43 protein-coding genes (1 of these 43 cut by a window edge) are annotated in these 57671 nt (G+C 61.8%); 23 read left to right on the top strand and 20 right to left on the bottom strand.

Annotation, left to right across the window (positions count from 1 at the left end; genetic code table 11):
• Positions 1-108 precede the first annotated feature (108 nt).
• Together BLW55_RS15190 and BLW55_RS15185 are read right to left on the bottom strand one after the other, a co-directional pair.
• The gene (locus BLW55_RS15190; RefSeq protein ID WP_090329356.1) at positions 109-1638 is read right to left on the bottom strand and encodes an ABC transporter substrate-binding protein; all 1530 of its coding nucleotides are present in this window, start codon (positions 1636-1638) and stop codon (positions 109-111) included.
• Positions 1639-1676: 38 nt separating this feature from the next.
• Positions 1677-3515 carry an ABC transporter ATP-binding protein gene (locus tag BLW55_RS15185; RefSeq protein ID WP_210184105.1) on the bottom strand — a complete coding sequence of 613 codons (1839 nt, stop codon included), beginning with the start codon at positions 3513-3515 and terminating at the stop codon, positions 1677-1679.
• 365 nt (positions 3516-3880) lie between these two features.
• On the opposite strand from BLW55_RS15185, the gene BLW55_RS15180 reads away from it, so the two are divergent.
• The 7 genes from BLW55_RS15180 to BLW55_RS15150 are packed head-to-tail and all read left to right on the top strand — an operon-like array spanning position 3881 to position 11877.
• Positions 3881-5041 carry a transporter substrate-binding domain-containing protein gene (locus BLW55_RS15180; RefSeq protein ID WP_090329354.1) on the top strand — a complete coding sequence of 387 codons (1161 nt, stop codon included), beginning with the start codon at positions 3881-3883 and terminating at the stop codon, positions 5039-5041.
• Entirely contained in the window at positions 5038-5655 is a 618-nt protein-coding gene (locus tag BLW55_RS15175) for an ANTAR domain-containing response regulator (protein ID WP_090329353.1), read from the top strand. Before BLW55_RS15180 ends, BLW55_RS15175 begins: the two co-directional genes overlap by 4 nt.
• Complete coding sequence (locus BLW55_RS15170; RefSeq protein ID WP_090329352.1) at positions 5636-6526, top strand: ABC transporter permease; 891 nt, start codon at positions 5636-5638, stop codon at positions 6524-6526. The genes BLW55_RS15175 and BLW55_RS15170 overlap by 20 nt, the downstream gene beginning before the upstream one ends.
• Positions 6526-7446, top strand: coding sequence for an ABC transporter permease (locus BLW55_RS15165; RefSeq protein ID WP_090329351.1), 921 nt, complete (start codon positions 6526-6528; stop codon positions 7444-7446). The genes BLW55_RS15170 and BLW55_RS15165 overlap by 1 nt, the downstream gene beginning before the upstream one ends.
• A 46-nt stretch (positions 7447-7492) precedes the next feature.
• Positions 7493-9121 carry an ABC transporter substrate-binding protein gene (locus BLW55_RS15160; protein WP_090329350.1) on the top strand — a complete coding sequence of 543 codons (1629 nt, stop codon included), beginning with the start codon at positions 7493-7495 and terminating at the stop codon, positions 9119-9121.
• Positions 9111-10055 carry an acetamidase/formamidase family protein gene (locus tag BLW55_RS15155; protein WP_090329349.1) on the top strand — a complete coding sequence of 315 codons (945 nt, stop codon included), beginning with the start codon at positions 9111-9113 and terminating at the stop codon, positions 10053-10055. The genes BLW55_RS15160 and BLW55_RS15155 overlap by 11 nt, the downstream gene beginning before the upstream one ends.
• 10 nt (positions 10056-10065) lie before the next feature.
• Positions 10066-11877, top strand: a complete 1812-nt coding sequence (locus BLW55_RS15150) for an ABC transporter ATP-binding protein (protein ID WP_177175090.1) — start codon at positions 10066-10068, stop codon at positions 11875-11877.
• On the opposite strand, the gene BLW55_RS15145 is transcribed toward BLW55_RS15150, so the two are convergent.
• Positions 11874-12617 (bottom strand): sulfite exporter TauE/SafE family protein, encoded by a 744-nt coding sequence (locus BLW55_RS15145; protein WP_090329348.1) that lies wholly within the window; start codon positions 12615-12617, stop codon positions 11874-11876. The two genes, BLW55_RS15150 and BLW55_RS15145, sit on opposite strands and share 4 nt — an antisense overlap.
• A 236-nt stretch (positions 12618-12853) precedes the next feature.
• Here BLW55_RS15145 and BLW55_RS15140 point away from each other — a divergent pair, with 236 nt between their 5' ends.
• A complete protein-coding gene (locus BLW55_RS15140) occupies positions 12854-14077 on the top strand; it encodes a GGDEF domain-containing protein (RefSeq protein ID WP_244509093.1) in 1224 nt (407 codons plus the stop codon).
• Between the two features lie 16 nt (positions 14078-14093).
• On the opposite strand, the gene BLW55_RS15135 is transcribed toward BLW55_RS15140, so the two are convergent.
• Positions 14094-15005 (bottom strand): LysR family transcriptional regulator, encoded by a 912-nt coding sequence (locus tag BLW55_RS15135; RefSeq protein WP_090329346.1) that lies wholly within the window; start codon positions 15003-15005, stop codon positions 14094-14096.
• A gap of 108 nt (positions 15006-15113) precedes the next feature.
• On the opposite strand from BLW55_RS15135, the gene BLW55_RS15130 reads away from it, so the two are divergent.
• The 5 genes from BLW55_RS15130 (at position 15114) to BLW55_RS15110 (ending at position 19995) form a co-directional block, all read left to right on the top strand.
• The gene (locus BLW55_RS15130) at positions 15114-15620 is read left to right on the top strand and encodes a TRAP transporter small permease (RefSeq protein ID WP_025029583.1); all 507 of its coding nucleotides are present in this window, start codon (positions 15114-15116) and stop codon (positions 15618-15620) included.
• Positions 15621-15635: 15 nt separating this feature from the next.
• The gene (locus tag BLW55_RS15125) at positions 15636-16913 is read left to right on the top strand and encodes a TRAP transporter large permease (protein WP_065816495.1); all 1278 of its coding nucleotides are present in this window, start codon (positions 15636-15638) and stop codon (positions 16911-16913) included.
• A gap of 30 nt (positions 16914-16943) precedes the next feature.
• Complete coding sequence (locus tag BLW55_RS15120; protein ID WP_090329345.1) at positions 16944-17774, top strand: creatininase family protein; 831 nt, start codon at positions 16944-16946, stop codon at positions 17772-17774.
• A complete protein-coding gene (locus BLW55_RS15115) occupies positions 17771-18721 on the top strand; it encodes a TRAP transporter substrate-binding protein (RefSeq protein ID WP_090329344.1) in 951 nt (316 codons plus the stop codon). Before BLW55_RS15120 ends, BLW55_RS15115 begins: the two co-directional genes overlap by 4 nt.
• An 83-nt stretch (positions 18722-18804) precedes the next feature.
• On the top strand, positions 18805-19995 hold the full coding sequence (locus tag BLW55_RS15110) for a M20 metallopeptidase family protein (protein ID WP_090329343.1): 1191 nt from the start codon (positions 18805-18807) through the stop codon (positions 19993-19995).
• Positions 19996-20075: 80 nt separating this feature from the next.
• Here the strand turns inward: BLW55_RS15110 and BLW55_RS15105 are convergent, their stop codons facing one another.
• The 6 genes from BLW55_RS15105 to BLW55_RS15080 all read right to left on the bottom strand — a co-directional run bounded on the left by BLW55_RS15105 (position 20076) and on the right by BLW55_RS15080 (position 36044).
• The gene (locus BLW55_RS15105; RefSeq protein WP_090329342.1) at positions 20076-20864 is read right to left on the bottom strand and encodes an FAD binding domain-containing protein; all 789 of its coding nucleotides are present in this window, start codon (positions 20862-20864) and stop codon (positions 20076-20078) included.
• An 11-nt stretch (positions 20865-20875) separates the two neighbouring features.
• Positions 20876-23239 carry a xanthine dehydrogenase family protein molybdopterin-binding subunit gene (locus tag BLW55_RS15100; RefSeq protein WP_090329341.1) on the bottom strand — a complete coding sequence of 788 codons (2364 nt, stop codon included), beginning with the start codon at positions 23237-23239 and terminating at the stop codon, positions 20876-20878.
• Between the two features lie 13 nt (positions 23240-23252).
• A complete protein-coding gene (locus BLW55_RS15095) occupies positions 23253-23732 on the bottom strand; it encodes a (2Fe-2S)-binding protein (RefSeq protein ID WP_007006851.1) in 480 nt (159 codons plus the stop codon).
• 389 nt (positions 23733-24121) lie between these two features.
• Positions 24122-25294 carry an ABC transporter substrate-binding protein gene (locus BLW55_RS15090; RefSeq protein ID WP_244509092.1) on the bottom strand — a complete coding sequence of 391 codons (1173 nt, stop codon included), beginning with the start codon at positions 25292-25294 and terminating at the stop codon, positions 24122-24124.
• A 21-nt stretch (positions 25295-25315) separates the two neighbouring features.
• Positions 25316-25672 carry a hypothetical protein gene (locus BLW55_RS15085; RefSeq protein ID WP_007006849.1) on the bottom strand — a complete coding sequence of 119 codons (357 nt, stop codon included), beginning with the start codon at positions 25670-25672 and terminating at the stop codon, positions 25316-25318.
• Between the two features lie 217 nt (positions 25673-25889).
• Positions 25890-36044, bottom strand: a complete 10155-nt coding sequence (locus BLW55_RS15080) for a beta strand repeat-containing protein (protein WP_090329340.1) — start codon at positions 36042-36044, stop codon at positions 25890-25892.
• A 342-nt stretch (positions 36045-36386) separates the two neighbouring features.
• On the opposite strand from BLW55_RS15080, the gene BLW55_RS15075 reads away from it, so the two are divergent.
• Positions 36387-37370 carry a transglutaminase-like cysteine peptidase gene (locus BLW55_RS15075; RefSeq protein ID WP_244509091.1) on the top strand — a complete coding sequence of 328 codons (984 nt, stop codon included), beginning with the start codon at positions 36387-36389 and terminating at the stop codon, positions 37368-37370.
• 18 nt (positions 37371-37388) lie between these two features.
• Here BLW55_RS15075 and BLW55_RS15070 read toward each other — a convergent pair whose 3' ends face one another.
• From BLW55_RS15070 to BLW55_RS15040, 7 genes are all read right to left on the bottom strand, one after another.
• Positions 37389-38003, bottom strand: a complete 615-nt coding sequence (locus tag BLW55_RS15070) for a ribbon-helix-helix domain-containing protein (RefSeq protein ID WP_007009472.1) — start codon at positions 38001-38003, stop codon at positions 37389-37391.
• A 6-nt stretch (positions 38004-38009) separates the two neighbouring features.
• Positions 38010-39287: an HlyD family type I secretion periplasmic adaptor subunit gene (locus BLW55_RS15065; protein WP_090329338.1), complete on the bottom strand. Its 1278-nt coding sequence runs from the start codon at positions 39285-39287 to the stop codon at positions 38010-38012.
• A gap of 51 nt (positions 39288-39338) precedes the next feature.
• Entirely contained in the window at positions 39339-41516 is a 2178-nt protein-coding gene (locus BLW55_RS15060) for a type I secretion system permease/ATPase (protein ID WP_090329337.1), read from the bottom strand.
• A gap of 34 nt (positions 41517-41550) precedes the next feature.
• Positions 41551-42951 carry a TolC family outer membrane protein gene (locus tag BLW55_RS15055; protein WP_007009475.1) on the bottom strand — a complete coding sequence of 467 codons (1401 nt, stop codon included), beginning with the start codon at positions 42949-42951 and terminating at the stop codon, positions 41551-41553.
• A 295-nt stretch (positions 42952-43246) separates the two neighbouring features.
• Positions 43247-43945, bottom strand: coding sequence for a L,D-transpeptidase (locus tag BLW55_RS20980; protein ID WP_244509090.1), 699 nt, complete (start codon positions 43943-43945; stop codon positions 43247-43249).
• Positions 43914-44423, bottom strand: coding sequence for a hypothetical protein (locus BLW55_RS15045; RefSeq protein ID WP_090329336.1), 510 nt, complete (start codon positions 44421-44423; stop codon positions 43914-43916). Before BLW55_RS15045 ends, BLW55_RS20980 begins: the two co-directional genes overlap by 32 nt.
• Before the next feature lie 195 nt (positions 44424-44618).
• Positions 44619-45410, bottom strand: coding sequence for a GGDEF domain-containing protein (locus BLW55_RS15040; RefSeq protein ID WP_007009478.1), 792 nt, complete (start codon positions 45408-45410; stop codon positions 44619-44621).
• A 353-nt stretch (positions 45411-45763) separates the two neighbouring features.
• On the opposite strand from BLW55_RS15040, the gene BLW55_RS15035 reads away from it, so the two are divergent.
• Positions 45764-45982 (top strand): hypothetical protein, encoded by a 219-nt coding sequence (locus BLW55_RS15035; protein ID WP_025029779.1) that lies wholly within the window; start codon positions 45764-45766, stop codon positions 45980-45982.
• A gap of 29 nt (positions 45983-46011) precedes the next feature.
• Here the strand turns inward: BLW55_RS15035 and BLW55_RS15030 are convergent, their stop codons facing one another.
• Positions 46012-46335: a hypothetical protein gene (locus BLW55_RS15030; protein WP_025029780.1), complete on the bottom strand. Its 324-nt coding sequence runs from the start codon at positions 46333-46335 to the stop codon at positions 46012-46014.
• A 354-nt stretch (positions 46336-46689) separates the two neighbouring features.
• Between BLW55_RS15030 and BLW55_RS15025 the strand changes: the two genes are divergently transcribed.
• From BLW55_RS15025 to BLW55_RS15000, 6 genes are all read left to right on the top strand, one after another.
• The gene (locus tag BLW55_RS15025) at positions 46690-47712 is read left to right on the top strand and encodes an ABC transporter substrate-binding protein (RefSeq protein ID WP_090330014.1); all 1023 of its coding nucleotides are present in this window, start codon (positions 46690-46692) and stop codon (positions 47710-47712) included.
• Positions 47713-47773: 61 nt separating this feature from the next.
• Entirely contained in the window at positions 47774-49276 is a 1503-nt protein-coding gene (locus BLW55_RS15020) for a sugar ABC transporter ATP-binding protein (protein ID WP_090329335.1), read from the top strand.
• A 2-nt stretch (positions 49277-49278) separates the two neighbouring features.
• Complete coding sequence (locus tag BLW55_RS15015) at positions 49279-50268, top strand: ABC transporter permease (protein WP_425286782.1); 990 nt, start codon at positions 49279-49281, stop codon at positions 50266-50268.
• Positions 50265-51221, top strand: a complete 957-nt coding sequence (locus tag BLW55_RS15010; protein ID WP_090329333.1) for an ABC transporter permease — start codon at positions 50265-50267, stop codon at positions 51219-51221. The genes BLW55_RS15015 and BLW55_RS15010 overlap by 4 nt, the downstream gene beginning before the upstream one ends.
• On the top strand, positions 51218-52237 hold the full coding sequence (locus BLW55_RS15005; RefSeq protein ID WP_090329332.1) for a LacI family DNA-binding transcriptional regulator: 1020 nt from the start codon (positions 51218-51220) through the stop codon (positions 52235-52237). Before BLW55_RS15010 ends, BLW55_RS15005 begins: the two co-directional genes overlap by 4 nt.
• Before the next feature lie 15 nt (positions 52238-52252).
• Positions 52253-53491 (top strand): Gfo/Idh/MocA family protein, encoded by a 1239-nt coding sequence (locus BLW55_RS15000; protein WP_090329331.1) that lies wholly within the window; start codon positions 52253-52255, stop codon positions 53489-53491.
• Positions 53492-53554: 63 nt separating this feature from the next.
• Here BLW55_RS15000 and BLW55_RS14995 read toward each other — a convergent pair whose 3' ends face one another.
• Entirely contained in the window at positions 53555-54754 is a 1200-nt protein-coding gene (locus BLW55_RS14995) for a serine hydrolase (protein WP_090329330.1), read from the bottom strand.
• A 292-nt stretch (positions 54755-55046) separates the two neighbouring features.
• Between BLW55_RS14995 and BLW55_RS14990 the strand changes: the two genes are divergently transcribed.
• Positions 55047-56153, top strand: a complete 1107-nt coding sequence (locus BLW55_RS14990; RefSeq protein WP_090329329.1) for an NAD(P)/FAD-dependent oxidoreductase — start codon at positions 55047-55049, stop codon at positions 56151-56153.
• An 11-nt stretch (positions 56154-56164) separates the two neighbouring features.
• Complete coding sequence (locus BLW55_RS14985; protein WP_007009485.1) at positions 56165-56515, top strand: RidA family protein; 351 nt, start codon at positions 56165-56167, stop codon at positions 56513-56515.
• Here the strand turns inward: BLW55_RS14985 and BLW55_RS14980 are convergent, their stop codons facing one another.
• Positions 56516-57671 carry the 3' portion of an MFS transporter gene (locus tag BLW55_RS14980; RefSeq protein ID WP_090329328.1) on the bottom strand. Its footprint extends 68 nt past the window's final position, so only the last 1156 of its 1224 coding nucleotides appear in the window; its start codon lies beyond the right edge, outside the window — the gene reads right to left on this strand; the stop codon is at positions 56516-56518.

The following is a 57671-nucleotide window of genomic DNA, read 5'->3' as shown; positions in this document are numbered from 1 at the left end:
CCTCCGGGATAGATTTTGCGCGCTGCCGCAAAGTTGCTTGCGGATCGCGCCAAGTTCGCGGTTTCGGGGGCGGCACGAGCCGCCCCCGACATTCATGTCCTGGGAGGACTATTCGACTTCAACCTCGTTGAGGCGCATGCGGCTGTCCGGCGGCGCGATGAAGTTCTTCACCCGCTTGTTGACGCCATAGAGCGCATTGAGGTTGTAGAGCGGCATTTCAAGAGCGCGGTCGGCTGCGTAGGCTGCGATTTCCTGCAGCATTTTCTCGCGCGCGTCGACGTCGATCATCGGGCGCTGCGATTCCAGAAGCGCGTCGAGCTCCTTGTCGCTGTCATACGGGTTCCAGCGCTCGCCCGTGTGGTACATCAGGTAAGCGGTGTTGTCGTAGTCGAGCGTCCAACCGCCCCAGCTCTGCTGGAACATCTCGCCGGTCTTGCCCTGCGGGATGATGTCGTTGAGCAGGACATTGGTCTCATACGGCTTGATGGTGGCGTTGAGGCCGACCATCTGCAGGTAGCTGGCGACCGCCTGGGTGACTTCACCGAAGGTGGCGTCATTACCGCGAATGTCGATCTGGACCGGTGCGCCGGCAGCAACGCCCGCTTCCTTCAAAAGCTCCTTGGCCTTGGCCTGATCGAACGGCAGCGGCTCCATTTCCGGGTCATAGCCGAAGGACAGTTCCGACTGGAAGGATGCGATCTGCTTGGCCTGACCGCCGAGAACGGCGTCGATGATGGCCTTGCGATCCACGGCCATGATCATCGCCTTGCGCACGCGCTCATCGGCGGTGATGCCGTTGCCGGTGTTGAAGCGCAGGGCATAGACCGTCGGGCTGGTGACGGAAACGATTTCGAGCTTGTCGTCAGCCTCGATGGTGGGAACCATGGAGATCGGGATGGTCGGCGGAATGACGATGTCGACACGGCCGGCCTGCAGCTCGGCAACGGCGGTGGCCGGCTCCGAGATAAAGCGGTACTCGACGGCGTCGAGCTTCGGTGCGCCGCCCCAGTGATCAGCGAAGGCTTCAAGCTTCACGCCGACCTTCGGCTCGTAGGAGGTCATCTTGAACGGGCCGGTGCCAACGGGATTTGCGTTGACGAAGTCTTCTTCGTTCTCGGTGACGTATTTCGGCGGCACGATCATCGCGCCGTAGCCGGCGAGCTTGGTGATCAGCACCGGATCGGGCTGGGTGAGAACCAGATCCACCGTGAAATCGTCAACGATCTCGACCTTTTCGATGACGGCATAGTTGGAGCGCTGCGGGCCCTTCTTGCCTTCTTCGCCAAGCAGGCGGTCGAAGGTGAATTTTACGGCCTCGGCGTTGAAATCCTCGCCATTGTGGAACTTGACGCCTTCACGCAGCTTGAAACGGATGCGCTTGCCCTCATCGAGCACTTCCCACTCGGTGGCGAGACCGGGGACGATCTTTGTATCGGGACCGCGGTAGACCAGGCCATCATAGATGTTGGTGGCGACGGACGACCAGTTCACCAGGAAGGTGTCGATCGGGTCCCAGCTGCCAGGATCCTGCGGGGAAGAGATGGTGAGCGTACCTGCGGCCTGCGCCGGCATGACGCCGAACGGCAGCGCCGCCAGCACGGCGGCGAGTAATGCGCCGCGTGTTTTACCGAGTTTCATGAAAGTCCTCCGTTTCTTTTGCGTTTGTGTTCCAGTGATCAGCCCGTGGCGCTCTGCGCGACCAGATGGTCGGGCGCGATCTCCACCAGAGGCTGAATTTCGGGCTCGTCGCCGACCCTGCGCACAGGGCTCGGGATTTCGCCTTCGAGCATGGGCCGGTCGGGCCGCTTTGTCGGGTCGGCGATGGGAACCGCCGAGAGCAGTTTCTTCGTGTAGGGATGCGTGGCGCGCTCGAACACGGCCTCGCGTGACCCCGCCTCCACGATCTGCCCCAGATAGAGCACGGCGACGCGGTGGCTGACCTTCTCGACCACGGCCATGTCGTGGCTAATGAAGAGATAGGACAGGCCTTCGTCAGCCTGCAGCTCCATCAAGAGATTGATGATCTGCGCCTGCACCGACACGTCGAGCGCGGACAGCGCCTCATCGGCAATGATGAGCTTGGGCCGCGAGGCGAGCGCGCGGGCGATGCAGATGCGCTGGCGTTGACCACCGGAGAATTCATGCGGGTAACGGCGCGCATGATCGGCCTTGAGGCCGACGCGTTCAAGCAGTTCATCCACGCGCTTCTGCCGCGCGGCGGCACCTTCGATCAGGCCATGTGTGACGATGGGCTCGGCTATGGAGAAACCGACCGTGCGGCGGGGATCGAGTGAGGCGAACGGGTCCTGAAAGACGTATTGCACCTTCTGGCGCAGGCTGTGCCGCTCGGCCGACGACATAGCGGAAATGGCCTTGCCCTCGAAGAGGATTTCACCGCCGGTCGCGGCCTGAAGCTGCTGGATGGTGCGGCCGATGGTGGACTTGCCGGAGCCGGATTCGCCGACCAGTGAAAGGGTTTCGCCGGGCCAGATGTCGAGGCTGACTTTCTCGACCGCGTGAACGCGATGGGTGACGCCGCCGAAGAAGCCCTTCTTGATGTCGAAACGGGTTTCCAGGTTCTTCAGCGTCAGGATCGGGGACTGATCGTAGCGCGCGGTGTCCTGCAGATGCTCCTCGCCCACGAGACGCGGCGTTTCGCCATCCATGACGGCAACCGGCAGGCGCTTGGGATATTTCTCGCCGGCCATGGAGCCGAGCGTGGGAACGGCGGACAGAAGGGTCTGCGTGTAGGCGTGCTTTGGGCTGGCGAAAACCTGTTCGACCGGGCCTTCCTCGACCTTCTGGCCGCGCCACATGACGACCACATCATCGGCGACCTCGGCCACCACGCCCATGTCGTGCGTGATGAAGATGACGGCCATGCCGAGCTTTTCCTGCAGGTCGCGGATGATCGAGAGGATCTGCGCCTGAATGGTGACGTCGAGCGCGGTGGTGGGTTCGTCGGCGATGAGGAGTTTGGGCTTGCAGGCGAGCGCCATGGCGATCATGACGCGCTGGCGCATACCGCCGGAAAGCTGGTGCGGATAGCGTGAAAGCAGCGCGCGGGCATCCGGCAGGCGCACCATTTCGAGCAAATCACCGGCCTGACGCAGCGCCTCTTTCTTCGAGACGCCTTCGTGCAGCATCAGCACTTCGGCGATCTGGTCGCCGATGGTGAAGACCGGGTTGAGCGAGGTCATCGGCTCCTGGAAGATCATGGCGATGTCCTTGCCACGAACCCGGCGCATGGTGTCGATCGAGGCTTTCGCCAGATCGACTGGACCATTGCCGCCATCGAACAGGATTTCGCCACTGGCGATGGTTCCGTTCATGTGGTCGATCAGCCGCATGATGGAGAGCGAGGTGACCGATTTGCCGGAACCGGATTCGCCGACAATGGCCAGCGTGCGGCCGGGCGCGACCCGGAAGCTCAGATCGTCGACAACACGGTTCGAGCCGAAGGCAACCGCCAGCGAACGAATGTCCAGTAACGTGTCGTGTCCGAGCTGCGACATAGATACTCCCATCTGAAGGACAGGCCGAAATGTCCCATTGAACCCGGCTACGTCTGGCCCTAGTCTTTAGACCAGTCCGGTGGCAGACGCATGATTTCCGCGCTTTCCTGAGCGACCCTCCCGGCAAAAGAAAACATTTCCAGACATTTTGTCAATAAATTATCATTGAAGAGACACGAAATCCGCACGGGGCATGCCTGACACGGCTTCCGCCAACTACGGGTTCGCCGGAAGCGATTGTCGCGCGGCGGCTTGACAGTTTCATTTCACCAGCTAGGCTTGAGGCATAATAAGATTTTGGCATCTGGGCCTCGCTGGGAATATTGTTGTTCCCGTCGGGGCCCTTTGCGTTTTGGGGAACGGGTGTGAACACTTATCCGATCGGCGTTCTGTTTTCGCGTAGCGGCGGCTATAGTCGCCCGGCCGAGCAGGGATATTTCGGCGCGCTGGCGGCGGTGGCCGATATCAACGCCGATGACGCCTACCCGTTCAGGCTCGAAGCCCATCATGCGGACCCGAAAGGCAATGCCGACCGCTACGCGGAGCTTTGCCGCGACCTGATCCGCCAGACAGGCGCGCAGCATATTGTCGGCTGCACCACCTCATGGAGCCGCAAGGAGGTGATTCCCGTCGTCGAAAAACTCGACGCCCTCTTGTGGTATCCGTGCGTTTATGAGGGTTTCGAGGTTTCGGAAAACCTCGTCTACATCGCTGCCTGCGCCAACCAGCAGCTCGTGCCGTTGCTCGATTATATCGTGCCGCGCTTCGGCGCGCGCGGTTTCCTGACGGGCGCGAACTATATCTGGGGGTGGGAAACCAACCGCATCGCACGCGACGTGCTGACCCGTTCCGGCGGCAGCGTCCTGGGCGAACGTTACGTGCCCATCGGTGATGACGATATCGGCCATCTGATTGATGAAATCCGCGAAAAGCGGCCGGATTTTATCCTCAACAATCTGATCGGAAATTCCTCATACGCTTTCCTCGCCGCCTATCAGGCGCTCGGGAAGGAAGACCCGGCTTTCCTGCCGGAAAACTGCCCGGTGGTAAGCTGCAATCTATGTGAGAATGAAACCACGCGGCTCGGCACCATCCCCGAGGGACAATACACCGTATCGAGCTATTTCCGGGCGCTGGCGAGCGAAGAGAATGACCGCTTTGCCGCCCGGATGAAGGCCGAAAATCCTGAACAGGTGGCGGACGCATTTTTCGTTCAGGCCTATGCCGCCGTGGTGATGATTGCCGATGCCATCCGCCGCACCGGAAGCGATGAGGCACAGCGGGTTCTGGAAGCGGTCCGTGAGCATGAGACGACAACGCCGCTTGGTTCGCTGCGCGTCGACCCTGCGACCAATCACGTCAGCCTCCACGCCCATATCGGCCGCACACGCGCCGATGGCGATTTCGAGATCGTGCATCATTGCTCCGAAGCCATCGCGCCCGACCCGTTCCTGACGGCGACGCCGCTCGACCGGCTTTATGCGAACATGGCCGCCGATGCGCGGCAGCTGAGGGTGGTGCGATGAGCCCCACCCTCGCCCATACACCCAATTTCGTCGGCTGGCGGGCGCTCATCCTGCACCGGCCGCACCAGAATGTGGACGCGCTGATGGCGCAGTGCGCGCGCATTGGCATTGCCGCCGAACAGGCCTGGCCGACGCTTGAAGATCAGGAGGCGATGCGGGATTTCAACGTGCTCCTGATCGACGCCGACATGGGTCATGACGAGCAGTTTCCCTGGGCGCCGGGGCTGGCTCCCATGCCCATGATCGCCCTGATCGGTTCGGAGGCACCCGGGCGCATCGCCTGGACCATCGGCCAGGGTGCGGATGCGCAGCTCCTGAAGCCCATCGGCAGCGCCGGGCTCTACAGTGCACTTGTCGTGGCGAGCCAGGGCTTTCGACGGCGCACGACGCAGACGGAGGAAATTGCCCTCCTGAAGAACCAGCTCGCCAAGCGACAGGTCGTCGCCGAGGCGACCGCCATCCTCATGCTGAAGCACAATTGCGATGCCGAGGCCGCCTATAACCGTCTTCGCAAGACGGCCATGGCCGAGCGGCTCTCCATCGAGAAGGCGGCTGCCGGCATCGTAGCAAGTTTCGATACACACGGAAGAACGAATGTCACAAACGGTCGCTGAGACGGAGACGCAAGTGGCGACGCCGTCGGTTCTGGCGCGCCTTGTGCGCCGGCCGCTGGCACTGACCGGGCTCATCATCATCGCGGTGGTGGTTCTGGCCGCAGTGTTTGCGCCATGGCTTGCGCCTTACAATCCCTATGAGCAATTCTTCGAGGGGCTAACCATCGAGGGCGCGCCGCTGCCGCCCAGCGCGCAGTTCTGGTTCGGCACCGATCTGGTGGGACGCGATCTCTTCAGCCGCCTGATCTATGGCGCGCAGACCTCGCTGATCATCGGCGTTGTGGCCAATGGCATCGCCGTGGTGATCGGCTCGGCGGTGGGCATTTCCGCCGGCTATTTTCGCGGCTGGGTCGATACCGTTCTGATGCGCTTCACCGATCTGATGATGGCCTTTCCGGCCCTTCTTCTGGCCATCGTTCTGGCGGCGATCTTCAGCCCAAGCCTGTGGATCGTCGCGATGGTCATCGCCATGGTGAACTGGGTGCAGATTGCCCGCGTGACCTATACCGAGACACGCTCCATCGCCGAACGCGATTTCGTGGTGGCCGAGCGCGCCATGGGCGCGGGCGCAGGCCGCATCCTGTTCCGCCATATCCTGCCGCATCTTTTGTCCACCATCATCGTGTGGGCGACGCTCGGCATCGCAACAACGGTTCTTCTTGAAGCAACGCTTTCCTTCCTTGGCATTGGCGTGCAGCCGCCCATTCCCTCATGGGGCAACATCATCTTCGAGAACCAGACCTATTTCTCCTCCGCGCCCTGGCTCGTGTTCATTCCGGGCGCGGCCATTCTGGCGCTGGCGCTGGCCTTCAACCTTGTGGGCGACGCGCTGCGCGACATTCTCGACCCGACACAGCAGGGGCGCCACTGATGCTTGCCTATATGACCCGCCGCCTGATCCAGACGGCGCTGATCCTGCTCGGCATCAGCTTCGTGACCTTCGTGTTGCTCTATCTCGTACCGGCGGACCCCGCGCGCCAGATCGCCGGCCGCAGTGCCACTGCCGCGACGGTGGAGAACATCCGCGAACAGCTTGGGCTCAACCTGCCTTTCTATGAGCAATATCTGCGCTATCTCGGCGGGCTTTTGAACGGCGATCTCGGCCGCTCCTATCTGCAGAAAACGGAAGTTTCCGAACTCATCGCTTCCCGCCTGCCCGCCAGCCTTCTCCTGATGGTGGGCGCCATCTTCTGCGAACTCGTGCTTGGCCTCACCATGGGGGTCGTGGCAGCGCTGAAGCGCGGCTCGCGCACCGACGATACGCTGATGATCGCGTCTTTCGTGGGTGTTTCGGCCCCGCAATTCGTGATCGGCATTCTGCTGCTCTACATCTTCGCAGTGAAACTCGGCTGGTTCCCCATCGGCGGCTACGGCACGTTTGCGCATCTCGTCCTGCCCTCCATCACGCTCGGCTTTCTGGGGGCCGGCTGGTATTCCCGCATGATGCGTTCGTCGCTGATCGACGTGCTCAGGCAGGATTATATCCGCACCGCCCGCGCCACCGGCATCACCCGCGCAAAGGTGCTTTTCGGCCATGCGCTTCCCAACGCCATCCTGCCCATTATCGCGATGATCGGCATCGATATCGGGCTCTTCATGTCGGGCATCGTGGTGGTGGAGAGCGTGTTCGGCTGGCCCGGCATCGGACAGCTCGCCTGGCAGGCGATCCAGCGCGTCGACATTCCCATCATCATGGGGGTCACGCTGGTTTCGGCCTGCGCCATCGTTCTCGGCAATCTGCTTGCCGATCTGATCACTCCGCTGATCGACCCGCGCATCAAGCTGCGCTGATGCAAGACCAACAAAATGTGCAGCACCAGAGAAAGGAACACTTGAGATGAGAAAACTGCTTCTGGCCGGCGTTGCCGCCGCTGCCCTTTCCACCTCCGCCGTGCTTGCCCCTGCGCTTGCAGAAGACATCAAGCAGGGCGGCTCCATGACCGTGACCTACAAGGACGACGTCTCCACGCTCGATCCAGCCATCGGCTATGACTGGCAGAACTGGTCGATGATCAAATCGCTGTTCGACGGTCTGATGGACTATGTGCCGGGCACGACGGAGCTACGCCCCGAGATCGCCGAATCCTACGAGATTTCCGAGGACGGAACGGTCTTCACCTTCAAGCTGCGCGACGGCGTGAAATTCCACAATGGCCGCGCCCTGACCGCCGAGGACGTGAAATACTCCATCGAGCGCACGGTGAACCCGAAGACCCAGAGCCCGGGTGCGGGTTTCTTCGGCTCCATCAAGGGTTTTGAGGAAGCCTCCAGCGGCGATGCGGACGGGCTTTCCGGCATCACCGTGGTGGACGATCACACCATCAAATTCGAGCTGTCGCGCCCCGACGCGACCTTCCTGCATGTGCTGGCGCTGAACTTTGCTCATGTGGTGCCGAAGGAAGAGGTAGAGAAACATGGTGCGGATTTCGGCAAGCATCCGGTCGGCTCCGGCGCGTTCAAGCTTTCCGAATGGACGCTTGGCCAGCGCCTCGTCTTCGAGCGGTTCGAGGATTACTGGAACCCCGGTGTGCCGAAGCTCGACCAGATTATCTTCGAGGTTGGACAGGAACCGGTCGTGGCGCTTCTGCGCCTGCAGAACGGCGAAGTGGATGTGCCGGGTGATGGCATTCCGCCGGCGAAGTTCATCGAGGTTAAAAACGATCCCAAGTTCAAGGATCTGATCATTCAGGGTGGCCAGCTGCACACCGGCTATGTGACCATGAATGTGAAGATGGAGCCCTTCGACAAGCCGGAAGTGCGCAAGGCCGTGAACATGGCCATCAACAAGGACCGCATCCTGCGCATCATCAATGGCCGTGCCGTTGCCGCCAATCAGCCGCTGCCGCCTTCCATGCCGGGCTTTGCCAAGGATTATGAGGGCTATGCCTATGATCCGGAAGCGGCCAAGGCGCTTCTGGCCGAGGCAGGCCTTGCCGACGGGTTCGAGACCGAACTCTATGTCATGAACACCGACCCGCAGCCGCGCATCGCGCAGGCGATCCAGCAGGACCTGAAGGCCATCGGCATCGATGCCTCAATCAAATCTCTGGCGCAGGCCAATGTGATTGCGGCCGGCGGCGAGGAAGATCAGGCCCCGATGATCTGGTCGGGCGGCATGGCATGGATTGCCGACTTCCCCGATCCGTCCAACTTCTACGGTCCGATCCTGGGCTGTGACGGCGCGGTGCCGGGTGGCTGGAACTGGGCCTGGTATTGCAACGAAGATCTCGATGCCATGGCAAAAGAGGCCGATGCCATGGTCGACCCGGCAAAGGCCGGCGAGCGTGAGGCCATGTGGCGCGATATCTATCTGAAGGTGATGGAAGACGCGCCATGGGCACCGATCTTCAACGAAGAGCGCTTCACCATCCGTTCCGAACGCATCGGCGGCGACGACAAGCTGTTCGTCGATCCGGTGCACATTCCCGTCCACTATGACGAGGTTTATGCCAAAGATGTGCAGTAACTGCGACTACACCATTCACGGGCGCCATCACCATTTCGGGTGGGATCATTCGATCCCGCCCGCCGAAAGGGTGACGCCGGGCTCGACGCTGGAATTCGAGTGTCTCGATTCCGGCTCCGGCCATTTTTCGCCCGACAGCACCGTGGACGATATCGGCACGCTGGATTTCTCCAAGGTCAATCCGGTCAACGGCCCCATCTATGTGGAAGGGGCCAAGCCGGGCGACGCGCTGAAGGTGGAGATCCTGTCGTTCAAACCGTCCGGCTTCGGCTGGACGGCGAACATTCCCGGCTTCGGACTTCTGGCAGACCAGTTCAAGGACCCGGCGCTGACGCTGTGGAACTATGACGCGACCAGCCTCGAGCCGGCTGCCTTTGGCAAGCATGGCCGCGTGCCGCTGAAACCCTTCGCAGGAACCATCGGCCTGGCACCGGCGGAAGCCGGTCTCCACTCGGTTGTGCCGCCGCGGCGCATGGGCGGCAATCTCGACATACGCGATCTGGCGGCGGGCACCACGCTCTATCTGCCGGTCGAGGTGGAGGGCGCGCTGTTCTCCATCGGCGATACCCATGCCGCCCAGGGTGATGGCGAGGTGTGCGGCACGGCCATCGAAAGCCAGATGAATGTGGCGGTGAAGCTGGATGTGGTGAAGGATGCCAACCTTGCCATGCCGCGCTTCACCACGCGGGGGCCGGTGACGCGGCATCTGGATGCGGAAGGCTATGAGGTGACGACCGGCATCGGCTCCGACCTCATGGAAGGCGCACGCGCTGCTCTCTCCGGCATGATCGACCTTCTGTGTGCCACGCGCGGGCTCTCGCCGGAGGACGCTTACATGCTTTGTTCGGTATGTGGCGACCTGCGCATCAGCGAGATCGTCGACCAGCCCAACTGGGTGGTCTCGTTCTACTTCCCGCGCATCGTTTTCTCGTGAGAAAGGCCCAATGACAGAAGCGCGCGCCATGGAACAGACAGCAACAACCGGCCTTCTGAAGGTGAGCGGGCTCACCGTGCAGGTGGCTACCCCGACAGGCGCGCGCACGGTCGTGGACGATCTGTCCTTCACGCTGGAGAGCGGAAAAACGCTCTGCATTGCAGGCGAAAGCGGATCTGGGAAATCCATGACCGCGCTTTCGCTGATGCAGCTTCTGCCGAAGCCCATGGCGCGTGTTGCGGCGGGAACGGCGGCTCTTGAGGGCCGCGATACTCTTGCCCTGCCTGAAGCCGAAATGCGGCAGGTACGCGGTCGCCATATCGGCATGATCTTTCAGGAGCCGATGACCTCGCTCAACCCAGTGCTTTCTGTCGGCAAGCAGCTGGCTGGTGCGATTTCCGCTCATGGCGGGCTTTCTGAAAAAGCGATCCGCGCCCGAGCGCTTGAACTGCTCGATCAGGTGCAGATTCCCGAGCCGGCGCGGCGTTTGAAGCAATATCCGCATGAGCTCTCCGGCGGCATGCGCCAGCGCGTGGTGATCGCCATGGCGCTTGCCCAAAGCCCGCAGATCCTGATTGCCGATGAGCCCACCACCGCGCTGGACGTGACAGTGCAGGCTCAGATACTGGCGCTGATACGCAAGCTACAGGCCGATCTCGGCATCTCCGTCATCATGATCACCCATGATATGGGCGTGGTCGCCGAGATGGCAGACGACGTGCTGGTGATGCAGCATGGACGCATGGCGGAGCACAGCCCTGCCAGCGTAATTTTCTCAAAGCCCGAGCACGCTTATACGCGCGAACTGCTCGACGCAGTGCCGCGACTGGGCGAGATGACCGGCACGACCGAGCCGAAGCGCGTGGCAGCCCGCCCCGGAAGCGGGTCGGAAAAACCGCTTGTCGCCAAACCACTGGTTTCCGTGAAGGACCTGACCGTGCGCTTTGACATCAAGGGCGGCATCCTGCAACGCCCGGTGCAGCGTGTGCATGCGGTGGAAGGCGTTTCCTTCGACATCATGCCTGGCGAGACGCTTTCTTTGGTCGGGGAATCGGGCTGCGGAAAGTCCACCACCGGCAAGGCGCTGTTGAACCTGATCCCGTGGCAGGGCGAAATTCGCGTTGCGGGACGCTCCACGCACGGGCTTGCACCACGCGCCATGCGACCAGTTCTGCGCGATGTGCAAATGATCTTTCAAGACCCCTATGCCTCGCTCGATCCGCGCATGCGGGTGGGTGATCTGGTAGCCGAGCCGCTGCAGATCCACGGGCTGGCAAGCGGCAGCGCGCTGGAAGACCGGGTTGCCTATCTTTTCAAACGCGTGGGGCTTTCGACAGATCAAATGCGGCGCTATCCGCATGAATTTTCCGGCGGACAGCGCCAGCGCATCTGCATCGCCCGCGCGCTTTCGCTTTCGCCCAAGCTGATCGTGGCGGATGAATCGGTGGCCGCTCTCGATGTCTCGATCCAGGCACAGGTGCTCGATCTGTTGCAGGACATCCAGAACGAGACGGGCATGTCCTATCTCTTCATTTCGCATGACATGGCCGTGGTGGAACAGATCAGCCACCGCGTGGCGGTGATGTATATGGGGCGCTTTGTGGAGATGGGCAGCCGGGCGCAGATCTTTGAAAACCCGCAACACGACTACACGAAAAAACTGATGGCGGCGGTGCCGGTGGCCGACCCGTCACGCCCGCGCCGCGCCTTCATGGAGAAGGCGGAGGACCTGCCAAGCCCCGTGCATGGGCTCGACTATGTGCCGCAGCAGCAGGCCGCGCGCGACATAGGGGGCGGGCATATGGTGTGGGGCGCGACCTAAAAGAGCCTTGCAAAGAAGATCAGGCTCATCACCGTCCCGACAATGATGACCACCGCGCGCACCACGGGGGCCGGAAGCGCGCGGGCAAGCGGGGCGCCCGCATAACCGCCGATCGTGGCCGCAACCATCATCACCAATGCCTGGGGCCAGGCGACGATGCCGGCGAGCGCAAAGGTGGCAACCGAGATGGCCGAGAGGATGAAGGACAGACCGTTTTTCAGCCCGTTCATCGTGTTCAGATCGCGCATGCCCCAGAGCGAGAACAGCGCCAGCAGGACGATGCCCAGACCGCCATTGAAATAGCCACCGTAAATCGAGACCAGAATGGTGCTGAACCGGCCTTCACCCGTGCCGCTGCCGAAACGGCGGGCAAGGCCCTGTATCTTCGCGCCGAAGGCGAAGGTGAGCGTGGCAATCGCCAGCAGGAACGGCACAACAAGCGAGAACGCTTCATTGGAGGAAACCAGCAGGAGGAGCGAGCCGGCAAGTCCGCCAATGGCCGTGAGACCGGCAATGCGCAGGAGGCGGGTGCGGTCGAATGCGGCGAGTTCGGAACGGAAGCCCAGTGCGCCTCCGAGATAGCCAGGAAACACGGCAACCGCACTGGTGGCATTGGCTGCGACAACGGGAACGCCGGCATAGACGAGTGCCGGGAAGGTGAGAAACGTTCCACCACCCGCAACCGTGTTGAGTGTGCCGGCAAAAAATGCCGCAGCAGCCAGGATCAGATACTCTTCCATAGCGCTTCCAGTTTCGAGAACTCTGCCGGCCCCCTTAACCCACAAGTTCCTATCGGCCAATGGCCTCAAAACGGGGCCGGTTGGTGCAGCCGGCTCAAACAGTTTTGACAACTACACTGGATTGCGTCGCCGGCGACCCTTCAACCTTTGTTATGAATCTGACATTAGGGAAGGCATGAAGGGACTTTGAGCGACGCGCCCATGGCGAGACGCTTCGTAGCATGCTGGATACCCCAATGGAGAATAGCCCTGCGATCAGCATGACCGGCTTGATCGGTCCAACGATCATGCTCGTCTTTGCAATCGGATTCATATGGGTGTGGTTGGTGGACAGGCGTCACAGGCATTCCGCCACTCTTGCCGGTGCCTGCGCCCTTTTTGGTCTCGGGATGCTTTCCCAGGTCCTGCAATGGCCCTCAGGCGTCGGTCCGAACGCGCTCTTCTCCGGCTTTCTCTATACGCTCGCCGTGGTGCTGGCGAGCGAGGGGATGCTACGACGCGCCGGCAAACGGCTGGGCCTCGTGGCCAGCGTGCTCCTGCTGGGCGCGATCATGGCGCTGTTATGGTATTTCGCCTATATCCAGCCCAATCTTCTGATGCGCATTTACGTGCAGAATTTCAGCTATGGTGCCATTCTCTTCATCGTCGCATTGCGCATCCTGCCGGCCCGCAATGCCGGCAGGGCTGATCACATTCTCTTTTGGGTGCTGCTTGCCTTCGCCCTGCACTTCTTTCCCAGAACTCTGATGACCGCAGGGCGCTCACTGCCGATGCTGAGCGTAGCGCCCGGGAACTCGCTTTTCTGGCAGACACTGCAGCTTTCGCTCTCCGTCATGGGCGCGGCACTCGCACTGACCGTTCTCGCCACCATCCTGACGGACGTGATGGATGAGCTGCGGCACGAGCGGGACCGTGACGGGCTGACGGGCGTGCTGAACCGGCGGGGATTTGAAGAACAGGCGCAACGCCATGTGAAATCACGGCGCAGAGCTCCGCTTTCTCTCATCGTCTGCGATCTGGATCACTTCAAGCAGATCAATGACACCCATGGCCACCATGTCGGCGACGCCGCCCTGAGAGCCTTCGGCGACATGCTGCAGAAATGCGCGCGCTCCAGCGACATTGTCGGCCGGATTGGCGGTGAGGAATTTGCCCTGCTCCTGCCGCACACGGATCTTGAGGGCGCGCGCGACCTGGCCGAGCGTCTGCGCAGCGGCCTTTCCTCTACCACGCTCTCGATCAATCAGAAGAGTGTTCATCTTTCGGCGAGTTTCGGCATCGTTCACAAGAGCGCCGACGACGATCTTGCAACGCTTCTCAGGCGGGCCGACGACCATCTCTACGGTGCGAAGCAGGCGGGCCGCGATCGTGTACTGTCCGACCCCGTGGCAGGTTCATACCAGGGCAGTACGGAACCCCTTCAATCCGACCCGTCCGAGAGCCCTGCATCGAGCGCCTGAAATTCAGACGCGGGTTTCAGTGGCCGGTTTCGCCGACGGCAGCCAGCGTGCATTTCACGAAATCGCGCACAAACGGGTTCATGCTGTCTTCGCGCCAGGCGACAACCAGCGAGACGGCCTTGGGCAGCTTCGGGAGCTCGCGGTAAACCACATTCTCCATCGGCGTCATGACAACCCAGGCCGGGACGATGCCGACACCGATGCCGGCTGACGCCATGGCGACGACCGTCATGGTGTGGCTGACCTCCTGCACCACTTTGGGGACGAAGCCTGCCTTGCGGCAATGCTGCAGCACCACATCCTGATAGCTCACGCCGACGATGGAGGAATAGGTGATGAAGTTTTCATCGCGCAGATCCTCGACTTCGAGGTTCTCGCGGGAGGCAAGGTGGGATTCTGCCGGGAGCACGGCGACGAACCCCTCCCGGTAAATCTCCCGGTAGGCAATGCCCGAGGCCGTGCGCGGCGGACGCACGAATGCCACGTCGATCTTGCGGTCCTTCAAAAGCGCAAGCTGCTCTTCCGTAGTGTGGATCTGCATGTCGATCAGGACCGAAGGGTTGCGCCGGCTGAACTCGCGCATGGCTTTCGACATGAAATTGTAGAGGCCGACATAGACGGCGGCAATGCGCAGGCGGCCGGAGGAGAGACCGCCGGCCGCCTGGGTCTCTCGAATGCCCTCCTCGAGCGACACCAGCACCTGCTGCGCCTTCTCGAAGAGAACGCGGCCAGCGGGCGTGAGTGTCACGCTGCGGGTGGTGCGGTCGAACAGGCGAACGCCAAGCCGCTGCTCCAGCTGGCGTATCTGCTGGCTGAGGGGCGCCTGCGAAACGCCCAGCATCTCCGCCGCCCGGCCGAAATGCAGCTCCTGCGCGACCCGCATGAAGTAACGCAAATGGCGGAATTCTATGGCGCCGAGTGACTGCATCGCTGCCTCTTATTAATATCTGAAAGAGAAAAATAGCCTTCATAAATATATTGGACAACCAATATCGGCACATGCTTCCGTAAATGAAACTGGACCGGGAGGGTCTTCGTGAACGACCAGAAACCAATTGATCTCGCACGACCGCTGCGGATCGCTGTTGGCCTCATGCTCATCGTCGTGGTGGGTGTGACGCTGCTGCAGATCATCCTGCGTTACTTCTTCAACGCACCGCTCGTCTGGAGCGAGGAACTGGCAAAACTGCTCATCGTCTGGATCGCCTTTATCGGCGCGGCCGCTGTCTGCTGGGATGGCCGCCATCTGAACGTCGATGTCTTCTTTCTGATGCTGCCGCCCAGGGCGCGCAACCTGCTGCGCTATGTCAATGCGCTCATCTCCGTCGGCTTTCTCGCCATTCTCGGCTGGACCAGCGTGAAGCTGGTGATCCTGGAGAACATGCAGGATCTCTCCGCCCTTCCGCTGCCTGCGGGTGTCGTGCGGCTGGCGGCAACGGTGGGCGCTGTCCTGATGATCGCGGGGATCGTCGGGCGCATCGTCTATGTCCGTCCGATGCACCGCCAGACAGACCCGGCCTATGGCCATGAAGACCCTATGTGATCCGCGGACAATATAATGCTGACCATTTCGATTATCGGACTGCTTCTGGTCCTTCTGTTCATGGGGCTGCCGCTGGTCTTCGCCATCGGTGCATCCTCCATGGTCTACTTCTTCTTTGCCGACATCAATCTGGCGCTCCTGACCCAGCGCATGACGGCCTCGATCAACTCCTTTCTCATTCTGGCCATTCCGTTCTTCTTCCTGGCCGGCGAGTTGATGAATGCGTGCAAACTGACCGACCGCATCATCGCGCTGGCGAAGGCTCTGGTCGGGCACATCCATGGCGGTCTGGCGCAGGTCAACATCTTTGCCAGCCTGATCTTCTCCGGCATGTCGGGCTCGCCCACAGCCGACACGACCGCGCTCGGCTCCGTGCTCATTCCGGCCATGAAGAAAGAAGGGTATCCGGCCCCCTTCTCCGCCGCCGTGACCGTCGCCTCCTCCATGGTGGGGCCAATGATCCCGCCGAGTGTTGCGCTCGTGATCTATGGCACGCTGGCGAACGTCTCGATCGGCCGTCTGCTTCTGGCGGGTATTTTGCCGGGTTTCGTGATCATCGGCACGCAGATGCTGTTCACATATTTTTATGCGCGCAAACGTGACTTCCCGCGCTACGAGCGGGCGACGCTGCCGGAGCTTGCGACTGCGATCAAGGGCGGCGGGCCGGCCATTCTCTTCCCGGTCATCATTGTGGCGGGCATTCTGTTCGGTATCTTTTCCCCCACCGAGGCGGCGGCTGTCGCGGTGCTTTACGGCCTTCTGCTCAGCCTTTTTTACCGCAATGTGAAAGGGGCCGACATCTGGGGTGCCATTCAGAACACGGCGCTCGGCACGGCACGCATTCTATCCATCATCGCAGTGGCTTCGGCCTTTTCGTGGATCATGGTGCGCGAGCAGGTGCCGCTGGCCATCGCCGATGGCATCTCCACCATCTCGGAGAACCCGGTGATCGCGCTCTTCGTGATCGTTGCCATGCTTCTCGGCGTCGGGCTTCTCATGGTCGCGTCCTCTGCCGAGATCGTTCTGACGCCGATCCTCGTTCCGGTGATCCTGCAATTCGGCATCGACCCGGTGCATTTCGGCGTGCTGATGGTGTTCAGCCTGATCATCGGCGGCGCAACACCGCCTGTGGGTGTGCTGATGTTCATCGCGCAGGACATCGCCAAGATATCGCACGGCCAGATGGTGAAGGCGATGCTGCCCTTCTACATCCCGCTTTTCACCGCGGTCGTACTGCTGGTCCTGTTCCCGCAGATCAGCCTTTTCCTTCCCAACCTCGTGTTCGGAAACTGAGCGTTCAATGACTTTGGAGTCCATGCATCAATGAGTACCGCGAAGAAGCACCTTCTGGAGGACATGACCTTTCTGGAATTCCAGGAGCGGATGGGCGAGGATCCGGTGATCCTCATCCCCCTTGGCTCACAGGAAATCCAGGGGCCGATGGTGCCGATGGGCGACTTCATGCTGACCCGTGAAATCGCCAGCCGCGTGGCGGAGAAAAGCGGGGCCATTGCGGCACCCACCATGCCTTTTGGTTATGCGGAATATTTCCGCTCGGTACCGGGTGGCATCGCGCTTTCGGCCGATGCGTTCCGCGCCACGCTGCGCGACATGCTCGACAATTTTCTCGACCACGGGCTCACGAAGCTTGTGATCGTCAACGGCCACAGCGGCAATGCCCCGTTGATCGACCAGGTCATACGCGCGGTCCGGCGCGACCATGACGTGCTGGTTCCCTGCATCAATCTATGGCGTTCGATTCCCGATGCCCTCTGGCAAGAGGTCCATGGCGAGTTCGGCAAGAAGGCGTTTGCGCATGGCGGCGACCCGATCACTTCGGTCTATCTGCACCTTTTCCCGGATCTCACCCGCATGGATGCCGTGGAGATCGATACCCAGTTCGGCAAGATGATCGACCTGCCCACTGCCGGGCTTGCCGCGGTGCGCTTTCAGGGCACGGAGATCGGCCTGCCGGTCAATGTGGACGATCACTGCTCCAACGGCATTGCCGGGGGTGATGCGTCCCGCTCGTCGGCTGATAAGGGCGAACGCTTCGTCGATCACCTCGTGACGTTCTGCTCCGACTTTGTGGAGCACATGCGGTCCGTTTCTTCATCCACAAAAGCGAAATCAAAAGGGGAGTATGCAGCATGAAGATGAAAGCACTCGCACTCAGCGCCGTTCTTCTGGCGACGGCCAGCGCACAGGCGGACGAAATCCGCTATGCGCTCTGGGCCCAGCCGGGCGAGGCACAGTATGAAGGCGCCCAGGAGTTCAAGCGCGTGGTGGAGGAGAACTCCGATCACACGGTGACGATTTTCCCGGGCGATCAGTTGGGCACCCCGCGTGAGGTTTATGCGCAGATGGCGCTCGGCTCGACGCAGATGCTGGCAAGCGGCGACCCCGGCCTCAAGGAAATCGAATATCTCGCCCTGCCCTATCTGATGAACGGCATCGACAACTACAAGAAGGTGCTCGATACGGATTTCGGCAAGGAATGGAACGAGCGGCTCACCGCTGAGCGTCAGGTGCGGATGCTCGGTTTCATGCCACGCAGCCCGCGCCAGATCAGCGCCAATGTGGTCATCAATTCCATGGACGACCTTAGCGGCCTGAAGCTGCGCGCACCGGAACGCGACTACTATGTGGAATCGCTGCGCGCGCTGGGCGCCAACCCCACACCGATGGCCTTCGCTGAGGTTTACACCGCCTTGCAGACCGGCATTGTCGACGGGCAGGAAAACCCGGTTGAGACCATCTACGCGCAGAAATTCTATGAAGTGCAGAAGGGCGTGGCGATGGTCGATTACATCAACAAGCCCGCTTATGTCGTCATCAGCGATCAGTTCTGGCAGGGCCTTTCGGAGGAAGATCAGGCGCTTCTCCAGAAGGCCAACGACGCCTCGACCGCAAAGGTTGACGAGCTGATGCCGGACCAGACCAAGAAATACATCGCCGAGATGGAAGCGGCCGGCGTGACGGTCACCCATCCCGACAAGACGCCGTTCATGGAAGCCACGCAGTCCGTGCGTGACGACCTTGGCAAGGGTGTCTGGGGCGAAGACGTCTATAAGCAGATCGTCGAAATCGGCAAGGAATAGCCGATCCCCTGACGACAACTGCCGGCGTGGTCCTGACAGGCTGCGCCGGCCATTTTTTACTTATCGAGGACTGCTGCCCAGCCATGAGTGAAGAGCAAAACCTGCGCGCGCGCATTGAAGAGATCACCGCCGAGATCACACCGCGCCTGATCGAAATCCGCCGGCAGCTCCATGCCAATCCGGAACTCGGCTTTGAGGAATACGAGACCTCGGCGCTGGTGATGCGGGAGCTGACACGTCTCGGAGTCGATCATCGCTCCGGTATCGGAAAAACCGGTGTCGCAGCCACCATCGGACAGGGCAACGGCAAAACCATCGGTATTCGTGGCGACATGGACGCGCTGCCGATCGAGGAAACCGGTTCGCCGGAGTACAAATCGCGCAACCCGGGCAAGATGCATGCCTGTGGGCACGATGCGCACACGGCCATTGCGCTTGGTGTGAGCGAAGTGCTGGCACGCCTTGCAGATGCGTTGCCGGGCCGGGCGCTGATGGTGTTTCAGCCGGCGGAGGAAGGACTGGGCGGCGCGCGCGCCATGCTGGAGGACGGTCTGTTCGAGTGGGTCGAACCCGACATCATGCTCGGCTACCACAACTGGCCGCTGATCGACGGCGGCACGATCGGCTATCATCCGAAAACGGCCTTCGCTTCCACCGATCCGTTCGACATCACGATCACCGGCCAGTCAGGCCATGGGGCGCATCCGCATCTGGCGGTCGACCCGATCGTCGCTGCCGGCAACCTCGTTTCCTCGCTCCAGACGATCGTTGCCCGCGAGATCGCCCCGCTGGAAGCGGCGGTGGTGACCGTCGGCTCGATAAAGGGTGGATCGGCACGCAACCAGATCCCCGACAGTGTGACGCTTGAAGGCACGACGCGCAGCCAGAACCCCGCCGTGCGCGAGGCGGTAAAGGCCGCCATTGAACGCGTCTGCGCAGGCATCGCGCTGACCCATCGGGTGACCTGCGAACCGACCTTCCTGACCGGCGTTCCGCCTGTGGTGAACGATCCGGACATTCTGCATCCCGTGCTTGAGACCGCGCGCGGCATGATTGGCGACGAAAAGGTGATCGAACTGCCGCAGGGCTCCATGGGCAGCGAGGATTACGCGGAGTTTTCGACCCGTGTGCCGAGCGCGCATCTGAGGATCGGTTCGCGTCTCAAGGACCGAAAGACGATGCTCCATCGTAGCGATTTCGACCTGGACGAGGCGTGTATTCCAACGGCGGTGAAGGCCATAGCGGCAGCGGCCATCGACCTGATGAAGCGCTGAACCGGCCTCGGACAATCTCTGTTATCCCACGACAAAGCCCGGGCAGGTTGCGCCCGGGCTTTGCTGCTTCCGCTTCCTGTTTAGCCGATCGCGCGTTTGGCCATCGCCCGGATCAGATTGGCGCGATAGGCAGCATCGCAATGGATGTCTGACATGAGCCCGTCAGCCGAGATTTTCACCCCGTCCACCGCAGCGGCTGACCAGTCCTTCGACAGGGCCTGTTCGAGCCCCTCATGACGGAACACGCCATCCGATCCGGCTCCCGTGACTGCAACGCGCACGGCGCCACCAGCTTTGGCCACGAAGACCCCGGTCATGGCATAGCGCGAGGCTGGATTGGGGAATTTTGCGTAGCCGCAGGCCTCCGGTGCCTCGAAGCTGACGGCGGTGATGATCTCACCCTCATCAAGCCCGGTCGAGAACAGCCCGGTGAAGAACTCATCCGCGGCAATCTCGCGCCGGTTTGTGTGGATCGTGGCTGCGAGCGCCAGAAGACCCGCCGGATAGTCTGCCGCGGGGTCGTTGTTGGCTATGGAGCCGCCGATGGTTCCCTGATGGCGAACGGCCGGGTCACCGATGCCGCCGGCCAGCTTGACGATGGCGGGGCAGACCTTTGCGAGTTCGGCGTTTTCGGCGACCGCCGCATGGGTGGTCATGGCACCGATGGTGACCTTGCGCCCCGAGACTTTCACGCCCACAAGATCGGCAATACCGCGCAGGTCGATAAGGTCCGAAGGCGCCGCAAGCCGGTGCTTCATCGTGGGAAGCAGGGTCTGGCCGCCGGCAAGCAACTGCCCATCGGAGGCGGCAGAGAATTTCGCAGCCGCATCGTCGACGCTTGCGGCACGGTGATAGGTTACATCATACATGGTGGGCCTCCCTATTCTGCCGCGATCTTTGCCGAAGCGGCCTGCAATGCGGCCCAGACGCGCGGCGGCGTGGCCGGCATCTGGAGATCATTGTTGCCGATTGCATCGGTGATGGCGTTGATGACCGCCGGCGGTGTGCCGATGGCGCCCGCCTCGCCGCAGCCCTTCATGCCGAGCGGGTTTGACGGGCTCTTGGTGGAATGGTGGTGAATGGCGAAACTCGGCACATTGTCGGCGCGCGGCATGGTGTAATCCATGTAGCTGGCCGACAGGAGCTGGCCGTCTTCGTCATAGACCACGTTTTCAAGCATGGCCTGACCGACACCCTGGGCGATGCCGCCATGCACCTGGCCCTCCACGATCATCGGGTTGATGATGGTACCGAAATCATCCGAGGCGACGAACTGGACGATCTTCGTCTCACCCGTTTCGGGGTCCACCTCCACTTCGCAGACATAGGTGCCTGCGGGGAAGGTGAAATTGGTGGGATCGTAGAACGCCCCCTCCTTCAGCCCCGGTTCCATGCCGGCAGGCAGATTGTGGGCGGTGTAAGCGGCAAGACCAACCTCGTGCCAGGCCATGGACCGGTCGGTGCCGGCCACCTTCACCTCGCCGTTCTCCACGACGAGATCGTCCTCGGAGACTTCAAGCACATGGGCGGCGATCTTCTTGACCTTGGCCTCGACCTTGTCGAGCGCCTTGACGATGGCCGAGAGACCGACCGGGCCGGAGCGCGAACCATAGGTGCCCATGCCAAATTGCACCTTGTCGGTGTCGCCATGCACGATCTGAATGTTGTCGATGGGCAGTCCGAAACGCTCCGCCACCACCTGGGCGAAGGTGGTTTCATGCCCCTGTCCGTGGCTGTGGCTGCCGGTCAGGACCTCGATTGTGCCGACGGGATTGACCCGCACCTCGGCACTCTCCCAAAGGCCGACACCAGCGCCTAGCGAACCGACCGCCGCCGAGGGCGCGATGCCGCAGGCCTCGATATAGGAGGCAAGCCCGATGCCGCGCAGCTTTCCGCGTTTGGCCGCTTCCGCGCGCCGGGCGGGGAAGCCCTTGTAATCAGCCGCCTCCAGCGCCTGATCGAGATTGCCGGCAAAGTCGCCTGCATCATAGGTCATGATGACGGGCGTCTCATGCGGGAACTGGCGGATGAAATTCGCGCGGCGCAGTTCTGCCGGGTCGACTCCCAGTTCGCGCGCGGCCGTTTCCATGATGCGTTCGACAAGGAAGCAGGCTTCGGGGCGGCCTGCGCCGCGATAGGCATCCACCGGCGCGGTGTTAGTGTAGACCGTGCGCACATTGCAATAGATGTTGGCGATGTCGTACTGGCCCGAAAGAAGAGTCGCATAGAGATAGGTCGGCACCGCCGAAGAAAAGAGCGACATATAGGCGCCGAGATTGGCGATGGTGTCGACCTTCAGACCAACGATGCGGTTCTGCGCATCGAAGCCGATCTTCGCTATGGATACATGATCGCGGCCATGCGCATCTGTAAGGAACGCCTCGGACCGGCTGGATGTCCATTTGACCGAACGTCTGGTCTTCATGGACGCCCAGAGGCAGGCGATCTCCTCCGGGTAGATGTAGATTTTGGAGCCGAATCCGCCGCCCACGTCGGGGGCGATGACACGCAGCTTGTGCTCTGGCGCGACCTGATAAAAGGCGGAGAGCACCAGCCTCGCCACGTGTGGGTTCTGGCTGGTGGTGTAGAGCGTATAGTGATCTTCCGCCTCGTCATAGGTGGCGATTGCCGAACGCGGCTCCATCGGATTTGGCGACAGGCGGTTGTTGAGGATCTTCATCTCGGTGACATGGGCGGCACCGGCAAGCGCCTTGTCGACGGCGGCCTCTTCGCCCAGCCCCCAGTCGAAGATGAGGTTTCCGGGCGCATTGTCATGAACCTGCGGTGCACCGTCTTTCAGCGCATCGACCGCATGCACGACGGCCGGGAGTTCTTCATAATCGACTTCCACGGCTTCGGCAGCAGCGCGTGCCTGGGCCTGCGTCTCGGCCACGACGAGAACGACCGCATCACCCACATAGCGCACCTTGTCGGTGGCGAGTGCGGACCAGGCGCCCATGTTCATGGGATTGCCGTCCTTCGAGTTGACAGCCCAGCCGCAGATGAGGTTTCCGATACCGTCATCGGTCAGTTGCTTGCCGTTGAGGACGGCAATCACACCGTCCATCTTCTCCGCTTCGGCGGTGTCGATGGATTTGACCTTTGCGTGGGCATGCGGACTGCGCACGAAGGCAGCATAGGACTGCCGTTCATTGCGAATGTCGTCGGTGTACCGGCCCTTGCCGGTAATGAAGCGCTTGTCTTCCTTACGAAGGACGCGGGCGCCGATGCCTTGTTCGCTCATCTCATGTCCTCCCTCAGCTCGCAGCCATCTTCGCCGCGCCATCCTGAATGGCTCGGACGATGTTGTGATAGCCGGTGCAGCGGCAGATATTGCCTTCCAGCTCGTGGCGGATTGCCTCTTCCGTCAGTTCCTTGCCGGCTGCCCTGTAGCGGGCCACCATGTCAGTCGCCGACATGATCATGCCCGGCGTGCAGAAGCCGCATTGCAGGCCATGGTTTTCCTTGAACGCCGCCTGCATGGGATGGAGTTCGCCATTGGCCAGCCCCTCAATCGTCGTGACTTCCGCGCCTTCGGCGGAGGCGGCGAGCATGGTGCAGCTCTTTACCGCACGCCCGTTGACATGAACGACACAGGCCCCGCACTGGCTGGTGTCGCAGCCCACATGCGTGCCGGTGAGGCGTAGATGCTCGCGCAGGAAATCCACCAAAAGCGTATTGTCCGGCACAGAGGCGCGCGCCGCCCTGCCGTTCACCGTCATCGAGATTTCGGTCATGTATTCCTCCCTTGCCTCGGGCTCGTTGCCGCGAATGCGGAACAGCGTCCTAGGTTGCGATGTGCCCTGCTCCTTCAAATGGATCAGCGAAGCTGCAGGACAATCCGGTCGTAGGTCGGCGCGATGGACACCGCGTCAACGCGAAAAGGCCTGATAAAGCCGGTAAGCCGGAGCTGCGCGCACGCCGGGCGAAGCGCCGCGTACACGCATCAAGCGCGACGACAATGCGGACAATGAGAACAGAAACCGCCAAGCCACGCCTCCCGCGCAAGCCTGCGACCGCGCCAGACAGCCGAAAGCCTTATCCAGTTCACTCCCGGAAATCATTTAAGCGGCGTTTTTGGCGAAAGCCAAGGCCTATTCAGGTATAGGCGAAGAAGAAACCAAGATCAGAAACCTTCGGGAGCCGGATCCTGCAATTTGAAAGCATTGCCTTCCACCCGGTAGATGGAGCAATTCCGCTCGACCGCACCGGAGCTGGTGAATCGAAACGAGCCAAGAACGCCACGAAAGCCGGATCGCGCGGTTAGCGTTCCAGCCGTCAGCCCGGCAGCGCCCCTGGCCCGTGCAATGCCGATAGCGAGGGCTGCCGCATCGAACCCATAGGCAGCGTCTTTCGTCATTGCCCGACCATACTTTGTCCGGAAGCTCTGGGTGACGTCTCCCACAGCGAACTGGTCGACACGGCACATCAGCACCCCCGCGACGGCAGGACCGGGAGATATCTCGGGTGTTGAAAGAACCAGCGCATTGCCCGGCAGCGCCCCGGTGGCCCGTAGCCCGGCCAATGTGGCGCCGGGTGCCTTCAAACCCGGCGCAAGAACGACAGCCTCGGCGGCCGGAAGCTGTGCAGCCTTGCCTGCCAGCTCATCGGTGGAGTTTGCCGCAACGGGCAGGTTTGCGATGATGTTGCCACCCTTCGCCTTGATGCCGGCGCGCAGCCGATCGAGCGTGGCACCGTCCGCATCGGCTGCGTGTACGATCACGATGTTCCGGCGCCCGGCTCCGATCGCGTAAGCGGCGGCTTCGATGCTGCCGTCCACTTCATCCGACAGGAAGGCGAAGACGCCCGGCCTGCGCGGCACGGCATTCGAAACCAGCGCCATGACGGGCGGGTTCGCGCCACCGGCCGGCAGGGCACTCAGGAGCCCAGCCTGCGAGGGGCCGATAACGATCTTCGCGCCGTGCTCGACAAGCGTATCGACCGCCCTCTTCGTGTCGGCAGCGTCGGAGCGGGCGTTGTAGATGGCAAGTGTGACCTGATCACCCCCCAGCTGCTCTGCAGCCAGTTTCGCGCCGTCACGATAATCGCGCTCCGAGGCGCGGGCCGAACCGGCAAGGTTCGCCACCATGCCGACTGTCACCGGACCGGAGCCAACCGTTTCGAGCCCCGCGGCGGAAGGAGCAACGCTGGCGTCCTCCACTTTCAGCGTGTCGTCCACACCCGAAGACTGGCAGGCTGCGAGGGCGAGCACGGCACACAGGGCCAGCGACCGCCCCAGCCTCACGGAAAAGCGGAATTTTCCATGACACTCAGGTCGCGTGTCGAATGCGAGGTTCATCAAGGCGCCGGATCAACGGGATCAATACATGTAGCGAACCATGCGGGCATGGAAGCACTCGCATTTGTTCAGATAGTCCTCGTCGCGGTATTCGGATTGCAGATAGCCATAAGCCTTGCCACAGGCGACCTTGGCTTCGGATGCCCACACGAAAGCCGGCCGGCCCGAATTGATCCATTGCGGGCTGTCGGCAACGGCCACGGCCTCATCCATCAGGCGGATGACCTCACCGGTGAGCGAAGCATTGCTCTCAATCGAAAGGAGCCTGGCATTCTGCGCCACCGGGCAATACCCTCCCGTTGAGAGATCGGCGGACTGCACCGGTCCGGCCAGAACGGCCCCGACAATGACTGCAAAACCCAAAGTCAGCTTTTTCATAGGTCCCCCTCGGCGCTCTTCGCCCATGGTGTATTCCCTGGATCGCTTCGGCGTCTCGAGGACTTGATAAGCGATCAAACTGCCTGTTTTCCGCATTTATGCGGACGTCAGGTAAATTCACCTGACTGCAAGAATGCACTAGCCGGAAAATTACACGGTTCCTGCCAGCTTATCAAACCTGCGGCCGCCAACAAGCGGCTGCATCGCCCCATCCTGTTCAGACCGTGCCCGAATTGTCACTGCCGTCATCCTCGTAGAGGATCTTGATGGTGGAAGGTGTCTGCGGCACGTCGAACGTGGCGACTGTCACCCAGTCCTCAGATCCGGCCGTTCCATCGGCATCCACCTGCAACTGCGTGGAATTACCGGGGTTGAGCCTGACATAGTCGGCGACATTGTCCCCCGGACCAATTGAAACGAGCTCTGTCAGGTCTACGACATCTTCCGATCCAAAACCGATGATCGCGTCCGGATCGAGCCCGGCAAGCGCCGACTGATCGAGCACCACCGTGTCCTCGGCATTGTCGATGTCGGTCAGATCGTAGGTGTTCTGCCCCTCACCGCCGATTAGCAGGTCCGCACCTTCGCCGCCGATGAGAAGATCGTCACCGTCACCACCGATAAGGGCGTCGTCGCCCCCCATGCCGAGCAGCGTCGAGCCGCTGTCATTGCCGACAAGAACCTCATCCGCACTGGTTCCGGTGATGACGCTGCCCGATACCCCCGTGACCGTTACATGGCCATCAACCGAGGCCTCTCCCGTTGAGGCGGTATAATCGAACCCGCCGCTGGAGAAGGCCGGGGTCGGGTCGTATTCAACACTGACGTTATCGAAGTAGACATCGGCATACTCATTGCCTTGCTCCTTCGACGTCATCAACCCGCCGAGAGAGAGTGTGTGTTCACCGGCAGAAAGGGTCAGCGTGGTCGAGAAGGTTTGCCAGCCCGTCGACTGATGGTCGGAGTTGCTCGAACTCGAACCGATCAATTCATCAATCACCCCGCCCGCTCCAAACGCGTTCCCATCGACGTCGGCGAGCACCCAGACATCGTCCGTATTGTCAGACTGTCCCGATAGGAAGGCGTAGTAATCGAAGGTGATGGTCACGGTGGTCGTGCTGGCAAGATTGAATGAGCGCGTGAATGCGCCGTTCATGTTCTCGCGGTTAGTACCGTTGTTCCCACCAAGATAAAGAGCCAGCGCACCATCGTTGGCTATGCCGCCCGTCTCTCTTTGACCAGACGCGTCACTCCCAGTCGTCTGGTAGTATCGATCCGAATAATGATTGTCCTCATATGTGAATCCGCCCAGCCCGGCGCTGAAATCTTCATCAACAAACGAAGCCGGTGTATTCGAGGGTGTGAAGACCACGTCATCCGGCAAACTCACGCTTCCATCCTGCGCATTGTCGACCGCCGCAACATGGAGCGGCGCGCCTTTGCCGTCATCGTTGTGGAGCAACGCCTGGGTCGGAATGCTGATCGCGGAATAGTCGGTGATGTTCGTCAAGACGAGATCATCAACAATTTCAGGCGGCGGCAAGACATTCACCGTCAACTGGGTGGTCGACGTGTCACCATCATTGTCGATGATGACATAGTCGAACGTCTCGGTTCCAGCCGTCGTTCCCGAGTTCGCCTGGTAATCCCAGGCACCCGTATTGAAATCGAGTTCGAGCACCCCGCCCAGCGGCGTGTCGACCTCCAGACCGCTGCCAGCCTGAACCGGTTCACCACCATCGTTCGTGATCTGATCGGCATCCGGATCATAGGTGTAGGTCACGCCATCGACCTTGACGGAGAGGATACGCCCACCATCAGCGCCGAAGCCGTCATCGTCCCCGCCGCCGGCAGCATTGTCGTCCCCCAGCAGGACATTGCCGGAAACGTTCACCTGATTGGCCAGGTCGAGAAGCGCTTCGACAAGATCGTCGAAATTGGAGACCGAGACGACCGTATTGTCACCGTCGGCCTCATCGACATCCTGCAACTGCTCGACATCGATATTGTTGCCGATACCGACCGTCTGAACCGTCACATCATTGTCCTGAACAAAGTTGTTCCAGGCGGTCTGCGTGCTGCCAAGCAGAGAATGCCCGCCGGCACCGATCTGCTCATTCGGATTGCCATCGCTGAGGAAGAAGACCTGATTGTTGTAATCGGCCAGTGGCGTATAGGTCGCCATCGTTTCCTCAATGGCCGCAGTGAAGTCAGTGCCTCCATTGTAGGGCCGCGACCCGCCTTCAGCAGGATTCCAGGCGTCAATCTGCGCAGCAAAAGACGCGTAATCCGTGAAGGGTCCCGGGGCAGACAAAGCGCTCGATGAAAAGGCGACCAGTTCGATCTGCACGTCACCCGTTGTGCCGCTGAAGAACGCCTGCCCGGCGGCCTTCACGGCATCGAGCATCTGATCGAGTTCACTGTTGCTCACGCTGCCGCTGAAATCGAGCACGAAAGCGATGTTGAAGCTCTCGGTTCCGAGGGTCAGACTGGCCGTGTCAGGCTTCGCCGTCGGTCCGTCGTCATCGAACCGGATCGAAAGCGCACTGGCGCTTGTCGCCGTGGCCGTGTCGCCATCGGCATCCGTCACCGTCTGGACAACGGAAATGGCCGCAGCACCACCAAGGAAGAGCGCATCGTCATGTGCCGCACCCGGGCCGCCATCGACAGTGTGTTCCAGCGTCTCGTGCTGCGTGACCGTGACCGCGCCCGTCGCGCCATTGATGGAAACCGTGAAGGCGGGCGTCCCGACGCCCCCCCCGGCGCGACCTTCATAGACGGTGTCGGAAACCTTCACGAGAATGATCTCGTTCGCCGCACCCGACTGGCCTGTCAGCCAAAGGCCGGTCGCCGCACCGTCGGTCGCGGAGAACGAATAGGCCACTGAGCCGGCGCCATCTGCCCCGAAATCCGGGGTGGCGAACAGGCCCTGGATGTCGCCGGCCTGAATCTGACCGGGGTTGATCCCGTCCGTGCCAGAGCCGCTGCCATCGGATTCATCGAGCACAACCGATGCTGTCTCGCCGGCTGCAGCCTCGGCCTTCGGCACATCGTCGATGATGTCGATGGAGATCGTCCCGGTCGTGGTGTTGCCGAATGCATCGGTGGCAACATAGGTGAAGCTTTCGGCTCCGCTGATGGTCTGAACCCCGTCATCCGCCGTCGCGTTCAGATAGTTGGAACTCAGCGTGTAGGTATAGGTGCCGTCGCTGTTGACCTGGATCGAACCATAGGTGCCTGCCGTCACCGCATTGCCGCCGGTCTGCAGGGCGTAGGTGTAAGGCCCGGTGCCACCGGTCGCCGAGGCCGTACCGCCAGAGGTCTCGTCCGTGGAGCCCGGCAGCGAACCCGTCACCGTTCCCGGGACAAGATCGTCACCGTCCTTGTTGAGGTCCAGCGCCGCTTCATTCACCGTGACCGTGTAGTCGGGCGTCGCCAGACCACTGTCGTTGACATTGATCGTCAGCGTGGTGGTGGACGGATCGCCGTCGGCATCGGTGATCGTGTAAGTGAAGACGTCCTGAACCGTACCGCTCGCAACAGCGCCCGGCGTGGACTGGTAGCTGTAGGAGCCGTCGGAGGAGATGGTAAGCGTGCCATACTGGCCGTTGACCACGGTGTTGGTGCCCACATTCGTTGCGCTGCCGCCCGCCGTGGTGGCCACGATGGACGTCACCGTCGCGCCATCCGCGCCCTGAATATCGGCGACACCATCCGTCGCGTTCGCGTCCGAGCCGCCGGAGCCTGTCAGGACATTGCCGTCCGCAATGCCACCTTCGATGGCACTGTCCGTGTCGGCCATGGCCTCGGGGATGTCGTCGACGATCTTCACCGACAGGACATCGTTGGCGCTCTGGCCATCCTGATCGGTCAGCACAACCGCAAAGTCCTCGAACAGATCGTTCTCGCCTGCACCCGTGCCATGCGCCTCGTTGTCGACAAGCGTGTAGCTGTAGCTCACAACGCCCGTGCCGGCGTCATAGCCCGTCACATTGAGCGTGTTGCCGAGGCCGGTTGTCACCGAACCCGCCGTGAACACGCCATTGGTGATGAAGCTCTGACCGCCGATCGTCAGCGACGCGATGCCATCGGGCGAGCTGATTGTGAACGTACCCGACTGTGTCGTGCTATCGCTGCCGTCCGAACCGGCCGGCTTGCCGCCGCCGCGACCCGCCGCAAGGTCATCCTCGTCAACCGCCACATCGCCACCATCCGCCTTCGGCGTCAGGTTGCCGATCTCGGGCGGTGCATTGCCGATGTCGATCGTCAGCGTCGTGTGCGTCAGGTCGCCGTCGCCGTCCTTCAGCGTGTAGGTGAACACATCCTGGACGCCACCGGCCGTGCCGGCATCGCGGGTGTAGCTGTAGGAGCCGTCCGCGTTCAGCGTCAGCTTGCCATAGGTGCCCTGGATCACCGTGCCGACCGTGCCCGCATTGTCCAAGTCCGCACCCGTGTCGCCGGCGGCAACGCCAACGACAGAGGCATCGTCCGCACCGACCGTATCGGCACCGCCATCGCCCTCAGCATCCGTGATCACATTGCCCGTCGCCGGGCCGAACTGACCCGCACCGATGCTGTCCGTGTCGGCCATGGCCTCGGGGACGTCGTCGACGACCTTCACCGACAGGACATCGTTGGCGCTCTGGCCGTCCTGATCGGTCAGCACAACCGCAAAGTCCTCGAACAGGTCGTTCTCGCCCGCGCCCGCGCCATGCGTCTCGTTGTCGACAAGCGTGTAGCTGTAGCTCACAACGCCCGTGCCGGCGTCATAGCCCGTCACATTGAGCGTGTTGCCGAGGCCGGTTGTCACCGAACCCGCCGTGAACACGCCATTGGTGATGAAGCTCTGACCGCCGATCGTCAGCGACGCGATGCCATCGGGCGAGCTGATCGTGAACGTGCCCGACTGTGTCGTGCTATCGCTGCCGTCCGAACCGGCCGGCTTGCCGCCGCCGCGACCCGCCGCAAGGTCATCCTCGTCAACCGCCACATCGCCACCATCCGCCTTCGGCGTCAGGTTGCCGATCTCGGGCGGCGCATTGCCGATGTCGATCGTCAGCGTCGTGTGCGTCAGGTCGCCGTCGCCGTCCTTCAGCGTGTAGGTGAACACATCCGACACGCCGCCGGCCGTGCCGGCATCGCGGGTGTAGCTGTAGGAGCCGTCCGCGTTCAGCGTCAGCTTGCCATAGGCGCCCTGGATCACCGTGCCGACCGTGCCCGCATTGTCCAGATCCGCACCCGTGTTCCCGGCGGCAACGCCAACGACAGACGCATCGTCCGCACCGACCGTGTCGGCACCGCCATCGCCTTCCGCATCCGTGATCACATTGCCCGCCGCCGGGCCGAACTGACCCGCACCGATGCTGTCCGTGTCGGCAACCGCAACCGGCGCATCGTCAATAATGGCGATGTCGATCGTGCCCGACTGGCTGTCGCCATCCGCATCCGTCACCGTCACGCCGAACGACACACCGTCCGGATCGGCAAGCGTGTTGTCCGTCAGCGTGTAGCTGTAGCTGATCGAGCCCTGACCCGTGACCGCATTGTAGCTGTAGCCCGTCACCACCAGCGTGCCCGTCGCATCGCTCGACACCGTCTGCGGGAACGGATCGCCAAGGGCAAGCGCCGTGCCGGCAACGCTGACCGACTGGACGCCATCCGGCGCCGTGAACGTCACCGTGCCCGACGTCGCCTCCGACGGGTCGTCATTGTTCGTGCCGTCACCATCCGCGCTCTCGCCCGAACCCGCAGGCTCGGCGCCGCGCTCGGCGAGGCCCTTCTCATGGACGGTCGTGCCGTCATCGCCCGGCTGCGGCGTCGTCACCGTCACACCGCTGTCGCCGATGTCGATCGTCAGCGTCGTGTGCGTCAGGTCGCCGTCGCCGTCCTTCAGCGTGTAGGTGAACACATCCGACACGCCACCTTTGGTCCCGGCATCGCGGGTGTAGCTGTAGGAGCCGTTCGCGTTCAGCGTCAGCTTGCCATAGGCGCCCTGGATCACCGTGCCGACCGTGCCCGCATTGTCCAGATCCGCACCCGTGTTCCCGGCGGCAACGCCAACGACAGACGCATCGTCCGCACCGACCGTGTCGGCACCGCCATCGCCTTCCGCATCCGTGATCACATTGCCCGTCGCCGGGCCGAACTGACCCGCACCGATGCTGTCCGTGTCGGCCATGGCCTCGGGGACGTCATCGACGATCTTAACCGACAGGACATCATTGGCGCTCTGGCCGTCCTGGTCGGTCAGCACAACCGCAAAGTCCTCGAACAGGTCGTTCTCGCCTGCGCCCGCGCCATGCGTCTCGTTGTCGACAAGCGTGTAGCTGTAGCTCACAACGCCCGTGCCTGCGTCATAGCCCGTCACATTGAGCGTGTTGCCGAGGCCGGTTGTCACCGAACCCGCCGTGAACACGCCATTGGTGATGAAGCTCTGACCGCCGATCGTCAGCGACGCGATGCCATCGGGCGAGCTGATCGTGAACGTGCCCGACTGTGTCGTGCTATCGCTGCCGTCCGAACCGGCCGGCTTGCCGCCGCCGCGACCCGCCGCAAGATCATCCTCGTCAACCGCCACATCGCCACCATCCGCCTTCGGCGTCAGGTTGCCGATCTCGGGCGGCGCATTGCCGATGTCGATCGTCAGCGTCGTGTGCGTCAGGTCGCCGTCGCCGTCCTTCAGCGTGTAGGTGAACACATCCGACACGCCGCCGGCCGTGCCGGCATCGCGGGTGTAGCTGTAGGAGCCGTCCGCGTTCAGCGTCAGTTTGCCATAGGCGCCCTGGATCACCGTGCCGACCGTGCCCGCATTGTCCAGATCCGCACCCGTGTTCCCGGCGGCAACGCCAACGACAGACGCATCGTCCGCACCGACCGTGTCGGCACCGCCATCGCCTTCCGCATCCGTGATCACATTGCCCGCAGCCGGGCCGAACTGACCCGCACCGATGCTGTCCGTATCGGCCATGGCCTCGGGGACGTCGTCGACGATCTTCACCGACAGGACATCATTGGCGCTCTGGCCGTCCTGATCGGTCAGCACAACCGCAAAGTCCTCGAACAGGTCGTTCTCGCCCGCGCCCGTGCCATGCGTCTCGTTGTCGACAAGCGTGTAGCTGTAGCTCACAACGCCCGTGCCGGCGTCATAGCCCGTCACATTGAGCGTGTTGCCGAGGCCGGTTGTCACCGAACCCGCCGTGAACACGCCATTGGTGATGAAGCTCTGACCGCCGATCGTCAGCGACGCGATGCCATCGGGCGAGCTGACCGTGAACGTGCCCGACTGCGTCGTGCTATCGCTGCCGTCCGAACCGGCCGGCTTGCCGCCGCCGCGGCCCGCCGCAAGGTCATCCTCGTCAACCGCCACATCGCCACCATCCGCCTTCGGCGTCAGGTTGCCGATCTCGGGCGGCGCATTGCCGATGTCGATCGTCAGCGTCGTGTGCGTCAGGTCGCCGTCGCCGTCCTTCAGCGTGTAGGTGAACACATCCGACACGCCGCCGGCCGTGCCGGCATCGCGGGTGTAGCTGTAGGAGCCGTCCGCGTTCAGCGTCAGTTTGCCATAGGCGCCCTGGATCACCGTGCCGACCGTGCCCGCATTGTCCAGGTCCGCACCCGTGTTCCCGGCGGCAACGCCAACGACAGACGCATCGTCCGCACCGACCGTGTCGGCACCGCCATCGCCTTCCGCATCCGTGATCACATTGCCCGCAGCCGGGCCGAACTGACCCGCACCGATGCTGTCCGTATCGGCCATGGCCTCGGGGACGTCGTCGACGGTCTTCACCGACAGGACATCATTGGCGCTCTGGCCGTCCTGATCGGTCAGCACAACCGCAAAGTCCTCGAACAGGTCGTTCTCGCCCGCGCCCGTGCCATGCGTCTCGTTGTCGACAAGCGTGTAGCTGTAGCTCACAACGCCCGTGCCGGCGTCATAGCCCGTCACATTGAGCGTGTTGCCGAGGCCGGTTGTCACCGAACCCGCCGTGAACACGCCATTGGTGATGAAGCTCTGACCGCCGATCGTCAGCGACGCGATGCCATCGGGCGAGCTGACCGTGAACGTGCCCGACTGTGTCGTGCTATCGCTGCCGTCCGAACCGGCCGGCTTGCCGCCGCCGCGACCCGCCGCAAGGTCATCCTCGTCAACCGCCACATCGCCACCATCCGCCTTCGGCGTCAGGTTGCCGATCTCGGGCGGCGCATTGCCGATGTCGATCGTCAGCGTCGTGTGCGTCAGGTCGCCGTCGCCGTCCTTCAGCGTGTAGGTGAACACATCCGACACGCCGCCGGCCGTGCCGGCATCGCGGGTGTAGCTGTAGGAGCCGTCCGCGTTCAGCGTCAGTTTGCCATAGGCGCCCTGGATCACCGTGCCGACCGTGCCCGCATTGTCCAGATCCGCACCCGTGTTCCCGGCGGCAACGCCAACGACAGACGCATCGTCCGCACCGACCGTGTCGGCACCGCCATCGCCTTCCGCATCCGTGATCACATTGCCCGCCGCCGGGCCGAACTGACCCGCACCGATGCTGTCCGTGTCGGCAACCGCAACCGGCGCATCGTCAATAATGGCGATGTCGATCGTGCCCGACTGGCTGTCGCCATCCGCATCCGTCACCGTCACGCCGAACGACACACCGTCCGGATCGGCAAGCGTGTTGTCCGTCAGCGTGTAGCTGTAGCTGATCGAGCCCTGACCCGTGACCGCATTGTAGCTGTAGCCCGTCACCACCAGCGTGCCCGTCGCGTCGCTCGACACCGTCTGCGGGAACGGATCGCCAAGGGCAAGCGCCGTGCCGGCAACGCTGACCGACTGGACGCCATCCGGCGCCGTGAACGTCACCGTGCCCGACGTCGCCTCCGACGGGTCGTCATTGTCCGTGCCGTCACCATCCGCGCTCTCGCCCGAACCCGCAGGCTCGGCACCACGCTCGGGAAGGCCCCGCTCGAAAACGATGGTGCCATCTTCCTCGACACCCGGCGTGCGGATCTCGACCGACGCGTCGCCGATGTCGATCGTCAGCGTCGCCGTGTCGGTGTCCCCGTCGCCATCCTTCAGCGTGTAGGTGAACACATCCTGGACGCCACCCGCCGTGCCGGGATTGCGCGCATAACTGTATGAGCCATCCGCGGAGATCGTCAGAACGCCGTAGAGACCCTCAACCACCGTATCGGTTCCGACAGCACTTGCCGGCCCTTCGGCCGTGGTCGCGATGACCGAGGACACCGATGCGCCATCAGCACCGGGTGTATCAGCGCCATTGTCGCCATTGGCCTCGGCATCGGTGATCAGATTGCCCGCTACGGGGCCGAACGCGCCCGCAGCGATGGTGTCCGTATCGTCGACCGCGATCGGGCCATCATCGGTGATGGTAATTGTCAGATTGTCGGTCGCGGTGTCACCATTGCCATCAGTCACGACGAATTTGAAGACGTCCCTGACGACGTCGTCGCCGCCTGTCTTCCCCGGCCCATCGTGGTCGGTCGTGTTTTGGGACAGCACGTATTCAAAGCGGTATGTACCGTCGCCGTTCGGCGTGACAAACAGCGTCCCATAGGTACCATCGACACGACCGCCACCGGTCACGTCCACGCTCAGACCATCGACGTTCGTAACGACCAGCGATGCAAGACCGTCATTGCCGGGATCGACGAGGATGTTGCCTGCGGTCGCCGTGGTGCCTCCGCCAGAGCCGGATGCGAGTGCGCTTTCATTCACTTCGCCAGGAGGCGTGCCGATGCTGACTATGCTGAGCTCGGGGATATCGTTCTCCCGATCTTCGCGCAGCGCTGGAAAAAGTTCGCGCCGCTCCAGCGCACCGAACTGCAGGGCCGTGGGCGGAAGGAGATCGATTACCGGGCCGGCATCGCCGATACCGGCATTGGGCGTGGTGAAATTGCCGCCGCCGCTCTGCGACGTGGCAGAGACGACCGTCAGTGCGCCATCGGGGCCGGCGGCAACATCGATGCCATTGGCCTGCAGGGCCGCTGTCAGCGCGAGCTCGGGAATCTCCACGTCACCGATCAGGAAGGTGGGAATCCTGAGCGCAGCATTGAGGATGGTGATGCTCGAACCATCGGGCTGAACCAGAATCAGGTTGTCGCCATCGAGTTTGATCTCATCGATGGAAACGCCTTCGGGAAGGCGGACAATGTTGTCCGCGTCCGGTGTTACCGTTTCGGGAACGTCCGGAGCAGCGGACGTTTCGATGGGCTGGCCAGCGGCAGGATCGACCGGGACCGGCTCGCCCGCGCTGTCATTCTGCGCGACCTGAAGTGCGGCCTGCTCGAGTTGATTGAGCCGATCGTCGGCAGATTGCTCGGTAGCGATCTTGCGATCGTCGGTGGTGTTCGTGCGATCTTGGCTGGCCATGATAACCCCCGGAAACAGAATTCCCGGGAAGCGAGCCACGCAAGTTTAGTCGGCGCAATACGATGTATAGTTCATTGATATATGGGGGTATTGATTCCGACCGAAAATTTCCGTTTGGTTAACCTGCAATCATAACATGATATATATTTCCGTATAATCGCGCCTTCTGGCACCTCCAGAGCGGTAGGTTCGCCGTCCGATCATGGTTAAGGGGGTCTTTTCGGAGGCGATGCACATTTAAATAAAATACTGCAATAAATCCAAACGGAAAATAACCCCTGCTACTTAATCGGCATTTCATTTGCTTCAACTATCTTCTCGCCAAGATCCGGGGGCGGGCAAATGAATATAAAAAGAAATACATACACTTTCAGGGGCGCAGCGCTGGCGATTTCGACATTCGTACTGGCGATAACTCCTCAGAACGCAGATGCGGGACATTATGCACCTTCACCTGCACAGGTCTCCACCATATCGAGCCTGAACCTTCTGTCGGCTTCTGCGGCGATGGCCGCGGCGAGCAACGGCCTTGCCATGGTCAGGGAACGCTGGCAGGCCGCCGCTGCGGGGCTTCATGCAAAGACAGTGCGTGCGGCCGCGCGAACGGCAGACGGCACCCCCGCGAACAGCCGAAGAATGACGCGCCCGGCGACAGGCGTGTTCCGTTCCGTCGCCATCCCCTTCAAGGCGCTTCCGTCGAGCGCAAACTGGAAAGCCGTCTACCCATCCATCGTACGGGCCGATTTCGCCACATGCGGCGATGGCAGCGGATGCACGCCCCGCGCCGTGGAACTGGCCGGCCTCGTCCGCGAAATCAAAGCGAAACCGTTTTCTGAGAAGCTGGCGGCGGTCAATCGCGCGGTCAACCGGAATGTCGCCTACGTGTCCGACCGTGCCAACTATCGCCGGCTTGATGTGTGGGCAAAGCCAACCGACATTCTCAACCGCGGCAAGGGGGATTGCGAGGACTACGCGATACTCAAGATGGCGGCACTCAACGCGGCGGGCATTCCCCTGAGCAGCATGTCGCTTGTCGTGCTTCAGGATCAGAGCCGCTCTCTCTTCCATGCGGTGCTGACCGTTTCCACCACCAGGGGCCACTACGTGCTCGACAATCTGCATGACCGTGTGATGAAGGACACCGCCCTGGCAAGCTATCTCCCGCTTTATTCGCTCAGCGGCAACCGCTCGTGGATTCACGGCAGGAAACGTGACGGCTCCATGGTGGCAACGCTTGCACCGCTGCCGCGCGATCTTGCGCCGGGAGAAGGGTTTGAAACCGCAGCCGGGCGCGGCGTGTCCAACAAGCGCATCGAGGCGAACTAACCGAATTTTCGGCTTGTCTTAATTGGGCAGGATGAACCCGATGATCGCCTCCTGCTCTGTCAGCGGGGCCAGAATCGCGTTGAGACGGCCTCGGATAAGCTGGCGGTCGACACCGATGACGAAACCGACCGTCGCCGGACCACTCCCCTCGATCTTGAGCTTTTCGATCAGTTCGGAGAACTGAATGTCCAGTGACAGACGAACGCCCCTTCCGGTGGTATCGGTGGCCAGGCTCGACAGACGCGACTGGACGAAACCGATGAATGCCGGGTTGTAGGCCATCAACTGCTTGTCACCGGTGAGGGCAAAGCATGGTGACGGGCTCGCCATGACATGGTTGCGCACCGCCTGGCGGCCGATCTTCCTGCGGGCGGTTTCCAGCGCCCCCTGCAGATAGCCCACCGCTTCGACGCGCAGGGCAGAAGACAGGTTTGCCCCCTTCTCCAGCCTGTTTTCACAGGCCTCGATAACATCGCCGACGCTGCAATCGCGCGCGTCTGCAATCTGTTGCAGGACCGTCCAGAAGATCTCCTCCAGCCGGATGCCGCGCCGTGCCGTGCCGACGCGGAGCACACGGAACCTGGGCTGGAAGGCCCAGTCCTCGTCTCTCGGGATTTCAGCAGGTTTCGTCATGATCGCTCACCGCTCGCGAAGCGCCTCGTTGCGCGCCTTGTTGATCGGTTTCATGAGGTAGGCGAGGATGGTTTTCTTACCCGTCATGATGTCGGCGGTGGCCACCATCCCCGGGAAAATTGCATGGCTTCGCCCATCCCGGATCAGTTCGGCCTGATCGGTCTTGACCCGGACCTGATAGTAGGTTTCGCCGGTGTTCTGATCCACGAGACTATCGGCGGACACATTCGCCACCTCGCCCTCCAGTCCGCCATAGATCGAGAAGTCATATGCGGTCACCTTGATGAGTGCCGGCTGGCCCGGGCGAACGAACGCAACATCGCGCGGCGAAATCCGCGCTTCCACAAGAAGCGTGTCGGACGTCGGCACCACGCCTGCAACCACGGTGCCCGGCTCCACATAGGCGCCGATCGTGTTCACCTCCAGCGTGTTGATGATGCCGTCCACCGGTGAGCGGATATCGGTGCGGGCCACCCGGTCGCTTGCGCCACGAATGGTCTCCTCGATAACGGAAAGCTCTGCCAGGGCCTGTGTTTTCTCGGCCAGCGCTTCCTGCTGCACCTGCAGTGCGAGCTCGTCGATCTGAAGCGTTGCCTCGTTGATTGACGCCTCGATCCGCTCGACCGATTCGCGCGTGGATTCGAGCTGGCCGCGGGTCTCGGCGAGCTCCTTCTGCACGCGCAGCAGCTCGGTCTGTGCGACGAGCTTGCGCTTGACCATCGGCGCCAGAAGATCGGCCTCGCGCTGCGAAAGTTCGAAATTTTCTTCCAGTCGCGTGATGTTGGCGCGGGCTTCATCAAGCTCGTTCAGCCGCTGCAGACGCCGCTCCACCAGAACGGAACGCTTGTTCCTGATGTTGTCCGCACGCGCCTGCAAAAGCCGGGCCTCGTTCTGGCAGATGTCCGGCGCGACGTCGCGAAGCTCTTCCGGGCAGACATATTCCCCATCGAGCTCCCCCTTCTCCTCCAGTGCGAGCCGGGTGACCTGCGCACGCAGGGCGCGCGCCCGCGCCGCCGCTTCGCCAAGGGAAGAGGCCGTTGCCGTATCGTCGAGCTGAAGGATCAGGTCGCCCTTGCTGACTGTCTGCCCGATCGTGACAGCGATTTCCTGGACGATTCCGGCCTCGCTCGATTGAACGATCTGGGTTTTGGAGACCGGTATGATCTTGCCTTCGCCGCGGGCGATCTCCTGAACCTCGGCAATAGAGGCCCAGCCTATGAAGGTCATCATCAGGGCCGCGATCACGACAAGCCCCAATCGTGCAGCCAGTGGAGGACGGTCCATAGCAATCCGCCTTTCTTCTTGTCCGGGCGCATCATTGACGCCGCGAGAGGCCTATTGTTTCCTTCCTGAACGCCCGCCCCCGGCGTTCTTCTGCAATTCCTCGATCACCCTCTCCTTGGGCCCGTCGGCGATGACACGCCCCTGATCGATCACCACCAATCGGTCGACAAGCTGCAGCATGCTGTGCCGATGAGTGGAGATGATCAGCGTCACGTCTTCGCGGAAGGCCGTTTTCATCCGGGCGATGAGCTCGCGCTCACTCGCCAGGTCCATGGCACCCGACGGCTCATCCATGAACACGACCCGTGGATCGCTGAGCAGAACACGAGCGATGGCGACTGCCTGTCTCTGTCCGCCCGAAAGCTGGCTGCCACGCTCGCCCACCGGCATGTCGTAGCCTCTGGGATGGCGTGCGACAAAGGCGTCGACACCGGCAGACTCGGCGGCGGCAACCAGCTCATCGTCCGTTGCGCCCGGCTTCGCCATCAGGAGGTTTTCCTTCACCGAGCCCGAAAAGAGGTCTGCGCTCTGCGAGGTGAAAACGACGGCGGAACGCACGACGGAGGGATGATACTGGCGAATGTCGACGCCATCCAGGAGCAGGTTGCCGCTCGATGGCGGATAGAGGCCTGCCAGCAGCCTGCCAGCCGTGGTCTTGCCCGATCCGATCCGGCCGATAATGCCGACGCGTTCACCGCCCTTGACCGAGAGGTTGAAATCCACCAGCGCCGGGCTTGCTGCCTCGGGATAGGTGAACCCCACATTGCGAAAGGCAACATCACCGGAGCGGATCTCGCGATTGACGAACCCCGCACTCTCCGGCCGATCCTCCGGCTGTTCCATGATCGTGTTGAGAATGCGCAGCGACAAAAGCGCCTGACGCATGCGTGAGAGCGTCATTGCGATCTGGCCAAGCGGCGCGACCGCGCGGCCCGACAGCATGACCGTTGCGATGATCGCACCGGTCGAGATGTTGCCTTCAGAGAATTCATAGGCACCGGCGACCACCAGGCCCACGGTCACAAGCTGCTGAACGAACTGCGTCATGTTCGCCGCCCAGGCGGAGAGCTGCTTGATGCCCTCCGCCGTGCGCGATGCGTTCTTGGCCAGCTCACTCCAGCGGCGCAGCAAAGTGCGCTCGGCGCGGAGGGATTTCACCGTCTCGATGGTGGAGATCGTTTCCACCAGAAGAGACTGGCGTTGCGCGGCCTCATTGTTGGCAGCCGCCACACGCCGGCCAATCCGGGACTGGGCAATCAAACCGATGATCAGGGCAAAGGCGAATGCCGTCGCGGGAATGACCGCGAGCCAGCCGCCAACACTGTAGATGACGGCGATGAACACGAAGACGAAGACGCTGTCGATCAGTGTACTGATCGTGTTCGAGGTAAAGAATTCGCGCACGAACTCATACTGAGTGACCCGATTGGCATATTCTCCCGTCGACATCGGGCGAGAGGCCATGGTGGCATGCAGCACCTTCTCGAACAGAAGGTAGGACAGTTTGAGGTCGGCCTTGCGGCCGGCATAGTCGATCAGTGCCGCGCGCACGCTTTTCAGAAGCAGGTCGAAGAGGATCGCGCCTGCGACGCCCAGCGCCAGAACCCAGAGAGTGGCCGTCGCCTGATTGGGCAGCACCCGGTCATAGACATTCATGACGAACAGGGGCGAGGCCAGCGCAAGCAGATTGACGAAGAGTGCCGCTATGGCGACCTGGGCATAGGATTTCCAGAACGGTGCAAGGGTCGTCGTGAGCCAGTGGCGCTTTTCGATCTGCTTTGCCTGGGTCGAGTCCGTGCTTTCCGACTGGTTCAGATAGATGACACTGAAAGAAAGGATCAGCCGGATGTTCCTGGAAAGCACATCCCTCAGCGCAATGCCTTCTTCCGCAATCGGATCGGGGAGGAGCGTGGTGCGCAGATGATCGTTGGGCAACGGCTCGAGGAGCGCCTGTGCCGTGCCGTCTTCGAAAACGACGAGCACGGGCAGATCGAGCGCGCCACCGGCCAGTTCGCGCCGGCTATGTTGTTCCACCTCAAGCCCGATGCGCGCTGAAAGGCGCTCTATATCCTCAAGGGACGGGTTTTCTTCATCGAAAGGTGTGTCCGAGAACAGGACCGTTTCCGAACTCGGACGCGCCAGAAACTGCGCAATCTCCCGAAAGGCAAACCTGAAACTGCCTGCCTGAAGCGGCGTGCCGGCCACGGGATTATTGCGGAGCTGTTCCACCTTCCTCCTCTATGCCACCTTGCCTGTCCGGCAGCTATTGCGACCGGATGGGAGCGAGAAGATCGAGCGGCAAATCGTTCGTCTGTCGCGAAGGCAGCCTCTTGTAGGTTTCGGTCGGTGCCGTCTCCGGCACATTGAATTCCGCGCGCGCATAGGCCTCGGACTGCTTGGCGCTCGACAGGTTCATCGTCGAGAGCAGCGTTCCCGTTGCGGCGAGTATGCGATACTCGGCAAAACGCGCGGCGTACTGGGCTGTCTTGGAGAGAACGTTGACGCTGAACCGCGTGTTCTGTGCGCCCAGCACATCGAGCAGCGATCGCTGGCCTACGACCAGCTGTTCGCGGTAGGAACTGACGAGCTGGGCGTTGGTCTGGGCCTGTGAACGCAGGGTGCCGGCCAGATCGATCTGGCGCTGGCGGCGATCCCACGAAATGCGAACCGCTTCCTCGACCTCACGATAGGCCTGGTGAAGCACGAGGCGCTGCTCGCTGGCACGGCGGATCTGCTCCTGCTCGTTGGCAACGTCGATACCGCCGCGATAGAGATTCCACTTGGCGACGATCCGCGCCTGGAGATCGTTTGTGCGCCCATCGGCGCCATCGATGTCGTAACCGGCGCGGGCGCGCCCTTCCGCACTGATCTCGGGCAGCATGTTGGAGCGGGCGGCATCGACCAGGGCATCGGCCGCGTCAATATCGGCATTGGCGACCTTGATGCGCGGATTGTTGGCCCGGGCGATGCCGATTGCCTTGTCGAGCGATGCCGGCAGGGCCGACGCCACCGAGCCCGGCATTGTCGGGTTTGTGAGGGGCTTGCCGACAAGCTTGTAGAAACGGATCTTCGCCGCTTCCAGCTCTTCTTCGGCTTCCTTGAGGCGTGCCGTGGCAGAGAGCATGCGCTCCTGCGCCTGCTGTCTGTCGGCTTCGGTCAGCGCGCCGCCTGAAATGAGAGAACCGATATCCCCCAGCATCGACCGATGGAAGCCGACATTGTTGCGCGCCTCGTTCACGATCTCGACCTGCAAAAGATACTCGAGATATTCCCGCACGACCTGAAGGGCGATGGTCTCGGAACGCTCCAGAACGCGGAAGGAGGCCGAATCGACCCGTGCGGCCTGGCGTTCCAGTTCGGCACGGCGTCCGCCGCCATCGAACAGCTTCTGGGTGATCGACAGCCCGATTTCGGCCGGATAGAGCGGGTCATCCTCAATGCCAACGCCGCGGCGCGAGGGATTGTCGAGCCGGCGCGCGCCCACCGACGCTTCGAGATCGACGCTTGGCAGGAACAGCCCGCGAGCCTGACGCAGCTCGAACTCGATCGCCTCACGATTTTCGATCGCCTGTCCGATTTCAGGATTGGATTCCAGAGCCACTGCCATCGCTTCCTTCACAGAAAGAGCGTTCGCATCGGTGGAAAACAGAACTGCGCCGCTCATCAGAGTAGCAGCGAGTAGACTCAGAATACGTGACTTGTGCTTCATCATCCCCCCTTTGCCTGCGCCTCAGCCGACGCAGCCAACGGATCCATCCGGCTCCAACACCAGATCTCCAAATATCATTTTATGCTAAGCTAACTGCCCTTGGCTGGCTACGATATAAGCCGTCCGAATACCTCTTTAGGAGTAATTTAGTCGACTCATTTCGCGGCTATGTTGCATAGAGGCAACAAAATCGGCATTTCGTTAAGCATTTCAACCCTAAAATGCATGAAACACTGTCAGCTTTATTGCCCTATCTTACCAGAACCAGTGTTCCGATCTTCACGCTGCTATATAGTGTTATAACATCTTCGTTGGTCATCCGGATGCAACCCGACGAAACGGCCTGCCCTATCGTCCAGGGTTGATTGGTACCGTGAATGCGAAACAGGGTCGAACCGAGATAAAGCGCGCGGGCGCCAAGCGGGTTTTCAGGGCCACCCTCCATGACCGAAGGCAGGATCCTGCCCTGCGCGGCCTCTCGCCGGATCATCTCGGCCGGCGGGCGCCAGTCGGGCCATTCAGCCTTTCTCGTGATGCGCTCACTGCCACGCCAGGCGAACCCCTCGCGCCCCACGCCGATTCCATAACGAACCGCCGTGCCGTCGCCGCGCAGATGGTAAAGACGACGCTTGGCAGTCTCGATAACGATGGATCCGGCGGGCAGTTTTTCCGAATATGGTACCACCGATGGTTTAATCGCCGCATCCCCCCAGGGGGCCTTGAAGGAGAGGGTCCGTTCGCGCCTGACCCATGTTCCTGTTGCCGGATCGAACTGGCGCACCGTCGCGGTCTGAGCGCTGGCCTGCGTCACCAGAGGCAGTGCAGGCACTGCCGAGAACACGATCGCGAGAACCGAAAGAACCGGGCCCCACGGGCGCCGATGCCGCCCCCTTTTGACAGGGCCTTTCTCGTCAGAGCTATTCATCTGCGCCATTCTTCGCCAGCTCAAACGTCTCTCCCTCAATGCGGAGGGTGGTTGTATCGGGTGCCGAAATCGACCTCGCGCGCCCGTCACGACACACCAGCGTCGGCCATTCATCGATTTCACAGTCGATCTCGGCGTAGAGATTTGCAAGCGGCTCACCATAAGCAATGACCAGGGCACCGTCGCCAAGCCGCAGAACATGCCCGTCATTCGCCCCCACAAATGCCGAAACCCCACCTTCGCCAGGCGCGCGTGCAAAACCCTGACCGTAACCCGCCGCGCCGCGCTGGCCCGCAAGAACGTGTCGATTGGCCGACATTGCCCATGCATAGCGCCTCAACACATTGCTGCGGCCACCATAGAGCGTTGCGATATCCGGATGCATTTCATCTGAAAACGGCGGTGGCGCCTGGAAAAGCCTCGCCCCGCGTTCGTCGGCAAATCCGGCCCCGCAGGCGACCAGAAACAGACCACAGCACGAAACAAGCGACTTGAGGTTCATCGCCACCCCCTGGGGTGCTTCTCACAATTGCGAGCGAACACCCTCTGCAAAAGCAGACCGCCCATGCAGCCGGCTGCATGGGCGGTGCACTTTATTCATTCTGCGGCTAAATATCTGACGTGTCCAGTACAGGGCCACGTTGCGATGATCGCTGGACTACAGGGCGGCAGAGTGCGGCCCGCCCTTCCACGATCTCTATTCGCGACTCTGGCCGTTCTCTTCCGTTTCGAGCGCGTTGAGCGCGCTGAGGCGAAATCCACCCGCCTCGCCCTGGCGCGCTTTGTCGAGCTGCTCCGACGCGATCCTCATCAGACCGCGGAACTCAATCTGATCCTCGAAAATCACCCCGCCAATATCAAGCGACAGTTCGACCGTCTCTCCCTGCGCGGTGAATGGTGCCTTTGCCACGGCATTGCGGATGCGTTCGCCGACATCGCGCGCCTGCTCAACAGTCGCCCCCGGCAGGAACACACCGAACTCGTGGCTGCTCAGCCGGCCAACGACATCGCTGCGCCGGACATTGGCCCGAATCACCGATGCGATCTGACGCATCGATTCCTCGCCCCAGTTGAACCCGTAGTCGATGCTGATATCCCGCGTGTTCTCAGCCTCCACGATCAACAGCGCACCAAAGGTCCTGCCGGCTTCGGACACCGTTGCCGAGCGACGGCGCTCCACAAGCGTTGTGAACATGTCGCCGTTAAAAACCTCGGTCGAAGGATCGTGGGCTGCAGAGAAATTCCGCTCCCGTTTCACACGCCGCAACTGCTCGCTCGCCTGCCCGATGTAAGCGAGCAGGGGGGCGGCTATGAGTATCGGCAGAACAAGCGCAGCAACGAGACTGCGCTGATAGGGATTGATGTCATCCCCGAAGAACAACAGATAATGGACCAGAAACGAAAGCCCCACCGCGGCGAGCGTGCCCAGCAGTGTGAAGGCAATGAGCCATGTCCAGCGCGGTTTGCGTTGCAAGAGCGACTTGTCCATATGCTTTCAACGTCCCCAATGTGACTGAGTCGTTGATAACCGGCAAACTTCTAATAAAAGTTTCTTTGGTAGATCGTCTTTTAACAATCAACAGTTTCAGCGGCAGCGCAAAAAGTCAGTATCTCTCCCACGGCGCCCAGGACGCAACGCATCTCTCTCGAATTTTGTCCAGAATGCCTGCCGGCCAACTGCTCCCGGCGGGCTTTCAGTGCCCACTGCCCGGCACCGATCCCGGTTTCTCCAGTGTTGTGGCAGGGCCATGTCGTTAAAATGCGTTCGATATATTTTGTTTGCCGGTTACAATTATCTGCGCATGATCAGGTCGATGCGGGGGCATTGAAAAAAGGACTACCATGCCGACGAACTTTGCGTCCGTGCACGCCCATCTGGAAAGAGCACAGGCGGAGCTGACGGGCACCGACCCGGCGACGCAGCAATTGCGCGAAGCAATCGGCCTCCTGATGGACGCCGCGCTCAAGGCCGAATTCTCCGCCAAGCCGCAGGTGTGCGAGATCATACCCTTTCCGCGGACAGAGGCCGGTCGACCGACGCGGACATCACACCACGGATAAGATGCTCCGCGCGCCCATCCGGGCCAACCTCAGGGCGTTTCGCCGACCACCCGGTTGCGTGCCTTTTCTGCTTCGCGGGCGATCGTCCGCCCGCTCTCACCAGCGTTTTCTACCTCAATGGTCGTGCCCGAATGGTCGAGAAAGACCAGCGCCACATCGGCTTCCGGCCCCACCATCACTGCCGCGACCCGCTGAAACCGTGGATCACCATCAAGCCTGCGGTTGAAGAGCACAAGCCCGTCGACCTCTTCCAGAGCTGCCAGCAGGGCGGTCTCGAAGCCCTGCGCGATCAGATCTGCAAGGCCGAGCAACAACTCCAGCTGGACCACCTCCAGCGACACTTCTTTCGACACTTTTACGCTACTCGAATCATTACGCACGTTCAGAAATTAGTCGAGTTATCTTAAGCCGGGCAACCAATCCGCAGGAACAGATTGTGTCGTTATGAAACACGATCCTGCGCCGCCAGTCTCATCGTCAACATGGCCATGCGCTGGCAGGGCGGCTCCACCCACCGGTCTGGCCTCCGGTAGTTTCAGCCCTTTGGCCGGGGGGGCAAACGATTCAGTCTTGAAATCGATTACATTTGCCATACAATCGATTTCATTGGCGTGGCGGAGGACATGCCAAAAGGGAAGGAAGATGCACGATCGGCAACGGGGCCCCGGCTACCTGCGCCGCTGGTGTTTGTCATCAGGGAGGAATTCATGAAACGACTGGCAACTGTCGCCGTGGTCGCTGCTGCCCTTGCAGGCACGGCACTTTCGGCCATGGCTGAAGATTTCAAGATCGGCCTGTCAAACGGCTGGGTGGGCAGCGAGTGGCGCACCCAGATGATCGAGGAAGCCGAGCAGGCCGCCGCCGCCTGGAAGGAAAAGGGCGTCAATGTCGAAGTGGTCGCCCAGAGCGCCAATGTCGATGTGCCCGGCCAGATTGCCCATGTCCGCAACTTCATCAGCCAGGGCGTGGACGCGATCATCATCAACCCCAACAGCCCGACGGCCTTCGACCCCGTATTCGCACAGGCCAAGGAAGCCGGCATTCTGGTGATCGCCACCGATGCCGAGGTTTCTTCGCCCGACGCCCTTTATGTGGGTATCGACCAGAAGGGCTGGGCGATGGAAAGTGCCAAATGGCTGGCCGAGACGCTGGAAGGAAAAGGCAAGGTGGTCGCCATCAACGGCGTCGCGGGTCACCCGGCAAATGAAATGCGTGTTGCCGGCTATCGCGAAGTGTTCGGCGAGCATGAGGGCATCGAGATCGTCAACGAGGTGAACGCCAACTGGGACCAGGCGCAGGGCCAGCAGGCCATGCAGAACCTGCTCGCCACCTATCCCGACATTGACGGCGTCTGGGTTCAGGACGGCATGGCCGCCGGCGCGTGGCGCTCCATCATGGATGCCGACAAGGCGGACGACATCGCCGCCACCGGCGAGATCCGCAAGGACTTCATCGACATCTGGACCGAGAATGACCTCAACTCCGGCGCTTCGGTGAACCCGCCCGGTGTGATGGCAAGCGCGCTCAACGTGGCTGTTCTCATGCTGCAGGGACGTGAACTGAAGGAACCGGCCACGGCCGGGCAGTACAACAACGCCATGTATCTGCCGATCCCCTTCATCAGTTCGGAGAACCTGAAGGAAGTGGCCGCCTCGGTTGAGGGAAAACCGGGCTACTATTCCTATACGAGCTCGCTTTCCATCGAAGATACGGAAGCGCTGTTCAAGTAGGCCCGCTCCATGAATGCCGCGCCGGTATTGACTGGCGCGGCGCTCTCTTCGGGAAGATGTCATGACCAAACTGAAGCTCAGCGGTGTAAGCAAGGCTTACGGCGCCACGCTGGCGCTACGCCGCGGCGACCTCGAACTCGAGACGGGCGAAGTGCATGTGCTTATCGGTGCCAATGGCTCCGGCAAGAGCACGCTTTGCAAGATCGTGGCGGGCAGCGTGCGGCCCGATGCTGGCGAGGTGCTGCTCGACGGGCAAGCCGTGACCGTCAGTGGGCCGCGTGCAGCACAGGCGCTGGGCATTGGCATTTTCTACCAGGAACTGAGCCTGGCCGATCATCGCAGCGTGGCTGAAAACATCTGCCTGCCGGACCTGCCGAGAAAGAACGGGTTTTTCGTCGACCACGAAGCGCTGCTTGAAAAGGCCGGCCGCTACATCGCACTGTTCGAGACGGTTGCAGGGGCCGAACTCAATGCCGAGACCACCGTCGGCGATCTGCGGGCGGACCAGCGGCAACTGGTTGAGATCATGAAGGCACTGGCAACCGAAGCGCCGATTCTGATCTTCGACGAACCCACCTCCGCGCTCGACCGCGCGCAGGTGGATCGCTTCTTCGAGATTTTACGCGACCTCAAGGAAGATGGCCGCAGCATCGTTTTCATCTCGCACCGCATGGATGAGATTTTTGCAATCGGGAACCGGGTGACGGTGATCCGCGATGGGGAAACGGTGGGCACAGAAGCCATTGCAGACACCAGCCCTGAAGCGGTGATACGCATGATGGTGGGCGAACAGGAAACGCTGGCCTCGCCGCGGGCGGCCCCACCGTCGCATGAGGCTTCGAGCAATGTGGCGCTCGCAGTTGAGAGCCTGACGGGTGCAGGTTTCCGCGATGTGAGTTTTGCGGTGCGGCGCGGTGAAATCCTCGGGCTTGGCGGCCTGCATGGACAAGGGCAATCGGCGCTGCTCAAGGCGCTGTTCGGCGCACCGCCGGCGCGCGCGGGGCAGGTAGTGCTCAACGGGCAACCACTTCGCACCGAGAGCCCGCGTGCAGCCATTGCGCAGGGCATCGCCTATGTTTCCGGAGACCGCGGACGCGACGGCATCATCAGCGGACGGCCCATCCTCGAAAACGTCACGCCCATTCACGCGCTGCGAAACAGGCTTGTGCTGGCAAGGCCCGGGCCGCTCTCTGAAAAGGCGCTGCCGGCGCTGAAGGCGTTGAACACCAAATTCGCCGGGCTCTCCCATTCCATCGGCTCGCTGTCGGGCGGAAACCAGCAGAAGATCGTGATCGCCCGCTGGCTGATCGACAAGCCGGATATCCTGCTTCTCGACGACCCCACCAAGGGCATCGACCTTTCGGCCAAGGCGGACCTTTTCGCGCTGATCCGCAGGCTCGCCGAAGAGGGGCTCGCCATCCTGCTTTACTCCTCCGAAGATGCGGAGCTTCTGAACAATGCCGACCGGATCCTGGTCTTCAATGGCGGGGCAGTGAGCCGCGAGCTGAGTGGCGCTGAGCGCACCCGCTACAATCTCTACCAGGCAGCCTACGAGGCGGCATGACGATGACCAGCATTTCCAGCCCCACCAGACAGGACAGTGGACGCTTTCGGGCGCTGCTCGGGCGGTTTCCCTTTTTGCCTGCCCTGTTCATTCTCGCCGTGCTTCTGGTTCTGAACGGTATCTTTGAACCCAACAGCCTGAGCTTCCGCTCGCTCACCGGCCTGGTGCGCACCTATCTCGCGTTGATGCTTCTGGCCGTGGCACAGACCTATGTGGTCTATGCCGCCGACATCGACCTTTCGGTCGGCGCCATCGCTTCGCTGGTCAATGTGACGATCATCGTGTTGATGCAGCATTTGGGCGGTGGCGGGCTTTCGGTTCTGGCCGCGCTTGGCATTGGCGTTTTGGTCGGGCTTGCCTGCGGGCTGGTCAACGGTTTCGTGGTGGCTGCACTCCGGCTCCAGGCCATCGTCGCAACCTTTGCCACCAGCATCTTCTTCACCGGGCTGGCGCTTGTCATCCTGCCTGTGGCCGGCATGCCTGCACCCACCGTTTTCTGGCGCACCTATGGCGGCACATTCTTCGGCATTCCGTTCGTCTTTTATGCGGCTGCGGCACTCGCCATCCTGCTTTACCTGCTTGCCCGCACCCGGCTTGCCACACAGCTTCTGGCGGTGGGCGACGGGCAGCAGGCGGCGTTTCAGAGCGGGCTCCCCGTCACCGCGATCCGCATTGGCGGCTATGCGCTGTGCGGCGTGTTTGCAGCCCTTGCCGCCTTCTGCATCACCGGCGACACGGCGAGCGGCGATCCACTTGTCGGCGCGAAGATGACACTCTTCAGCGTGGCGGCCGTGGTGCTGGGCGGAAGCGCGCTTTCGGGCGGTTTCGGCACGGTTGCGGGTTCCGTCATCGCGGCGCTGATCATCGGGCTCATCAACTCATTGGTCTTCTTCGCCGGCACGCCCTCGCACTGGCAGAACTTCGTACAGGGGCTGGCCATACTCGCCGCCCTGATGGTCGGCGTGCTCGTCAGCCGCAGGGGACGCGCATGAACCGGGTCCTCGAAATCGCAAAAAATCCGCTTCTCATCGCGCTGGTTCTGATTGCCGCGCTGCTCTTCCTCGGCAACACGCTTTCGCCGGGCTTCGCCTCGGGCGGGCAGATTCTGCGCCTGCTCATCGTTGCTGCCCTTCTCGGCATTGTCGCCGCCGGCCAGAACCTCGTCATTCTGGGCGGGCGCGAAGGCATCGACCTTTCCGTCGGCGGCGTGGTTTCGCTTTCCGCCATCGTGGCCGGCAATGTGATGAACGGCATGGATGGCGGCATCCCGCTGGCCATTCTGGCCTGTGTTGCGACCGGCGCGCTCTTTGGCCTGTTCAACGGGCTCGGCGTGACGCTGTTGCGCATTCCGCCGCTGGTGATGACGCTCGGCATGCTGGGCGTCCTTCAGGGTCTGCTCGTTGTCATCCGCCAGGGCATTCCTTCGGGACGGGCCGCCCCTGCCCTTTCGGAATTCGTGACCCGGCCATTCCTCCTCGGTCTGCCCGGCATCATCTGGCTGTGGATAGGCGTTGGCCTGCTGATGGCCTTCATCCTCCACCGCACTGTGTTCGGCCAGCGCATCTATGCGATCGGCTCCAACGAGCAGGCTGCCTTCATGGCTGGTGTGCCGGTGCGGCACATACGCATTGCACTCTTCATGCTCTCGGGCGTGTTTGCCGCCATTGCCGGGCTTTGCCTGCTTGGCTATTCCGGCTCCTCATTTGCCAATGTGGGGGAGCAATACATGTTGCCTTCGATCATTGCCGTGGTTTTTGGTGGCACGCCGCTTTCAGGCGGCAAGGGTGGCTACACCGGCACCATGGCAGGCGCTGTTCTGCTGGTGGTTCTGCAAAGCATCCTGACCACGATCAACATCGATGAATCCGGACGGCAGATGGTGTTTGGCGCCACACTTCTGGTGCTGATGCTGTTCTATGGCCGCGGGCGGGGGCTGCGCGCATGAACCGACGCCCCAAGATCAAGGATATCGCGAAGGCGCTGGGCGTTTCGCCGGCCACCGTGTCGCGCGCCCTTAGCGGCAGCGACCTCGTGACGAGTGAGACCCGTGCACGCGTTCGCAAGACGGCCGATGCGTTGAACTATCGCCCCAATGCAAGTGCGCGCAGCCTGCGCACCGCCCGCTCCATGGCGGTGCTGATGGTGGTGCGTGATGTGGGCAACCCATTCTATCTCGACATTCTGAAAAGCGTGGAAGCAACAGCGCGCGCCGCCGGCTATTCCGTGCTGATGGGCAATACGGAAAACGACCCCGAGCGTGAGATCGAATATTTCGACATGCTGCGCGACGGCCATGCAGACGGCATGATCCTGATGACAGGAAAACTGCCGGAAGAGGATGGCCCGCGCAACAGATTGCCTCCCAATGCCCCCATCGTGGTGGCGCTCGAGACGATTGAGGACTCTGGCTTTCCGCATGTGCAAATCGACAATGTCGCCGCAGCCTGCGAGGCGGTGGAACACCTGATCGGGCTTGGACACCGGCAGATCGCCCATATTTCCGGTCCCGTGCCGGAGGTGATGAGCCTTCGCCGCCAAGAGGGATACCGCCGTGCCATGCGCAATGCCGGGCTTGCCGTACCGGAGGGCTATGAACAGCGCGGCGATTATCTTCTTCACGGTGGCGCACGCGCCTGCGAGGCGCTTTTTAATCTGCCCGAACCGCCCACGGCGATCTTCGTCTCGAATGACGAAATGGCCTTCGGCGCCATTCACCATTTGCGCGAAACGGGACGTGATGTGCCGGGCGACGTTTCTGTTGTCGGGTTTGACGATCTTTATCTGAGTGAGGCCTTCTATCCGCCGCTCACCACTGTCAGCCAGCCGCGCATCGATATCGGCCAGCAGGCGATGAGCATTCTTCTCAAAATGCTATCCGGCGCTCTCGTGCCCGCAAAACCGGTGGTCCTGCCCGCCACGCTGCGTGTGCGTGGCACCACCGCACCACCCAAATCAGCTTGAAAAGGGGAAACAACCATGTCCGCACAGCCAAGAAAACGCCTGCGCATCGGCCTTGTCGGCACGGGCTTCATCGCCGAATTTCACCTGCGCTCCATGGTTGCCGTACGCCATGTGGACGTGACCGCCGTCTATAGCCGCAAGGCGGAAAACCGGGAACGCATCGTCAAGCTGGTGGCCGAACTGGGGCTTGGCGAATGCAAGAGCCATGACAGCCTTGTGTCGATGGTGCAGGCAGACGATGTGGACGCGATCTGGATCCTCTCGCCCAATGATACGCGCGTGGACACCATGCGCACCATCCATGACGAAGTGGTGGCCGGACGCAGCAAGGTGTTTGCCGTGGCCTGCGAGAAACCGCTGGCGCGGACGGTGGCCGATGCACGCGAGATGCTGCGGCTGGCCGAGGCCGCCAAACTGAACCATGGCTATCTGGAAAATCAGGTTTTTGCGACGCCCGTTCTGCGCGGCAAGGAGATCATCTGGCGCCGCGCTGCCTCCACCACCGGCCGCCCCTATCTGGCACGTGCTGCAGAAGAGCATTCCGGCCCGCATGAGCCCTGGTTCTGGCAGGGCGACAAGCAGGGCGGCGGCGTGCTGCTCGACATGATGTGCCACAGCGTCGAGGTGGCGCGCCATCTCCTGACAGAACCGGGCAAGAAGCGGGATTCGCTGAAGCTCAAGGCCGTGCAGGGCAATGTGGCCAATCTGAAATGGACACGGCCGCGCTATGTGGAGGACCTCAAGAAGCGCTTTGGTCCCGAAGTGGATTACGCAAACCGACCCTCCGAGGATTTCGCGCGTGGCAATGTGATGCTGGAGGACGAGGACGGCAACGAGCTGATGATCGAGGCGAGCACGTCCTGGGCCTATGTGGGGGCCGGCCTGCGCATCCAGCTTGAGCTGCTTGGGCCGGAATATGCGATGGAGTTCAACTCGCTGGGAACCGGCCTCAAGATCTTCATGTCGCGTGAGGTGACCGGCGACGAGGGTGAGGATCTCGTTGAAAAGCAGAATGCCGAACAGGGCCTGATGCCGGTGTTGGAAGATGAAGCCGGGGTCTATGGCTACACGGATGAGAACCGGCACATGGTCGAGTGCTTCCGCAAGGGCGAAGAGCCGATTGAGACCTTTGCCGACGGTGTTGCGGTCATGGAGATCCTGATGGGGCTCTATCTTTCCTCAGAGACCGGAAACACCGTGCACTTCCCAAATCCCGATCTGGAGAACTACGTGCCCGTGGTGGCGCGGCGCTAGACAGCTCCAGGCCGCTCCCTGTCTGCCGGCTGGGCCACAAGGCTCGCCGGCAGCCCCTTCCGCTCAGGGGCTCCGGGACTGCAGCATCTCGAGAATGCGGTATGCGGTGCTCACCAGATCGGGCTCGGGAATTGATTTGTTCACCAGCAGGGCGACCCCCGTTTTGCTGGCCGGTACAAAGGCCACATATGCCGCGAAGCCGCGCGTCGAACCGACCTTGTTGATCCACACATTCCTGCGGGGAGGAAATGGCGGCTTCAGCCGCAGCGCCGGCACATCGGTCCATTCCACCGTCGTGGAATTCCCCTGTACCAGCTGCCTGAGCACGACCGGAAAGGCATATTGCTCCCAGATGAGATTCTGCGTGAACGGACCGGCTTTGTAATAGCCTGTGAGGGTCTTGCGGATGGCGCGCTTCATGTCCGGGTCGATGTCGCCAGCCTCCATATGCGCTTCTACATAGCGGATCATGTCCCCCGCGGTGGTTCGCATTCCGTAGACTGCTGAAGCAAGCGGCTCCGGGCCAATGTGGACGGGCAGATCTCCCTGGGTGTAGCCCTGCGCGTAGTCTATCGTGCTGCTCGCGGGAACCTGTGTATAGGTGTGTGAGAGGCCCAGTTTCGGCAATATTTTCCTGCCGAGAAGTTCATCATAGTCCTGCTTCATTGCGGCTGCACCAACCGTGGCGAGGAGTGCGGCGCCAATATGGGAATATGTCCGTTGCGAACCGGGCGCATAACGCCGTCGCCAGGGAGCGCAATAGGCAAGAAGCGCCTCGGGCGTCTTGACGTCCTCGGGTGGAAACAGGTCCAGTCCGCTCGTATGCGTCGCCAGGTTGAGAACCGTCACGGTGTCGAAGGCGCTTCCCTTCAACGACAGTAAATGATCGCTGACTTCGTCGAAGAAAGAGAGCCTTCCCTTGACCTGCGCGTAAGACGCAAGAAGCCCAGCGAAGGTCTCACCGATGGCGCCGATCTCGAAAAGCGTTTTGTCTGTAACAGGTTCTCCGCTTTCCCGGGACGCAACACCTTCATTGAAGATGCGACGCCTGCCGTCAATCGTGATGGCAACCGAGAGACCGGGAATACTGTTCTCCTGCATAAAGCGCCGGGCTTCCGCCTCGATTCTTTGTCCGGTTGTCGCTGAAAGGACCGGGCCTGTGGCCCACGCAGGAACCGACGACAGAAGACCTGCCCCGAGAAACAACGCCAGCGGACGCCAAAGGGAAGACACCGCTCTTTTGTCGAAATGATGGTATAACATATAATTATTCTTCAATATCAACACGTTACTATATTTCTGCCTGATAAAGCAAATGCCCTAACATGACAAACCCTATGGTCAACAAGGCATTGTGAGCTCAGGGCCGGTGCCATAATGCCACAAGTGGATTGAGCCTATTGCTTTCGCAGTGCGATCAGTATCTGTGTGCGGTGCTGGCCGCCTGGGCTAGCGACTCGGTTTCAGGGAGCCACGCCGAGGACGGGTGCCGCGCCATACGCCCGCGGAGATGTGGGCGCTGCATCCAGAGACGGGAAAGCGTAGAGGGGAGAGCATGAGCCAGACATCCGACATCATCATTATTGGCGGCGGCATCGCCGGCATCGGCGCGGGGGCGCGCATTGCCGCAGATGCGAAGGTCACTGTCCTTGAGTCGGAAGAGGCCATCGGCTACCACGCAACGGGCCGTTCCGCGGCGATCTATATCCGCAATTACGGCAACGACACGCTGCGCGCGCTCAACGCAGCTTCCGAACCGGTGTTCAGGGAGCCGGAAGGCATCTCGGAAGAAAGTGTTCTGAGCCCGCGCGGCCTGCTTTATGTCGCCACCGAAGAGCATATCGGGGCACTCGACAAGATCCTTCAGGGTGCGACCGGCATGGAAAGCCTCAGCCCGGACGAGGCGATCACGCGCGTTCCCATTCTGAAACGCGAAAGCGTCGCAGCGGCAGCCATTGAGGAAGGGGCGCAGGACATTGATGTGGACCGCCTGCTTCAGGGCTTTGCAAAGATGCTGCGCCATCGTGGTGGCAGCATTGTCAACAAGGCGCCTGTGAGCGCCATTTCACGCGCAAAAGGCACGTGGACACTGGAAACGCCGCAGGGGTCCTTTTCCGCCCCCGTCATCGTGAACGCCGCCGGCGCCTGGGCCGACGAGATCGCCAGACTTGCCGGCGTCCAGCCGCTTGGGCTGACGCCGATGCGCCGTTCGGCGGTAATCCTGCCCGCGCCGGACGGGCATGATGTGACGGGCTGGCCGCTGTTCGGCTGTGCCGGTGAAGGCTGGTACGCAAAACCCGATGCGGGAAAGCTTATGGTTTCGCCGGCGGACGAAGACCCGTCCGAACCCTTCGACGCCTGGCCCGATGACATGGTGCTGGCGGAAGGCCTGCACCGTTTCGAACAGGCCGTGACCGTGCCCGTCACACGCATCGAGCGGAGCTGGGCGGGGCTGCGCAGCTTCTTCCCCGACCGCACACCTGCCGTCGGCTTCGCGCCGGATGCGGAGGGCTTCTTCTGGCTGGCCGGCCAGGGCGGGTATGGCGTGCAGACCTCCCCCGCTCTCTCAGCGCTGGCAGCCGATCTTTGTGCGGGGCGGACATCCGCCCTGCCCCAAACCGTGGTGCAGGCCCTTGCACCGAACCGTCTCATCAAGTCCTGAAAGGAAAATCAATGTCCGAGATCAAACGCGTCGACACCGGCACCCGCATGAGCCAGGCCGTCATCCACAACGGCACCATCTATCTGGCCGGTCAGGTCGGTACGCCGGGTGAGAGCGTGGCCACGCAGACCAAAGACATTCTCAAGAAGATCGATGCGCTTCTGGAGCAGAATGGTTCCGACAAGACCCGCATCCTTCAGGCAACCATCTGGCTTGCCGACATGAAGGATTTCGCCGAGATGAACGAAGTCTGGGACGCCTGGGTCGCGCCCGGCCACGCACCGGCCCGCGCCTGTGGCGAGTCCGCGCTGGCAACACCCGACTACACGGTCGAGATCATCGTCATCGCCGCTGCCGGCTGATCACGCCGCGCGCTTGACCGGTATCACCGGCTCCTGGCTCGCCCCCGAGGCGAGCCGGACAAGAACGAACCCCAGCACACCAGTTGTCAGGAAACCGGACGCCAGCGGCATGGGCGTCTGGTTGTAGAATGCGCCAAAGGCCACGGCAAAGATCACGGCCACGAGGCTCGATCCGGAGGCAATGAGCGAGGCGCCGAGCCCTGCCAGCTGCCCAAGAGACTGCATCGCCATGGCATTGAGATTGCCAAACAGGATGCCGATGCAGAAGAAGATCACAAAACCCATTGCCATGAAGGCCACAAAGGGTGGCCTCCCTTCATAGACAAGTGACAGGGAAAGCAGGCCAAGGCCGAGGATGACAAGGCCCAGCAGGGCTCCCTCGCACATCGCCTGCATTCCGAAGCGGCGCACCACCTGGGCGTTGACGATGGAGGCAAGGCCGATGCCGGCGGCGAAGGCCGCGAAATAGGCGGGGAACATGGTGGAAACGCCATAAACATCGAAGAAGATGTCGGCAGCCGTGCTCAGATACTGGAGATGGGCACCGAAGACGAGGCCGGTCGCAACGATGAGCAGTGTCACACGCCGGCTGCGCAGGATGCGCGCGCCGTTCTGCACAAGCGTGGCCGGGTGAAATCGTATGCGGCTCTGCGGCGGAAGCGTTTCGGGCTGCCGTGCAACGAGCCAGGTGCACAGAAGTACGGAAAGGGCCAGATAGACCGCAAAGATCGCCCGCCAGCCGGCCAATGCCAGCACAATCTGCCCCATGGCCGGCGCGAGCATCGGGACAAGGATAAAAAGCACAAACATGAAGGACATGATGCGCGCCATGGCCTCGCCTTCGAACTGGTCGCGGATCAGGGCGCGCGTGGCGATCTTCGGCCCCGCCACGCCAATGCCCTGCAGGATGCGACCGACAACGATCATGCCAACGCTTGTCGAAAGCATCGCCACCAGCGTGCCCACCATATAGAGACCAAGGCCGAGAACCAGAGCCCGCTTGCGCCCGATGGCATCGGAAATCGGCCCGAGGAACAGCTCGCCAAACACCATGCCGAAGATAAACAGGGACACGATGTGCTGCGTGGAGAGTGGCGGCTCCACATGCAGTTCCGTCTCGATGATCCGCAACGCGGGCAGCACGGCATCGATGCTG

The organism is Nitratireductor aquibiodomus (genome assembly GCF_900105565.1).
In the GTDB taxonomy this organism is placed as follows: Bacteria; Pseudomonadota; Alphaproteobacteria; order Rhizobiales; family Rhizobiaceae; genus Nitratireductor; species Nitratireductor aquibiodomus.
This window is presented reverse-complemented; position numbering and strand designations above follow the sequence as displayed.

Excerpts from the sequence above, each read along its gene's own strand:
- BLW55_RS15175 (WP_090329353.1), top strand. The coding sequence starts at position 5,038 with ATGAGCCCCACCCTCGCCCATACACCCAATTTCGTCGGCTGGCGGGCG.
- BLW55_RS15010 (WP_090329333.1), top strand. The coding sequence starts at position 50,265 with ATGAACCGGGTCCTCGAAATCGCAAAAAATCCGCTTCTCATCGCGCTG.
- BLW55_RS15190 (WP_090329356.1), bottom strand. The coding sequence starts at position 1,638 with ATGAAACTCGGTAAAACACGCGGCGCATTACTCGCCGCCGTGCTGGCG.
- BLW55_RS15160 (WP_090329350.1), top strand. The coding sequence starts at position 7,493 with ATGAGAAAACTGCTTCTGGCCGGCGTTGCCGCCGCTGCCCTTTCCACC.
- BLW55_RS15005 (WP_090329332.1), top strand. The coding sequence starts at position 51,218 with ATGAACCGACGCCCCAAGATCAAGGATATCGCGAAGGCGCTGGGCGTT.
- BLW55_RS14995 (WP_090329330.1), bottom strand. The coding sequence starts at position 54,754 with ATGTTATACCATCATTTCGACAAAAGAGCGGTGTCTTCCCTTTGGCGT.
- BLW55_RS15150 (WP_177175090.1), top strand. The coding sequence starts at position 10,066 with ATGACAGAAGCGCGCGCCATGGAACAGACAGCAACAACCGGCCTTCTG.
- BLW55_RS15080 (WP_090329340.1), bottom strand. The coding sequence starts at position 36,044 with ATGGCCAGCCAAGATCGCACGAACACCACCGACGATCGCAAGATCGCT.
- BLW55_RS15120 (WP_090329345.1), top strand. The coding sequence starts at position 16,944 with ATGAGTACCGCGAAGAAGCACCTTCTGGAGGACATGACCTTTCTGGAA.
- BLW55_RS15100 (WP_090329341.1), bottom strand. The coding sequence starts at position 23,239 with ATGAGCGAACAAGGCATCGGCGCCCGCGTCCTTCGTAAGGAAGACAAG.
- BLW55_RS15185 (WP_210184105.1), bottom strand. The coding sequence starts at position 3,515 with ATGTCGCAGCTCGGACACGACACGTTACTGGACATTCGTTCGCTGGCG.
- BLW55_RS15170 (WP_090329352.1), top strand. The coding sequence starts at position 5,636 with ATGTCACAAACGGTCGCTGAGACGGAGACGCAAGTGGCGACGCCGTCG.
- BLW55_RS15035 (WP_025029779.1), top strand. The coding sequence starts at position 45,764 with ATGCCGACGAACTTTGCGTCCGTGCACGCCCATCTGGAAAGAGCACAG.
- BLW55_RS15015 (WP_425286782.1), top strand. The coding sequence starts at position 49,279 with ATGACCAGCATTTCCAGCCCCACCAGACAGGACAGTGGACGCTTTCGG.
- BLW55_RS15165 (WP_090329351.1), top strand. The coding sequence starts at position 6,526 with ATGCTTGCCTATATGACCCGCCGCCTGATCCAGACGGCGCTGATCCTG.
- BLW55_RS15095 (WP_007006851.1), bottom strand. The coding sequence starts at position 23,732 with ATGACCGAAATCTCGATGACGGTGAACGGCAGGGCGGCGCGCGCCTCT.
- BLW55_RS15155 (WP_090329349.1), top strand. The coding sequence starts at position 9,111 with ATGTGCAGTAACTGCGACTACACCATTCACGGGCGCCATCACCATTTC.
- BLW55_RS15125 (WP_065816495.1), top strand. The coding sequence starts at position 15,636 with ATGCTGACCATTTCGATTATCGGACTGCTTCTGGTCCTTCTGTTCATG.
- BLW55_RS15140 (WP_244509093.1), top strand. The coding sequence starts at position 12,854 with ATGGAGAATAGCCCTGCGATCAGCATGACCGGCTTGATCGGTCCAACG.
- BLW55_RS15115 (WP_090329344.1), top strand. The coding sequence starts at position 17,771 with ATGAAGATGAAAGCACTCGCACTCAGCGCCGTTCTTCTGGCGACGGCC.
- BLW55_RS15070 (WP_007009472.1), bottom strand. The coding sequence starts at position 38,003 with ATGACGAAACCTGCTGAAATCCCGAGAGACGAGGACTGGGCCTTCCAG.
- BLW55_RS15065 (WP_090329338.1), bottom strand. The coding sequence starts at position 39,287 with ATGGACCGTCCTCCACTGGCTGCACGATTGGGGCTTGTCGTGATCGCG.
- BLW55_RS14985 (WP_007009485.1), top strand. The coding sequence starts at position 56,165 with ATGTCCGAGATCAAACGCGTCGACACCGGCACCCGCATGAGCCAGGCC.
- BLW55_RS15145 (WP_090329348.1), bottom strand. The coding sequence starts at position 12,617 with ATGGAAGAGTATCTGATCCTGGCTGCTGCGGCATTTTTTGCCGGCACA.
- BLW55_RS15000 (WP_090329331.1), top strand. The coding sequence starts at position 52,253 with ATGTCCGCACAGCCAAGAAAACGCCTGCGCATCGGCCTTGTCGGCACG.
- BLW55_RS15040 (WP_007009478.1), bottom strand. The coding sequence starts at position 45,410 with ATGGACAAGTCGCTCTTGCAACGCAAACCGCGCTGGACATGGCTCATT.
- BLW55_RS15055 (WP_007009475.1), bottom strand. The coding sequence starts at position 42,951 with ATGAGCGGCGCAGTTCTGTTTTCCACCGATGCGAACGCTCTTTCTGTG.
- BLW55_RS15020 (WP_090329335.1), top strand. The coding sequence starts at position 47,774 with ATGACCAAACTGAAGCTCAGCGGTGTAAGCAAGGCTTACGGCGCCACG.
- BLW55_RS15135 (WP_090329346.1), bottom strand. The coding sequence starts at position 15,005 with ATGCAGTCACTCGGCGCCATAGAATTCCGCCATTTGCGTTACTTCATG.
- BLW55_RS15085 (WP_007006849.1), bottom strand. The coding sequence starts at position 25,672 with ATGAAAAAGCTGACTTTGGGTTTTGCAGTCATTGTCGGGGCCGTTCTG.
- BLW55_RS15075 (WP_244509091.1), top strand. The coding sequence starts at position 36,387 with ATGAATATAAAAAGAAATACATACACTTTCAGGGGCGCAGCGCTGGCG.
- BLW55_RS15110 (WP_090329343.1), top strand. The coding sequence starts at position 18,805 with ATGAGTGAAGAGCAAAACCTGCGCGCGCGCATTGAAGAGATCACCGCC.
- BLW55_RS15045 (WP_090329336.1), bottom strand. The coding sequence starts at position 44,423 with ATGAACCTCAAGTCGCTTGTTTCGTGCTGTGGTCTGTTTCTGGTCGCC.
- BLW55_RS14990 (WP_090329329.1), top strand. The coding sequence starts at position 55,047 with ATGAGCCAGACATCCGACATCATCATTATTGGCGGCGGCATCGCCGGC.
- BLW55_RS15105 (WP_090329342.1), bottom strand. The coding sequence starts at position 20,864 with ATGTATGATGTAACCTATCACCGTGCCGCAAGCGTCGACGATGCGGCT.
- BLW55_RS15025 (WP_090330014.1), top strand. The coding sequence starts at position 46,690 with ATGAAACGACTGGCAACTGTCGCCGTGGTCGCTGCTGCCCTTGCAGGC.
- BLW55_RS15090 (WP_244509092.1), bottom strand. The coding sequence starts at position 25,294 with ATGAACCTCGCATTCGACACGCGACCTGAGTGTCATGGAAAATTCCGC.